This is a genomic window from Micromonospora marincola (assembly GCF_056150385.1).
In genome coordinates this window covers 513,871-556,665 of record NZ_JAXCFT010000001.1, presented here as the reverse complement: position 1 = coordinate 556,665, position 42,795 = coordinate 513,871, and the positions used below count along the sequence as shown (strand labels likewise).

Genomic DNA, 42,795 nt, shown 5'->3' with positions numbered 1-42,795 from the left:
GAGGGCCGGTGGGCGGAGGGCCGGTGGGCGGAGGGCCGGTGGGCGGAGGGCCGGTGGGCGGAGGGCCGGTGGGCGGAGGGCCGGTGGGCGGAGGGCCGGTGGGCGGAGGGCCGGCCGGCTCGGGTTCGGCCGCGACCAGGTCCGGATCTCCGGGCAGGCGACGCGGGCCGGCGGGCGGATGCGGCGTGGCGGGCGGCTCGACCGGTACGTCGGGCAGCCAGCCACCCACCCGGATCCCGGGCTGCGTGATGTCCTCGTCAGCCACCGCCCCTCCCTCGGCTGCCGGAGCCGGCGGCCGTCAACGCGGCCCACCGCAGGGCAGGATGACACACGCTTCGATCTTCGAGAAGTCGTCGACGGGAGCAATTTCCCGACGGCCGACACCCGCCGCGCGTCGGTTCGGCAGAATTCCTCGCCTCCTCGCCGGGTGGCGCCACGGTCCCGGCGGGCTCACCCGACCTGGAAGCCGAGTGCCTGGGCCAACGCCACGGCCTGCTCGACATCGACCCGCGCCCCGGCGCGTTCGACAGCGGTCGGGTCGAGCCCGGACAGGTCACTGCCGCGCAGGTCGGCGCGGGTCAGCTTGGCGCCGCGCAGTTGGGCGCCGGACAGGTCGACCCCGGTGAGCACCGCGCCGGTCAGGTCGGCGCCGGTCAGGTCGACCTCACGCATCCGCGCGTCGGTGATCCGCGCCCCACGAAGGTCGGCCCCGGGCAGGGCGACGAAGGACCAGTCGCCCCGGTCGACGCGCAGCGGGCGGAGGTCGCACCTGTCGAAGCTGCTGCCGACCAGCTTGCAGCCGGTGAACTCGGCCTCGAACAGGTTGCACCTGGTGAACGTGCAGCGGGTGAACGCCGAGTCGGTGTGCCGGGAGGCGTTGAACGCCACGGTGCCGAAGACGCACTCGGTGAAGACGGCGCCCCGGGTGGCCGCCTCGGTGAGGTCGACGTCGAAGAACTCGCACCGCACGAAGTGCCTGTCGACCAACTCTTCGGCATACCAGTCCTGCTGGCGGTAGGTGACGTCCTCGACCGGCTCCGGCATGCCACCGACACTAGTGGGGGCGGCCGACACTTCCGACCAGGCGTACCGGCGGGTAGGTTCGCCTGCGTGAGCGTCGCAGTGAGCACCGATCCCGGCCGTGTCGGCTTCGATCCCGCCCGGCTGGCCCGGATCGACGAGCACTTCGCCAACTACGTCGACGACGGTCGGCTCGCCGGCTGGCAGATCGTCGTCACCCGCCGGGGCGAGGTCGCCCACTCGTCGACGTACGGGCTGCGCGACCGGGAGGCCGGCACGCCGGTCGAGGCGGACACGCTGTGGCGGATCTACTCGATGACCAAGCCGATCACCTCGGTCGCCGCGATGATGCTCTGGGAGGAGGGCCGGTTCGAGCTGACCGACCCGATCAGCCGCTGGCTGCCGGAGTTCGCCGACGTCCGGGTCTACGACAGGGGTTCGGTGCTCAAGCCGTACACCGTGCCGGCGACCGAGCCGGTCCGGATCTGGCACCTGCTCACCCACACCGCCGGCCTGACGTACGGCTTCGCCCAGGTCTCGGTGGTCGACGGCCTCTACCGGGCGGCCGGCTTCGACCTGGGCGTGCCGGCGGGGGCCGACCTCGCCGCGGCGTCGGCCGGCCTGGCCCGGCTGCCGCTGCTCTGCCAACCCGGCACGAGCTGGAACTACGGCGTCTCCACCGACGTGCTCGGCCGCCTGGTCGAGGTGGTGTCCGGGCAGTCGCTCGACGCCTTCTTCACCGAGCGGATCCTCCGTCCGCTCGGGATGACCGACACCCGCTGGTGGGTGGACCCGGCGGACGCCAAGCGGCTGGCCGCGCTCTACACCCCGCACCCGGCGACCGGCCAGGCGGTACGCGCCGACCAGATCGGCCGCGCCGCGCTGGCGGAGCCGAGCTGGCACTCCGGCGGCGGCGGGCTGGTGTCCACGGCCGCCGACTACCACCGTTTCACCCAGTGCCTGCTGCGCGGCGGCGAGCTGGACGGGGTCCGCCTGCTCGGCCCCCGCACGCTGCGCTTCATGACCCGCAACCACCTGCCCGGCAACCGGGATCTCGCCTCGTTCTCCCCGGCGGGCTTCGCCGAGACCGTCACCGACGGGATCGGTTTCGGGCTGGGCTTCGCCGTGGTGCTGGACCCGGTGCCGGCGCGGATGCCCAGCAGCGTCGGCGAGTACTACTGGGGCGGCATGGCCAGCACCGCGTTCTGGGTGGACCCGGTGGAGGAGGTCACCGCGCTGCTCTTCACCCAGCTCATGCCGTCGAGCGCCTATCCGCTGCGCAGCCGGTTGCGCCAGCTCGTCTACTCGGCGATCGTCGACTGATCCGGCCGGTTCGGCGGAACGGCATCCGGGCGGCGGCCCGCTGCCTAGCCTGTGAGGCATGAGCGACATCGTCGTGTTCGGCGCGGGTGGGACGGCGGGCTCCCGGATCGCCGCGGAGGCGGCCGAGCGGGGCCACCGGGTCACCGCCGCCGTCCGCCGGCCGGAAGCGGTCGGCTACCTGCCGCCCGGCGTCCGCACGGTGACCGGCGACGCGACCTCGGCGCGGAGCGTACGCGAGTTGGCCGAGGGCGCGGACGTGCTGGTGGTGGCCATCGGCGGCGGCGAGCGCGAGCTGTGGCGCGACGCCGCCCGGACGCTCGTCGACACGCTGCGCGACCTGCCCGACCCGCCCCGGGTGATCCACGTCGGCGGTGGCGCGACGCTGCTCACCGCGCGGGGCACCCGCTTCCTGGACGAGCCCGATTTTCCCGGCGAATACCGGGACTCGGCGCAGGGGCAGGCCGACGCGCTGGAGTTCTACCGCTCCTCGGCCGACGGGGTGACCTGGACGTACGTCTCCCCGCCGCCGCTGGAGTTCCACCCGGGCGAGCGGACCGGGCACTACCGCACCGGCACCGACCACCCGGTAACCGACGCGCAGGGCCGCTCGGTGCTCACCTACGAGGACCTGGCCGTGGCGATCGTCGACGAGATCGAGAACCCGAGGTTCGGCAACGCGCGGTTCACCGCCGCGTACTGATCCGCCGCGTACCGGTCAGTCGGCGAGCCGGGCGGGGAACCCGCCGGTGGCGATCGGACCCCAGGACTCGATCATCACCCGGATCAGCGACTTGCCCTGCGCGACCATGGCCGCCCGGTACTCGTCCCAGTCCGGGTGCTCACCGGAGATGCTGCGGAAGTAGTCGACGAGCGGCTCCACCGCCGCCGGCAGGTCGAGCACCTCGGCCACGCCGTCGACCTGCACCCACGGGCCGTTCCAGTCGTCCGAGAGCACGCACGCCGAGACGCGCGGGTCGCGGCGGATGTTCGTCACCTTGGCCCGCTCCGGGTAGGTGGAGATGACAAGCCGTCCCTCGGCGTCGACGCCGCAGGAGACCGGCGAGGACTGGGGACGGCCGTCGGCGCGGGTGGTCATGAGCACGACGCGGTGCCGGGGGCGGAGGAACTCGGTCAGGGCGTCCCGGTCGACCCGGGTGTTGCGCGCGATGCTGCGTGGCATGCCTCGGTTCTACCAGGCCGGCGGGCGGATCTCAGCGCGGGCGGGCGGCGGCTCCGCGCGGGGAGACCTGCTCGGGCACGCGCGGGCGGGCGGTGGGCCGCCAGGCGCGGCCGTTGGCATAGATCACCCGGAAACCGAGGTACGCAGCGAGCGGCGCCCAGTGCGCCGAGCCCATCCGCAGCTCGGCGGCGTTGTGCCGCTGCCCGTTGGCAAGCACGTCGAGCAGCACGGTCTCGAAGGCGGCCGACTCGACCCAGTCCACGTCGCGGGTGAAGCCGCAGATCAGCGCCGCGCCTGTGACGTCGAGGAAGCCGCGGAGCGTGGCGTCGGAGGCGCGCAGCACCGAGCAGCTACCGAAGTAGAGGCGCCGCCCCTCGCAGCGGCCGGCCATCCGCTCGGCCACGTCGGACAGCTCGACCGAGTCCCAGTCGGTGAGGCAGAGCCGGCTCGGTTCGCCGTGCATGGCGAAGAAGCCGACCCGGTGGTCCGCGTACTGCTTCAGCAGCCAGCGGTCGAGAAAATAGAACAGTTCGTCCCGGGTGGCGGCGTCCTTGTGGATGTAGCGGATCCGGCCCAGCCGTTCGAGCAGTTCGAGCGTGGGCAGGACGGACCCCCGCTCGTTGAGGTCGCGGTGCCACTGCCCCTCGACGCAGAACACGCCGCCACGTGCCACGTCCACCTCCCCGCGAGGGTCGCCGCCCAGGTCGGCCCGGGCCCGGGAGCTGACGTTACCCGGCCCTCCCGCCCTCGCCGAATGAGAACAATTTCCGCTTATCGCCACGAAAGTGCTCACGGGGTGTCACGGTGAGGAGAATCCACTTTCTCACCGGGAGGCTCCTGTGCGCGTCAACACCCTGAAGCGGGCGGCCGTCGCGTTCGCGCTGGCCCTGCCCGGGGCCGCCGTCGCGACAGTCGTCGCCGCGCCGCCGGCCCAGGCCGACGGCTGCTACACCTGGCCCCGCACCCTCACCCAGGGACGATCGGGCGCCGACGTCCGGCAGCTCCAGATCCGGGTGGCCGGCTGGGCCGGGTACGGCGACATCGTCCACATCGACGGCAACTACGGCCCGGAGACGGCCGCCGCGGTCAAGCGCTTCCAGGCCGCGTACGGGCTGCGGGCCGACGGCATCGCCGGCCCGCAGACGTACGCGAAGATCTACGCCCTACAGGACGACGACTGCACGCCGAAGCACTTCAGCTACGCCGAACTGGACAACGGCTGCGGCAAGGGCGGGTGGAGCGGTGGTCCGCTCTCGTCGTCGGCCACCCGGGCGAACGCGCTGCGCGCCATGTGGAAGCTGGAGGCGCTGCGCCGCAGTCTCGGCGACAAGCCGCTCTACGTCACGAGCGGATTCCGCAGTGTCGCCTGCAACCGGCAGGTCGGCGGTGCCGCCGGCAGCCAGCACCTGTACGGCGACGCGGCCGACCTGACCTCCCGCAGCCGGACGCTGTGCGAGGTCGCCCGGTCGGCCCGCGACCAGGGCTTCAGCGGCATCTTCGGACCCGGCTACCCGGACCACGGTGACCACGTGCACGTGGACTCGCGCCGGGAGAACAACCAGGACGGGCTGGCCAACAGCACCGACTGGTCCGCCCCCACCTGCGGAGTCAACTGACAAGGCGGGGCCCCCGCTTAACGCCTTCTGCATAGGAGGGGGCCCCGCTTAACACCGCGGTCGGGCGGCGGGGTCAACTCGCCCGGGGCCAGCTCGGGCGAGTGGCGGGAGCCGGCCGGCCGGCGGCGGGACGCGGTCCGTGCCGTACCGGCGGCGCGGCGACTCGCGGGACGGGGCCGCGTGGCGCCTGGCCGGCGACCGGCCGGGGGGCCGGAACGGCGGTGCCCGGCCGGGCAGCCTGACCCGCGCCCGGCCGGGCAGTTTGGGGCGAACCCGGTCGGGCAGCCTGACCGGGGCCGGGTCGGACAGCCTGGCCGGCGCCCGGTCGGGCCGACGGGCCGCTCAGCACGAACGGGAACGGCACGTGCACGAACGGGTTGCCGTGCCGGATCAGGGCGTCGATCTGACGTTCGTTGAGACCGTGTGTCTCCAGCACCCGGCGCCCCCAACGGTGCAACCGGCAGGGGAACGCCGCCCCGTCGTTGCGGCATTTCGGCCCCGCGGGCCATTCCTCGGCGGCGTGCACCACCACCGCCCGCACCGCGAGGCGGACGTCCTCGGGGGTCAACGACGCCGGTACCGGCACGTCGCCCAGGATCTGGTCGATGGGATCCCTCGACTGCTCACCAACTCGCACGGCAGGCCTCCCGCAGCTCGGCAGCGGTGCGGCGGACCGGCCGCACCACATCCTCGCCCACTGGTACGGCCGGACACCGGCGACAGTTCAATCGCGCCACGCGGTGAGCAGTTCCTCGGGCCCGAGGACTGTCACGCCGTCGACCGCACGCCCGTTCCGCACCACGGCGACGACAGGCGTGCGCTCGTCGGCTCTGGCGTCGGGCGAGGTCAGCCTCTGGGATCGTTCGTACGGGTCGCAGATCTTGGAAGCTCCCGGCCCCTCAAGGGGCACTTTCCTTCCAAGATCTCCACCCAGCCATGGCGATCATGAAGTTAGCGGCGACAAAACGGACAACCGACGCCGCCAACTTCATGATCAACCCGGCAGGGCGGGCAGGGCGGGTGGGGCGGGTGGGGCCGGCAGGGCGGGTGGGGCGGGTGGGGCGGGTGGGGCCGGCAGGGCGGGTGGGGGTGGGGGTGGGGTCACACCAGGTCGGCGTCCTGCACCAGCAGCGCCACCTGCACCCGGTTGTTCAGGTCCAGCTTCGTGAGCAGCCGGGAGACGTACGCCTTCACGGTCGCCACGCTCATGAACAGCTCGGCGGAGATCTCCGCGTTGGTCCGCCCCCGGCCCAGCAGCAGCGCGACCTCCCGCTCCCGCTCGGACAGCCCGTCCAGCAGCCGCACCGCCCGGTCCCGTTTCGGATCCGCGCCGGGCGGCGGCGCGGCGGCGGTGACGTGCGCGATCAGTTTGCGGGTCACCGCCGGGGACAGCGTCGCCTCCCCCGCCGCGACCCGGCGCACCGCCGCCACGATCTCGGCCGGCGGGGTGTCCTTGAGCAGGAAACCGCTCGCCCCGGCACGCAACGCCCGCAGCACCTGCTCGTCGGCGTCGAACGTGGTCAACACCAGCACCTCGGGCGGGTCCGCCGCCGCCCGCAGCGCCTCGGTCGCGGCCAGCCCGTCCACCCGGGGCATCCGGATGTCCATCAGCACCACGTCCGGGGCGTACGCGGCGACCGCCGCGGGAACCTCCGCCCCGTCGGTGGCCTCGCCCACCACCTCCAGGTCGGGTACCCCGCCGAGGATCATCGACAGCGCGCCCCGGACCAGCGGGTCGTCGTCGACGATCAGCACCCGCACGCCGCTCATGCAGTGACTCCCCAGGGCAGCCAGGCGGTCAGCCGGAAGTTGCCGTCGGCGTCCCGCCCGTGGTCGAGCCGTCCGCCGGCAAGCGTGACCCGCTCGGCCACCCCGACCAGCCCGGTGCCGGTGCCGGGAATCGACGTGACCGCCCCGCCCACCGGCCACGGGTTGCTGATCTCGACCGCGAGCCCGTCGCCGGGAGCGCCGGCCAGCCGGACCGTCACCACCGCGCCCGGCGCGTGCTTGCGGGCGTTGGTCAGCCCCTCCTGCACGATCCGGTACGCGCTGCGTCCGATCGCCACCGGCACGGCGGCCGGCTCGGTCACGTCGTCGACCACGCTGACGCGTACCCCGGCGTCACGACTTTCGGAGACCAGCGCGGGCACGTCGCCGAGCGTCGGCTGCGGCCGTTCCGGGGTGGCCTCGGAAGCCACCTCGGCCCGCAGCACACCGATCACCTCGCGCAGGTCCTGCAGGGCGGCGTGCGCGCTGGCGCGGATCACGCCGGCCGCCCGGGCGACCTCCTCCGGGGGCGCGTCCGGGCGGAACTCCAGCGCCCCGGCGTGCAGGCTGAGCAGCGAGATCCGGTGGGCGAGCACGTCGTGCATCTCCCGGGCGATCCGGCCGCGTTCGAGGTGCCGGGCCTGGTCGAGCCGGAGTTGCTGTTCGGCCTCGGCCCGCTCGGCGCGGTCGCGCAGCGACAGCACCAGTTGGCGGCGGGCCCGGACGAACAGCGCCCAGGCGACCACGATGCCGATGAACAGCACGGTCCAGGCCATCGCCGCCCAGGGCGGCATGGCCGGGTCGGGGCGGAGCACGATGTAGGGCAGCGCGGCGACCATGTTCCAGCCGACGAGCGTCAGCCCGACCGGCAGCGGCCGGTGCACCAGCACGGTGAACAGCACGATCAGCAGCACGGCCCCGCCGGTGACCGAGAAGAGCGCCAGCGGCGCGGTGGCCACGGCCAGCCCGATCGGCCAGCGGCGGCGCAGCCAGAGCGCGCCGGTGGCCAGCAGACCGACGAACAGGTCCGCGCCGATGAGCCAGTCCGGTCCGATGTTGAGCGCGAAGTCCGGGTTGCGGCTGACCGCGTCGTCGTGGGCGACGAGCACCCAGCCCAACGCGATCAGGAACAGCAGGCTGTCGACGAACCAGTCCCGCGGGGTCCGGCGGGCGGACCGGGCGGGTGCCAGGGAGCCCGGCAGGAGCCAGGGATGATCGGGTACGACGGCGCTGCTCACCTGCCCAATGCTAGGGAGCCGTCCGGACCCGCGACCAGATACCAAAGTCGACGCCTACGGTGAACCGAGGTCGGTTCCGCCGCCGACCGCCGGCCGCAGCGGATGACCGGGTGGCCCCGGCAGGCTTCTCGACATGATCGAAGTTGACCACCTGACCAAGCGGTACGGCCCGCACGTCGCCGTCGAGGACGTCACGTTCCGGTGCGAACCGGGCACGGTGACCGGGTTCCTCGGCCCGAACGGCGCCGGCAAGTCCACCACGATGCGCATGATCTGCGGGATGACGCCGCCCAGCTCGGGCGGCGCCACCGTGGCCGGCCGGCCCTACCGGCAACTACCAAACCCGGGGCGGGAGATCGGCGTGCTGCTCGACGCCTCGGCCCAGCACGCCGGGCGCACCGGCCGGGAGACGCTCACCCTGGCCGCCCGCACCATGGGCGTGGACCGGGAGCAGATCGCGGCGAAACTCGACCTGGTCGGGCTGAACGGCACCGCCGCGCGGCGGCGCGTCGGCGCGTACTCCCTGGGGATGCGGCAGCGGCTCGGCCTGGCGCTGGCGCTGCTGGGCGACCCCCGGGTGCTGATCCTGGACGAGCCGGCCAACGGCCTCGACCCGGAGGGCATCTACTGGATGCGCGGCCTGCTGCGCGACTACGCAGACCGGGGCGGCACCGTGCTGCTCTCCTCGCACCTGCTGCGCGAGGTGGAGGCGGTGGCCGACCGGCTGGTGGTGATCGGCGGCGGCCAGGTGGTCGCCCAGGGCGGCAAGGACGAGCTGCTCGCCGGCGCCGGCACCCTGGTCCGCGCCCGGGACCAGCACGCCCTGCGCCTCACCCTGGACCGGGCCGCGCTGCCGGCCACCGCCGGCACCGACGGCGGCTTCGTCGTCCGCGCCGAGCCGGGAGCCGTCGGTCAGGCCGCGGCCGACGCCGGGCTGGTCCTCACCGAGCTGCGGCCCGCCGGCACCGGCGGACTGGAGCAGCTCTTCCTCACCCTCACCGCAGGCGCGTCGACCAAGGAGGCCGTCCGATGACCACCGCCACCACCGCTCCCACCGCCGCCCCGGCGCGGCACGAGCCGGTCGCCGCCGGCCCGACGCTTGCCCGGCTGACCGAGGTGGAGCTGCGCAAGCTCGCCGACACCCGGGCCGGACGCTGGCTGCTGATCACGATCGGGCTGATCGCGGTCGCCATCGTGGTGGTGCAGCTCTTCGTCACCGACGCGGCGGACCAGACGTTCACCGCGTTCTTCGCCCCGTCGCTGCTGCCGGTCGGGCTGCTGCTGCCGGTGCTCGGCATCCTCTCCATCACCGGCGAGTGGTCCCAACGCACCGCGCTCACCACGTTCGCGCTTGTGCCCCGCCGGGAACGGGTGATCGTCGCCAAGCTCACCGCGGTGGTGCTTGCCGCGCTCGGCTCGGTGCTGGTCAGCGTCGCCGTCGCCGCCCTCGGCACGCTCGCCGCCAAGGCCACCGGCGGCGCGGGCGCCTGGACGTTCGACTGGCAGATGCTGCCGTACGCGGCGGTGTTCCAGGTGGCGAGCGTGCTGATGGGCGCCGGGTTCGGCCTGCTGCTGCTGAGCACGCCGCTGGCGATCGTCACCTATCTGCTGCTGCCGACCGTGTGGAGCGTGCTGGCGGCGATGATCGAGGGGCTGCGGGAACCGGCCCGCTGGCTGGACACCTCCTACACGATGGAGCCGCTGCTGGGGCCGGACGTGACGGCCGGGCAGTGGGGCCGGCTCGGGGTCTCGCTTGCCGTCTGGGTGCTCCTGCCCCTGGTCGCCGGGCTGATCCGCACGCTGCGCCGCGAGGTGTCCTGACCGTGGCCGCCCGGCAACCCGGCGAGGCCGTCGTGGTCGACGGCGGACGCGGCGAGCTGCTGCTGATGTGGGCCGGTTTCCCGCTGCTCGGGGCGGGGCTGGGCGCCGGGCTGACCGCCCTGTCCGGCTGGATCGCCGGGCTGGCCTGGTTTCCCTTCCAGGGCGTGTTCGAGCTGATCGACAGGTGGCCGGACCAGCGGTCGTACCCGATCGGCGCGGCGGTGGGCGTGCTGGCCGGCCTGGCCCTGGCCGTCGTGGGCGTCCGGGAGCGGCTGACCGTCACGGTCGGGCGCCGGTCGGTACGGCTGCACCGGGACGGGCACGGCCGGGACGTCGCGCGGGACGGGGTGGCCGGCGTGTTCGTCGACGGCCGGGCGCTGGTGCTGCTGGACCCGGCCGGCGCCGAGCTGGCCCGCGAGCGATCCGACCTGAGCGCCGAGCGGCTGCGGGCCGCGTTCACCGGGCAGGGTTGGCCGTGGACCGCTCACGACCCGTACCGGGAGGCGTACCGGAGGTGGGTGCCCGGGTTGCCCGGACTGCCGGCCGGCGCGGACGCCCTGCTGCGCGCCCGGCAGCGGGCCGTCCAGGGCAAGCGCGACGCCGAGGCCCGGGAGCTGCACGGGGAGCTGGCCCGGCTCGGCGTCGTGGTGCGCGACGAGAACACCCGGCAGTACTGGCGCCTGACGCCCGACCCCCCACCCTCCACCCGCCGCTGATGCACGGAAAGCGTGGCTGTTCGAGGCCGGATGACCACGCTTTCCGAGAAAGCGGGGGCGGGGGGTTCTCAGGCGACGATCACCAGCACGGCCAGCGCGGCGAAGGCGGCGGAGAGCGCCGCGCCGGTCCACCGTCGCCACGGCGGCGCCCCGGCGACGGCCGGCAGCCCGCGCCAGCGACGGACCGCGAGCGCGGCGGCCACCCCGGTCAGCCCCGCCCCCAGCGGCCAGAGCCAGCCCGGCACCATCGACCAGTCGCCGAGCCGGTGGCCGAGGGCGAGGTAGAGCACCGCCCAGACGGCGGCGGAGAGCACGGCGAGCCGGTCCGGCCCGCGCCGGGCGGTGCTCCACAGCGCCAGGCCGCCGAGGAAGGTGAACGCCAGTGCCAGGATCGCGCCGATCCAGCGGGGCAGACCTGTCGACTCGCTTGCCGCGTCGCCGTGGACACCGAGCAGCCGCAGGCCGAGCGCGTCGACGTCGCGGGCGGTGTTGCCGAGCACCACGATCCCCCGGCCGGCGGTGCGGTCGTAGCCGACGTACGACCGGAAGCCACCGGTGCCGCCGTTGTGCCACACGATCTCCCGGTCGCCGTACCGGCTGGTGAACCAGCCGTAGCCGATCCGGCGCCCGCCCTCGTCGTCGAAGCGGGGGGTGGCGGCGTCGGCCCCGGGCGCGGTGCCGGCGAGCATCGCCGCGACGAGCCGGGCCAGGTCCTCGGCGGTGGACCAGACGCCGACGCCGGCCGGGGCGTAGCCCGCGCCCAGCCACTCCTCGGCGGGCCGGCCGCCGGTGGTGGCGCCCTCGGCACGGCCGGCGGGCAGCCCGGCCCGGTCGGTGGCGACCACGGTGGCGGTCATGCCCACCGGGCCGAGCACGTCCCGCCGGACCAGCTCCGGATAGCCGACACCGGCCTGCGCGGCGAGGCCCTGACCGAGCAGCGCCGGGCCGAGGTTGGAGTACGAGACCGTGCCGCGCTCGCCGTCCCGCTCGGTGCCGGCGGCGTCGGCCACGATCCGGTCCACGTCGTCACCGGCGTACGCGTTGCCGGCGGTGACCGACGTCCACCAGTTGCGGGCCAGCTCGGACGGGCCGGTCGGCAGCCGGGGCAGCCCGGAGCGGTGGCTTGCCAACTCGGCGAGGGTGGCCTCGCCGGCCGGGCCGGTCACCTCGGGCAGGACGGTGCGGAGCGGGTCGTCGGGGCGGACCGCGCCGGCCGCCGCCCGGTGGGCCAGGAGCATGCCGGTGAGCGGCTTGCCGACCGAGCCGATCTCGAACGGGGTGCCCGGCTCGACGGCCGGCCCTCCGGGCGCCCGGTCGCCGAGGCCGGCGACGCGGACCCGACCGCGCTCGATCGAGGCCACCGCGAGGCCACGCCAACCCCGCGGGTCGTCGACGGCGGCGCGGACGGTCGCGGCCAGGTCGGTGTCGCCGGTCTGTCGCGCGCCGAGTTCCGGGCCGCGGGGCATCAGGCCGGTGGCGGCGGTCGCCGCGGCGAGGCCGGCGACGACGGTGAGGACGGTCGGGGTACGCATGGTGCTGCCTTCCGTCGGGGTGGGTGGTCGATCAGCGGCGGGCGGCGGTGAGGATGGCCAGCAGCGGCACCACCCGCTCGGGTGGGATGTCGTAGTGGCCGCGGGCCCCGCTGCGCAGCCAGCCGGCGGCGGCGAGCTGCCGCAGGTGGTGGTGGAGTTGCCCGGTGGTGCCGAGGCCGTCGAGGTCGGCCAGCTCGGCGGTGCCGTGCCGACCGCCGAGGATCTCGCGCAGCAGCCGCAGCCGGACCGGGTGGGCGAGCGCGGTGAGCGTGCCGGCCAGTGCCGGCCAGTCACCGTCGAGCAGGTCGTCGACGCCGGCGCCGTACTGCCAGTCGTAGTGCCGGTCGGCGGTGCGCACGGTGCCGGTGTAGAGCACCGCGCCGGCGCCGTCGGTCGGCAGCCGCCGCTTGAGCCCGTCGAGCGCCCAGAACACGTCATCCGGGGCGGCCTCGCCGGCCGCCGCGACAGGTGCTGTCGCCCGGTCGGCGGCCAGCCGGGTCACCTGGGCTTCCAGGGCCGCCAGCCGTTCCTCCACGCTCGCCACGACCCGAAGATACGCTAGTACGTAGTTACGTGCAAACGAAGAAATCCGCGACCTGCGGGGGATCATGTGTTTTCGGCATCAGACCGAACCGTTCGGGCATGTTCTCCGTACAGACCGATGGGTCGTGGGCGGCGCAACTCGGAGGCACAGTGTCAGTGGTTCGGACTGATCCATTCGCGGGGACGATCCTCCAGGTGGGTGTGCTGGCGGCTCTCGCCGGCACCGTCGGCCTGGGCCGGGCCGGCTGGGCGGTCGGCCTCGTCTACGGGATGGTGATGCTCGCCGTGCTCGACCGTGGCCGGCGCCGTTCGGGCGCGTACCGGCTCGGGCCGGCCGACTGGGTGACGCTGGGCCGGGCGACGCTTGCCGGCGGCGTGACCGCGCTCGTGGTGGACTCGTTCAGCCGGCCGATCGCGGTTCCGGTGCTGGTCGGGCTCACGGCTGTCGCGCTCTCCCTCGACTGGGTCGACGGGCAGGTGGCCCGGCGTACCGGCACGGTAAGCGCGCTCGGTGCCCGGTTCGACATGGAGGTCGACTCCTTCCTCGTCCTGGTGCTCTGTGCGTACGTGACCGGCCAGGTGGGGCCGTGGGTGCTGGTGATCGGCGCGATGCGGTACGCCTTCGTCGCGGCCGGCTGGGCGCTGCCCTGGCTGCACGGTTCGTTGCCACCCCGCTACTGGCGCAAGACCGTCGCCGCGACCCAGGGCATCGCGCTGGCGGTGGTGGCGGCCGGTGTGCTGCCGGCGCCGCTGGCCGTCGCGGTGCTCGCCGGCGCGCTCGCGCTGCTCGTCGAGTCGTTCGGCCGCGACGTGTTCTGGCTGTGGCGGCACCGCGCCCGGGTCGCCCGTCCCGAGGTCGCCCGTCCGGCAGCCGCGCGCCCGGAGGTCGCGCGCCCGGAGCCAGCCCGTCCGGCGGCGATGCGCGCTCCCCTGCCGGCGGCTCGCCGGTCCGGCTGGGAACCCGGCGCCCCCGTGCTTGCCGGCCGCGCCGAGGTCGGCGGGCGACGGTCGTGACCGGCGACGACCTGACCCCGCCCGAGCCGAACCACCCGACCGGCGACACGACCACGCGCGACACCATCACGAGCCCGGTCGACGGCACCGCACCCGACGCGACCGCGAACCAGGCCACCACGAGCCAGGCCGCCGACGTGGGGGGTGGCCGGCGCCGCCGGATCCGATCCGTGGCGGCCACCGCGCTTGCCGGCGTGCTCGTGCTTGTCGCGCTTGTCGCGCCGGCCGACGTCAACGACCTCACCCCCGCCGCGCTCCTCCGCATCCCGGTGGAGGGGCTGATCGCGGTCGCCCTGCTCCTGGTCCTGCCGCCGAAACCGCGCCGGATCGTGGCCACGGTGCTCGGCGCGCTGCTCGGCCTGGTCCTCGTCCTGAAGGTCGCCGACCTGGGCTTCTCGACAGTCCTGGACCGCCCCTTCGACCTGATCTCCGACTGGGCCTTCCTCGCCGCCGGCGCGGAGTTCCTGTCCGAGTCCTACGGGCGGGCCGCCGAGGTGGGCGCCGTGGCGGTGGCCGTGGTCGCGGTCCTCGCCGTACCGGTGCTTGTGACGCTGTCGGTGCGGCGGCTCGCCCGGGTGGTGGCCGGCCACCGGATGGTGAGCGCCCGCGCCGCCGCCGCGTTCGGCGCCGCCTGGGTCGCCTGCGCCGTGCTCGGCGCGCAGATCGTGCCGGGACTGCCGGTCGCCGCCGACACCGTCGCGGCCGGCGTGTACGACCGCGGCCGGCAGGTGAACGCCGGCCTGCACGACCAGGAGCGGCTGCGTACCCAGCTCGCCGGCGACCCGTTCCGGAACACTCCCGGCGACCAGTTGCTGACCGGGCTCCGCGGCAAGGACGTCCTGGTCACGTTCGTGGAGAGCTACGGCCGGGTGGCGGTGGAGGACCCGGAGCTGGCACCGGAGGTGGACGCCGCGCTCGACGAGGGGACCCGCCGGCTGGGCGCGGCCGGCTACGGCAGCCGCAGCGCGTTCCTCACCTCGTCCACCACGGGCGGGGGCAGTTGGCTGGCCCACGCCACGCTGATGACCGGCATCCGGGCCGACAACCAGCTCCGCTACACCAACCTGGTGCACAGCGACCACCTGACGCTCAACGGCGCGTTCAAGCGCGCCGGGTGGCGGACCTCGCTCGTCATGCCGGCCCTCACCCGGGCCTGGCCGGAGGCCGACTTCTTCGCCGCCGACAAGGTGTACGGCGCGAACGACCTCGGCTACCGGGGGCCGACGTTCAGCTTCTCCTCGCCGCCGGACCAGTTCACGCTCGAGGCGTTCCAGCGCGCCGAGCGGACGCCCGGCCACGCACCGGTGATGGCCGAGATCCCGCTGCTCTCCAGCCACATCCCGTGGACGCCGGTGCCGAAGCTGGAGGACTGGGACTCCCTCGGCGACGGGTCGGTCTTCGAGGGCACCAACCACGCCGACCGCGCGGACGAGGGCACCCGCAGGGCGTACCAGAATTCGATCGTCTACTCGCTGCGTACCCTGGTCTCCTACGTGGAGCGGTACGGCGACGAGAACCTGGTGCTTGTCTTCCTCGGCGACCACCAGCCGGCCCGGGCGATCACCGGCGAGCGGGCCGGCAAGGACGTGCCGATCACCATCGTGGCGAAGGATCCGGCGGTGCTCGACCAGATCTCCGGCTGGAGCTGGCAGGACGGCCTCAACCCCGGCCCGGACGCCCCGGTGTGGCCGATGGAGGCGTTCCGCGACCGGTTCCTGCGGGCCTTCGGACCGCAGTCCAGGACTCACAGTTAGGAACGTCGTGACGGTGCTCGCACGGGCCTGGGGGATCACCAGGTCCCTGGCCATCTACCACGGTCAGCCGGCCAAGCACCGGCGCGCCCGGGCCCTCTACGGCCAGTTCCTCTCCCCCGGCGACCTCGGCTTCGACATCGGCGCCCACGTCGGCGGCCGGGTACGCACCTGGCGGCGGCTGGGCGCGCGGGTGGTCGCGGTCGAGCCGCAGCCCGACTGCCTGCGGGTGCTGCGGCTGGCCTTCGGGCGGGACGCCCGCGTCGCGATCGAACCGACGGCGGTCGGCGCCCGGTCCGGGCAGGCCCGGTTGGAGCTGTCGTCGGCGACGCCGACGGTGTCCACCATGTCGTCGTCCTGGATCGACTCGGTCACCGCCGACCCGAGCTTCGCCGGGGTGCGGTGGGACCGGTCGGTCGAGGTGCCGGTGGTGACGCTCGACGACCTGATCGCCCGGCACGGCGTACCGGCGTTCTGCAAGGTCGACGTCGAGGGCTTCGAGGTCGACGTGCTGGCCGGGTTGAGCCGGCCGGTGCGTGGGCTCTCCTTCGAATACCTTCCACCGGCGCACGACGCGGCGCTCGCCGCGCTCGACCTGGTGGAGCGGCTTGGCGCGCGGGCGGGCGGCTACCGCTACAACTACTCGCCGGTGGAGACGATGCGCTTCGCCGCCGACGAGTGGCTGGACGCCGCCGGCCTGGTGCGGCTGCTGGAGACGTACCGGCCGGCCGGGCGTTCCGGCGACGTCTACGCCCGGCTGGCGTCGGCCTGATCTAGGCTGGCGGCCATGGCTCGCTACGCCGCCCTGCTGCGGGGCGTCAACGTCGGCAGCACCCGGCTGGCGATGGCGGACCTGCGCCGCGTCGTCACCGACCTCGGCCACACCGACGTCAAGACCTACCTCCAGAGCGGCAACGTGGTCTTCACCAGCCCCCCGGCCCGCGCCGCCACCCTGGCCGAGGGCATCGCGAAGCGGCTCGCCGACGAGCTGGGCCTGCGGGTGCCGGTCCTGGTCCGCGACGGCGACGAGCTGGCCGCCGTGGTCGCCGCCAGCCCGTACGCGGGGCGTCAGGACGACCCGACCCGGGTGCTCGTGGCGTTCCTGTCCGCCACGCCCGAGCCGGCCCGGGTCGGTGATCTGGCGGTGCCGGCCGGCGAGGACCTGGAGTACGCGGTGACCGGCCGGGAGATGCACCTGCACTACCCGGCCGGCAACTACGGGCGGACGAAGTTCACCACCGCGTACCTGGAGAAGAGGTTGGGCGTGGTGGCGACGGCGCGCAACTGGAAGTCGGTGCTTGCCCTGCGTGACCTGACCGCCGACTGACGGCTTAGAACCGGTAGGCGGTGTGGTATTCGGGCACCAGCACGCGGCTGCGCGGTGAGACCCGGCGCACCTCGGCGATCAGGGCGTCGAGGCGGGCGCGGTCGGTGGCGGCGACAGTCGGCGGGTTGACCAGCTCGGTCTCGAAGTTGTCCCAGTGCACCGGCACCACGGTCTTCGGGTGGTCGAGCGCGGCCATCAGCCGGGGCACGTAGTCGGCGACGGATGTGGTGGCCGCGGAGGCGATCATCGCCACGTCCGGCGCGAGCCCGGTCAGCTTTCGTTCGTCGAGGTCGCTGGCGCCCATGAAGAACACGGCCGGGCCGCCGTCGACCCGGATCTGGTAGGCGAGCGTGTCCCCCTCGGGCAGGTCGGAGATGGTCGCCGGGGGCGGCGGCTGGCTGACCCGGACGCCGGGGAAGGCCATCGACCAGGTGGGGTTGCGGCTGTGCAGCGAGCCGACCACCTCGACCGTGTAGCCGTCGAAGTCGAGCACCTCGCCGCCCTTGACCGGGGCGAGCTGCCCGGACGGCACCCCGTAGGCCAGCCCCAGGTGGTAGGCGGTGAGCGTGCCGAAGACCCGGGCGCCGGTCCGGGTGGCGATGTGCGGCACGTCGTTGAAGTGGTCCCAGTGGGTGTGGGTGACGAGGATGTTCTCGGCCCGGTCGGCGAGCCGGTCGACCACGTCGGCGGCCACTGTCAGCCGGGTGTTCGGGCGGAAGCCGCTGCCGAACAGGCCGGTGTCGTAGCGGCTCAGGTACGGGTCGACGAGCACGGTCCGGTTGCCGATGTCGATCCGCCAGCCGGCCGTACCCCACCAGCGGAAGCTCACCGCGCCGGGGCGGTCGTGGTGGCGGCCCGGGCCGGGGCGCCGGCGACGAGCCCGGCGGTGGTGACGGCGGCGGCGCCGACGGCGGTGTCGCGCAGGAGGCGGCGGCGGGCGTAGCCGGACTGCTGGTTCTCGGGCATGGGTCGTCCTCCCCGTTCGGGATCGGTGGTGCGGTAGGCCCACCCCACCACCCGACCGCCGCCGGCGTCCAAGATCGAACGGCTGAAGGATCGATATCCGGTTCGATATCACCGCAGCTCAGAGCCGTCGCAGTCGGGACCGGCCGGCCGGGAATCAGCGCAGCGACTCGACCGCCGCGAGGGCGGCCTCCCCCATGGCCAGGTCCGCGTCGATGCGGCGGGTGCTCAGTCGCTCGGTGCGCACAAGCACCGCGACCGCGTACCGGCCGCCGTCGGGATATTCCGCGACGCCGGCCTCCAGGTGCAGGCCGGGCAGGGTGCCCGTCTTGCCGGCGACCCGGACCCCGGGCGGGAACCCGGCCGCCAGCCGGGTCCAGAAGAGCTGCCGGGCCATCAGCTCCCGCACCATCGCGCAGGCGGCGGGCGGCCCGGCCTCGTCCCGCCACACCAGCCCGAGCAGCCGGGTCAGCTCTCGGGCGGTGCCGGACGTGGTGTGCTCCGGGTCGAAGACCCGCATGGCCCGGACCCGCTCCGGCGACAGGGTGGGGAAGATCCGCGCGAAGTCCGCCTCGGTACGGGCGCCCACGTCGGCGAGCATCGTCTCGACCAGGTGCCGGGGACCGCCGACGATCCGGGTACGCGGCAGGTCCAGCTCCGCGGCGAGCATCGGCAGCACGTCCGGGCCGACCCGTCGCAGCAGCAGGTCGGCGGCCGTGTTGTCGCTCACCGACATGGCGAAGTACGCGAGGTCGCGCAGGGAGACCTCGACGTCGTCGGCGCACCCGGCCACCCCCCAGCCGCCGAGCCGGTCGGCGGCGGCGACGAGCACCCGCTCGGTCGGGTCGAGCTGGCCGGCGGCGACCTGCCTGGCGAACTCCAGCACCAGCAGGATCTTGAAGACGGACGCGATGACTATCCGCTCGTCGGCCCGCAGCGCCACCTCGTCCACGTCGGCGACGTGCAGGCAGCCGCTCAGCCCGGCCCGCTCGAAGATCTTCCCGACCCGTTCCGCCGCATCCACCCCGACACGGTAACCAGCGCGGGGCTAGGGTGACGCGGGTGGACCTGCTGCGACACCTGCGGCACTTCGTGGTGGTCGCCCGCGAGCTGCACTTCGGCCGCGCCGCCGAGACGCTCGGCATGGCGCAACCGCCGCTGAGCCAGTCGATCCGGCGGCTGGAGCAGGAGCTGGGCGCCACCCTGTTCGACAGGTCACAGCGGCGGGTCCGCCTCACCACCGCCGGGCAGTTGCTGCTCGGCGAGGCCGACGACCTGCTCGCCGGCGAACGCCGGCTGCGCCACCTCGCCGACCAGGTGCGCCGGGGCGCGCTCGGGGTGCTGCGCGCCGGCGTACCCCCGGAGACCCCGGCCGTGACGCTGCGCGCGTTGCTCGACGGGCTGGCCGCCCGCGCGCCCGGGCTCGACCTGGACCTGCACGAGCTGACGAGCGCCGAGCAGCGGCGGATGCTGGCGGAGGGACGCCTCGACGTCGGCCTGCTGCACCATCCGGTCCCGGAGGCCGGGCTGCGGTTCGGCGAGCCGGTGGACGTGCCTGTCGGCGCGTTGCTGCCCCGGGCGTCGCCGCTGGTCCGGGCCCGCGAGGTGGCGCTGGCCGACCTGGCCGGACTGGATCTGGTCACCGCGCCGCCGGCCACCGCGCCCGGCTGGCACGAGCACCTGCTGACCGTGTGCCGGCAGCACGGCTTCGCCCCGCCCCGGGTCCGCCCGGCGCGCAACCCGGAGTTCCTGTTCGGGCTGCTCCTGGCCGGCGGCGCGGTGGCCGTCGAGCCGGCGGCGCTGGCGCGCCGGGAGCCGCGTATCGCCTGGCGTCCGCTCACCCGCGCGCCGCTGGTCCGGCGGATCTCCGCGGCCTGGCCGGGCCGGGCGGCGCACCCGGCGGCGCCGATGTTCGGTCGACTCGCCGCCGAGGTGCTCGCCGCGCCGGAGACGCCGGTCGGGCCGGCGCTCGTCGCGCCGGCGGCCCGCCCCTGGCCGGTGTTGTTCGAGGCCGGCCAGGACGGAGAGTTGTCGTCCTGATCTCCCGACGTTCACCCGACACCCGCTAATATTGCCGATCATGAATATCAGGAGCATCACCCGCTCGCGACCCGGGCGGCTGATCACGGCGGTCGTGCTGACCGTCACCGTCACCACCCCACTCGTGGTGACAAACGCGGCGTCGGCGGCGGCCACCCTGACCGTGGCGCAGGCGCTCGCCGCCCAGGACGGCCGCGCCGCCACCGTCACCGGCTGGGTCATCGGCCAACCCACCGCCACGACCACGGTGATCACGTCCGGCTACACCGCGGACACCGCGATCGCGATCGCCGACCAGGCCGGCGAAACCAACACCGGCCGAATGCTGTACGTGCAGGTCACGGCCGCCTGGCGGAGCAGCTTCGGGCTGCTGACCAACCCGTCCCTGCGGGGGCGGCAGGTGACCGCCACCGGCACCCTGACCGCCTACTTCAGCCACGGCGGCCTGAAGAACCCCACCACGATGAGCCTGGGCGGCGGCGCCACGCCGAGCCCCACCACCTCGCCCAGCGCCTACTACGCGGCAGCGACAGGCAAGACCGGTCCGGCGCTGCGCACCGCCCTCCACACCATCATCAGGACGCAGACCCGGCTCACCTACGACCAGGTGTGGGAGGCGCTCAAGGACACCGACCAGGACCCGGCGAACCCGGCAAACGTCATCCTGCTCTACAGCGGACGCTCGCAGAGCAAGACCGCGAACGGCGGCGGCGCCGACGACTGGAACCGGGAACACGTCTGGGCCAAGTCGCACGGCGACTTCGGCACCGCCACCGGACCCGGCACCGACGTGCACCACCTGCGACCGGAGGACGTGTCGGTCAACTCGGCGCGCGGCAACAAGGACTTCGACACCGGCGGCAGCGCGGTCGCCCAGGCGCCCGGCTGCTACACCGACGCCGACTCGTTCGAGCCGCGCGACGCGGTGAAGGGCGACGTCGCCCGGATGATCCTCTACATGGCGATCCGGTACGAGGGCGACGACGGCTGGCCGGACCTGGAGCCGAACGACTCGGTGGCCAACGGCAGCACGCCCCGGCTCGGGCGGCTGACGAAACTGCTGGCCTGGCACGACCAGGACCCGCCGGACGCCTTCGAGCAGCGCCGCAACCAGCGCATCTACGAGCGTTGGCAGGGCAATCGCAATCCGTTCGTCGACCACCCGGAGTGGGCGCGGGCGATCTGGGGCTGACGTCTGTCCCCAGGCGTGAGGATGCCCTTCGATCGGGTAGGAACACCTTGTGACACGGCCCGGGAGCCGCCACGTGGAAGCGCTTCCGGGCCCCCCGAACGATCGGAGATGAGACACGACATGGGCATCAGCGTTCCGGACATCTCGCTCAACGACGGCAACTCCATCCCGCAGCTCGGCTTCGGGGTGTTCCAGATCGACCCCAAGGACACCGCCCGGGCGGTCGGCACGGCGCTGGAGATCGGCTACCGGCACATCGACACCGCGCAGATGTACGGCAACGAGGCCGAGGTCGGGCAGGCGGTACGCGCCTCCGGGCTGGACCGGGGCGACGTCTTCGTCACCAGCAAGCTCAACAACGGCTTCCACCGCCCCGACGACGCCCGCAAGGCGTTCGAGCAGTCGCTGCGCGAGATGAAGTTCGACTACCTCGACCTGTTCCTGATCCACTGGCCGCTGCCCACGCTCTACGACGGCGACTACGTCTCCACCTGGAAGGTGCTCGAGGAGCTTCAGCGCGACGGCAGGGTGAAGTCGATAGGCGTGTCCAACTTCCAGGTGGCGCACCTGGAGCGGCTGGCCGCCGAGGCGGACGTCGTGCCGGCGGTGAACCAGATCGAGGCGCACCCCTACTTCGGCAACGAGGAGGTGCGGTCGTACGACCTGTCGCACAACATCCTCACCGAGGCGTGGTCGCCGATCGCGCAGGGCAAGGTGCTCGACGACCCGACCGTGGTCGACCTCGCCGAGCAGGTCGGGCGGACCTCGGCCCAGGTGGTGCTGCGGTGGCACGTGCAGCGCGGCGACGTCGTCTTCCCGAAGTCGACCACGCCGACGCGGATCGAGGAGAACGTCGGCATCTTCGACTTCACGCTCGACGACGCCGCGATGGACCGGCTCACCGCGCTGGACAAGGGCGAGGCCGGCCGGCAGGGCCCGAACCCGGACACGTTCGACTACGTGCCGAACTGACCGGACGCGCGCCGGAGGGGTCCCGGGCAACCGGGGCCCCTCCGCGTTTGACTTCGCGCGTGCTCGAAGGGGCAGGCTTGCGGAAACGCTCCGACGGGGAGGAATTTCCATGCGTTACCGCACCATCGGCACCGACCCGGCCACCCGCCGCGAGGTGAGCGTGCTCAGCCTCGGCGCGATGCTGTTCGGCACCGCCACCGACGAGGCCACCTCGTACGCCGTCCTCGACCGCTACGTCGAAGCCGGCGGCACCTTCGTCGACACCTCGGACAACTACGCCTTCTGGCACAACGGCGGGCAGGGCGGGGAGAGCGAGGAACTGCTCGGCCGCTGGCGGCGCAGCCGTGGGATCGGCGACGAGATCGTGTTCGCCACCAAGCTCGGCGCCCGCCCGCTCGCGCCCGGCACCAGCTACCTGGACAACCCGGAGGGGCTGTCCGCGAAGGTGATCCGCGAGTCCGCCGAGCGCAGCCGGGAACGGCTCGGCGTCGACCGGATCGACCTGCTCTACGCCCACATCGAGGACCGGACCGTCCCGCTGCGGGAAACCGTCGAAGGCTTCGCCGAGCTTGTCGCCGAGGGCACGGTCGGGCTGCTCGGCGCGAGCAACCACCACGCCTGGCGGGTGGAGCGGGCGCGGGCCCTCGCCGCGGCGGCCGGCCTGCCCGGGTACGAGGTGCTGCAATATCACCGCAGCTACCTGCCCCCACGGGTGGACCTGCCCGGCGAGCTGGACCCGGACGGCGACGTCGGCTGGGTCGGCCCCGACCTGGCCAGCTATCTGCGGGCCGAGCCGCGACTCACCCTGGTCGCGTACTCACCGCTGCTCAGGGGCGCGTACGCGAAGCCGGAACGGCTCAGCGAGGCGTACGCGCTACCAGGCACCCCGGCCCGGTTGGCGGCGCTGCGCGCGGTGGCCGCCGAAGCCGGCGCCACGGTCAACCAGGTGGTGCTGGCCTGGCTGATGGGCGGCGAGCTGCCGGCGATCCCGCTTGCCGGCTTCTCCTCGGTGGCGCAACTGGACGAGGCCCTGTGCGCGGTGGACCTGGAACTGACCGCCGACCAGCGGGCCCGGCTCGACGCGGCGCACTGACCGGTCAGCGCGTCAGATCGACCCGCCAGTCGTTCGAGCGCATCAGGTGGCCCGGCGGGTATTCGAACTCCGTCTCGCCGAGCAGCGTGAAACCGGCCTTACGGCAGACGGCGTTCGACGCCGGGTTGTCCACCGACGGGTAGGCGTGCGCGTGCCGCAGGTCGCCCACCGCCGAGGCGGCCTCGACCACCGCGCGCACCGCAGCGGTGGCCAGCCCTCGACCCTGGTGCCCGGGAAGCACCGCCCACCCCATCTCGTAGACCGGCTCGCCGTGCCACTCGCGCGGCCAGAAGCCGACGCTGCCCACCTTCGTCCCGTCCGGCGTGACCACGGCGAACATGTGGCCGCTGCGCGGGCCGGGGCCGCGCACATAACGCTCGTGCCGGTCGCGGACCTGCTCGTCGGTCTCCGGGCCGCCGGTGTGCGCCCGCACCTCGGGGCTGTTCAGCGCCCGCAGCAGCGCCAGGTCGTCGGTGCTCCATCGGACGATGCGTACCTCGCTCATGCCACCGATTGGACCAGGACCCCCTGACAGAAGGCCGCCAGATCGGATCTGGCGGCCTTCTGGCGTCTGGAGGGTGAGGCCGGCAGCGAGGGAGGGCGGCATGACAGCGTTGCGGCTCGCCGTGATCATCGGCAGCACCCGGGAAGGACGGGTCGGCGACCGGATCGGTCGCTGGTTCGCCGCCGAGGCCCGTCGCCGTGTCGGGCTCGTCGTGCACGAGCTGGACCTGGCCGGGTACGCCTTTCCGGCTGCCCTGCCCGCCGAGCCCACGTCGGCGATGCGGGAGTTCGCCCGGCAGGTGGCGCGGGCGGAGGCGTTCGTCGTGGTCACCCCGGAGTACAACCACAGCTTCCCGGCCTCGTTGAAACAGGCGATCGACGTCGCGTACGACGAGTGGCAGGCCAAGCCGGTCGGCTTCGTGTCGTACGGCTGCCGGTCCGTCGGCCTGCACGCGGTCGACCAGCTCCGGACGGTGTTCACCGCGCTGCACGCGATGACCGTGCGGGACACGGTCGGCCTCGACCTGCTCGACGGCGAGCCCACCGGGCACGCCGAGGAAGGGCTCCGGCAGGACGTCCGGCTGCTCCTCGACGAGCTGTGCTGGTGGGGCCTGGCGCTGCGCGAGGGCCGCGCGGCACGCCCGTACGCCTGCTGAGAACCACCCACGGAGAGAGGTATCGATCATGAGTAACCGGAACACCGGCCTGGCCGTCGAGGCCGACGGCCTGGTCCGGTCGTTCGGCTCGACCCGGGCGCTCGACGGGCTGGACCTGCGGGTCCCCGCCGGCACCGTGTACGGGATGCTCGGGCCCAACGGCGCTGGCAAGACCACCGCCGTCCGCGTGCTGGCGACGCTGCTGCGTCCCGACGGCGGCACGGCCCGGGTCTTCGGCCACGACGTCGTCGCCGAGCCCGACGCGGTCCGCGCCCGGATGAGCCTGACCGGCCAGTACGCCTCACTTGACGAGGACCTGACCGGCGCGGAGAACCTGGTCCTGCTGGGCCGGCTGCTCGGGCTGAGCCGCCCGGCCGCGCGGGAGCGGGCCGAGGCGTTGCTCGCCGCGTTCGGATTGACCGAGGCGGCCGGCCGGCAGGTGAAGAAGTATTCCGGCGGGATGCGGCGGCGGATCGACATCGCGGCGAGCATCCTGAACACGCCGGACCTGCTGTTCCTGGACGAGCCGACCACCGGGCTGGACCCGCGCAGCCGCAACCAGGTGTGGGAGATCGTCCGGGCGGTGGTCGCGCACGGCACCACCGTGCTGCTGACCACGCAATATCTGGACGAGGCCGACCAGCTCGCCGGCCGGATCGCGGTGGTCGACCACGGCCGGGTGATCGCGGAGGGCACCCCGGGCGAGTTGAAGTCGTCGGTCGGCTCCGGCACTGTCCACGTGCGACTGCGCGACGCCGGGCAGCGGCCCCGGGCCGAGCAGGTGCTGCGGACGGTGTTGAACGTGCCGGTGCAGCTCGCCGCCGACCCGGTGGCGCTCACCGCCCGGGTCGGCGAGGACGGCACCGATCTGGAGGCCGGCGAGCAGGCCGCCCGCGCGCTTGGCGAGCTGGCCCGGGCCGGCATCGTGGTGGACGACTTCTCCCTCGGCCAGCCGAGCCTGGACGAGGTGTTCCTGGCCCTGACCGACCACCCGGCCGTCGAGACGGACGCGCGGGACGACGAGCTGGAGGCAGCCCGATGAGCGACACCGCGACCACCACGGGGCGGGCGCCGTCCGTCTACGTGCCGTCCACCGAGGCGCTGGCCACCGTGCTCGCGCCCGGCGAGCGACCGGCCCGGCCGGGGCCGCTCTCGGCGTCCCTGACGTTCGGCTGGCGGGCCGTGCTGAAGATCAAGCACGTGCCGGAGCAACTGTTCGACGTGACCGCGTTCCCGATCATCATGGTGCTGATGTTCACCTACCTGTTCGGCGGCGCGCTCGCCGACAACCCGCGGGCGTACCTCCAGTTCTTCCTGCCCGGCATCATGGTCACAAGCGTCGTGATGATCACCATGTACACCGGGGTGGGGTTGAACAACGACATCGAGAAGGGCGTCTTCGACCGGATCCGTACCCTGCCGGTGTGGCGGCCGGCGGCGCTCGTCGGCATGATCTTCGGCGACGTGCTGCGCTACATCCTGGCCGCGGTCGTCATCCTCGGGGTGGGGCTGGTGCTCGGGTTCCGCCCCGACGGCGGCCTGCTCGGGGTGCTGGCCGGGATCGGCCTGCTGGTGATCTTCTCGTTCGCGTTCTCCTGGGTGTGGACGTTCTTCGGCCTGGTGCTGCGCAGCGAGAAGTCGGTGATGGGCGTCAGCATGATGGTGCTGTTCCCGCTGACGTTCCTGAGCAACGTGTTCGTCGAGCCGGCCACCATGCCGGGCTGGTTGCAGGCGTTCGTCAAGGTCAACCCGATCACCCATCTGGTCGCCTCGGTCCGGGCCGTGATGGCCGGTTCCACGGACGCCACGAACACGATGTGGCTGCTGCTGTGGAGCGCCGGCTTCGTGGTGGTGTTCGGCACGCTTACCATGCGCCGCTACAACCGCCGCTGACCGTTTCGATCGAGGTGGCGGGGTCCGCCGGACGCGGACCTCGCCATCTCGGCGCAACGGTGTTGATCAATGGCGGCGACAGCACCACCGACTTCAGGAACGCCGGACCGGGGTGGCACCCAGCGAGTGCTTGCGGGATCTGCCGTCGGCCACCCGCTGCGGCTGCTCCCCAAGCGTTCTCGCATGCTGGAGACCCGGAGAGATCCGGACGCCAGCTCGGCGACGTGGCGGTATCCGCCGGGCGGGGATGCCACCACTTCACCGGAATGGTGTCGATCATCTGCCGAAACTCGCTACCCGCCGCATCTCGCACGAGACCTGCCCGGCGCGGCGTCCCGACGAGACCGGTGACTTGGAAGGATTGTGCCCCTCCCAGCCGTTTCCGTCTCGATGGTGGGCGTCGATCTTGGACTTGTGGTGCCACGGAATGTCGGATCCATGGCGGTATCGGAGGTGCCACAAGTCCAAGATCGGCGGGCGTCAGGTGGGGGCGGTCAGAGTCGCCAGGGGACCGGCTCGGCCGGCAGGTAGCGGCAGGTGCCGCCGGTGGTGACCGACTCGCGCAGGTGCGCGGCGAGCGCCGGGTGCCGGTGCTCGATCCGCCGCAGCGTGTCCCGGATCCGGCCGGTCACCGCCTTACGCGCCCGTTCGGCCTGGTCGCCGAGCCGACGGGTGCGCCCGGCCAGCCCGGCGGCGGCGCGCAGCTCGTCGAGCAGGGCCGCGCGCTCGGCGTCCAGGGCGGCAAGCCGCCGCGTGTCGTCGCGCGACGCGGCCCGGTCGATCTCCTCGTCGAGCCGCCGCAGGTGCTGCCGGTAGCGGGTTTTCGCCTCGTCGTCGAGCACCGGGTCGGCGCCGAGCCGGCGGGCGGCGACCAGCTCCGCGCCGGCCGCCGGGTCGAGCAGCTCGACCGCGGGCACGTCCACGCCCGGCCGGCTCAGCAGCAGCCGCAGGTCGTGCAGGCCCTTGGCGTCGGGCAGGTGCGCCACCGCGCCCGCGTAGGCGAGCCGCCACACCGAACCGTCGAGGCAGAACTCGGGCCGGCCCGCGCCCGCGTCGACCGCCGCACCCGCACGCCCTCCCGCCCCACCGTCGCCCGGCTGGTCGACCGAGTGCCCGGCCGCGGCCGGCCGGTTCCGCGTCGTGCCCGGCGTCGACTCCGCAACCAGCCGGTTCTGCGTCGTGCCCGGCGTCGACTCCGCGGCCAGCCGCTCCACCGGGGCCACGGCCGGCGCGGACGCCTCGGCCAGTCGCTCGACCACCCGGGCCAGGCCCAGCGCCCGCGCCTCGGCCACCGTCTCGGCCCGCAACCGCGTCGCCTCGGCCGCGTCGCCCGGCCCGTCGCGCCCGACCAGCGCCTGGACCAGCCCGGCCCGGCTCAACACCGACCAGGGCCGGGCGCCGAGCCGGTCGGCGGTGTCCCGGGCCGCCGCGTAACCGGCGACCGCGTCGTCCCACCGCCGCTCCGCCGCGTCCACCACGGCCAGCCAGAGGTCGACCGGACCGCCGATGTCGCAGCCGAACAACGCCACCAGCCACCGCCCACGGTGGGGTGCCAGGGCCGTCCGCGCCTCGGCGCAACGGCGGGGGTCGCCGTCCACGGCCGCCGCCTGGGCCCGCAACCGCAGCCACAACGTCGACACCGGTCGGGGGTACGCGGCCCCGGCGGCCTCGATCCCGCCGATGATCCGGCGTACGGCCGCCGCGTCGCCGCGTTCGGCGGCGGTGATCCCCCGGAGCAGCTCCACCTGCGGGTGGTTGGCCGGGCCGGGCCGGTCGAGCAGGGCCTCGGCCTCGGCGAGCCGCCCACGCAGCACCAGCAGCGACCAGCGCAGGTGGTGTGCCATGAAGGCGTGTTCCGAGTGCTCCCACTCGCCGTAGCCGTCAAGCTCGGCATAGTTGGCCTCGGCGGCGGCGAAGTCACCCTGGAACGCGGCGATGATGCCACTGTCGACGGCCGCCGCCATCCGCTGCCGGGCCACGTCACCCGCGCGACAGCCGGTGACGAACGCGGTCAGCTCGTGCCGGTAACCCGGATCGCCCAGCTCCAGCAGCGCCACCCAGCGCAGCGAGGTGGCCCACAACTCGGTGTCCCGGTCGCCGCCGCGGCGGGCCACCTCCCGGATCTCCGCGGTGACCACGGCCCGCTCCGGCGCGGTGCCGAGCCCCCAGGTGGTGTCGTGGCGGGCCCACAGGCTGAAGGTAAGCGCCTCGTCGTCGCGGCCGTGCCGGGCCAGCGTCTCGGTGGCGGTGATCAGGTCGGTGACCAGGGCCGGCGTCGACCGCTCCGGGTCGGGCGGGCCGATCAACCCCGCGTACGCCTCCCGGACCAGCGCGTCGGCGTCGAGCCGGCGGCGGGTGGCCGCGTGCTGGCCGTGGACGGTGAGCGCCACCCGGGCCAGCAGGACCGGCTCGTCGAGCCCACGGGCCAGCGTGGCGGCGTCGACAAGCAGCGGCTCGGCCTCCCCCAGCGTCCCGGCGTGATGCAGCAGCCCGGCCAGCTCCAGCAGCACCCGGACCCGCCGGACCGGCTCGTCGGTGACGTCGAGCGCCCGCCGGAAGTGCCGCACCGACTCCTCCACGGCGAGCCGGCCGCTCGCGTCCCGCGCGGCGGCCAGCAGCAGGTCACCGGCGCGTGCCGGGTCCAGCTCCGCGCCGGCGAGCCAGGCGTGGCGGGCCAGGTCGGCCGGGATGAGCCGGCCCACGAGCGTGTCGGAGTCGACGGCCCGGACCACGGCGGCGTGCCTGGTGCGTCGGTCGGCCTCGGGCAGCCCGTCGTAGAGCGTCTCCCGGACCAGGTCGTGCACGAAGGCGAACCGGCCGCCGCCCCGGGCCAGCACCAGCCGAGCGGCGGAGGCCCGGTCGAGCAGCCGGTCCACCTGCGCGGCCGGACCGGGTACGCAGGCGGCAAGCGTCTGCCTGTGGAACTCGCGACCGAGCACGGCGGCCACGGTCAGCACCTCGACCACCGGGGCGGGCAGTTGGTCGAGCCGGCGGCGCACCGCCTCCCGTACGCCTGGCGCGATGGTGTCGGCGAGACCACCTGTGTGCCAGAGCCGCGCGGTCTGCTCGACGAAGAACGGGTTGCCGCCGGTGCGCCTGTGCACCTCGTCGATGAGCCCCGCGCCGGGCTCCCGGCCGGCGGTGCGGCTGATCAGCGCGGCCACCTCGTCGCGGTCCAGGCCGGCCAGCGTGACGGTGGTGGCCTTCGCGGTCAACGGCAGCAACAGCGGACGCAGTGGGTGGTCACCGGCTTCGACCTCGGCGTCGCGGTAGGTGCCGATCAGCAGCAGCCGCTCGAACCAGGTGTGCTGGGTGGCGAACTGGAGCAGCCGCAGCGACGCCGGGTCGGCCCAGTGCAGGTCGTCGAGGACCACCACGAGCGGCCGGTGCTGGGCGACGGTGACGAGCGCGCTTGTCACCGCGTCGTGCCTGACGAACTCGTCCCGCTCGCCGTCGCCGCGCGCACCGCCGCCGCCACCTGGACCGCCCTCGCCGCCGGCCGGCTCGGCCGGGCCGCCGCCGTCGGCGATCGCGTCGTCTGCGGCTTCGTGCTCGCCGAGCAGGGCCGCCAGCCCGGCCGCGGCGGCCTCCCGCGCGGCGGGCGGATCGTCGGTGGACCGGGCCAACCGGCGCAGCACCTGCAACCAGGGCCAGTAGTCGGGGGCGGTGTCGGAGTCCCAGCAGGCGGCGCCGAACACAAGCGCCCCGCGCCGGCGGGCCTCGCCGGCGGCGGCCGAGACCAGGGTGGTCTTGCCGATGCCCGGCTCGCCGGTGACGAGGACCAGGCCGCCGTGACTGTCGATCACCCGGGCCACCTCGGCGCGCAGCAGCCCCGCCGGGTGTTCCCGGCCGATCATCTCCTCGCCGAACCGCGGCTCCATGGCCTCCCGACGCTAGTCGACGGGTCCGACACCCGGGGCCGCCGACATGGCGGTGGGCGTCAGAGGCTGCCGCCTCCGGTGCTGCGCAGATTGCTGCCGTCGGTCGGGTTGCGGTGGTCGTCGAGCCGGCGGCGCGCCTCGGCGGACGCCGCCAGGTCGCGGACCTGACCGTCCGGGTCCGTCGAGTTGCGCCGCAGTCGGCGCCAGGCCGCCAGGCCAACCAGAACCACCACGACGACGAGAATGATGACGAGCCAGCGCATGACGTCCTCCGTTCCGGGTGACGGGGTCTGTGCCCAGTGTGACCTACCGGTCAAGGCGGCCCCACGGTCAGCGGGCGTCGGTGACCACGTGCGAGCAGGCCGGGCAGGCCGCCGGCCCCTGCTCGGCGAACCACCGGCAGGTACGCCGGATCGCGCACCTCGGCAGCGCCTCCTCGGCGGGCGGCGCGGTCTCGGCGTACGAGGCGGCCATCCGGGCGCCCAGCCCACAGTGCGAGCCGGTCCAGAAACCGCAGGACGAGGTGACGCAGGGGCCGGCGAGCCGCACCCGCGACTCGATCGGCCCGGCGGAGTCGTCGACACCGGCGAGCGCCACCTCGGCCGGCACCGCAGGCGTCACGTAGGCCACCCGGCCCGCCGGAGTGATCATGCCGAGGAACACCGTGGCGTTTGACGCCGGGGTGCTCGGGCACATCCGCTCCGGGGGGCCGGCGGGCCGGGCGGCGTCGGTCACCGCTGGATCCAGAACCCGATGTCGTTGATCTTCTGGCCGAGGTCCTGCGCGAGCACGCCGTCGAGCACCCAGAGCCCGTACCACTCGGGGCGCAGCTTCAGGTTGCCGTGGCCGAGGGTGAGCGGGTTGACGAGCTTGGCGTTTGCGGTACGCAGGGCGGCCAGGCCGGCCTTCTGGATCTCGCCGGCGATCAGGGTCTGCTGGTCTGAGGTCAGGTCGACGCCGTCGACCACGAAGCGGAACTCGTTGCGGGCCATGTGTTACCTCCGGTCACTCGTACGATTCGGTGCCCAGCCCGCGACGCAGGCTGGTCCGGGTGAAGGCCGCCCAGCCGGCGTGCGAGGCGGCGTCGGTGGGCTGACCGGCGCGGGCGAGGACCCGGCCGGCGTGCTCCTGCCAGCGGCCGGCGGTGGCCGCCGCGTCGCCCCACAACTCACGGCAGGCGGTGACCGCGAAGGCGACCTGCTCCGGCGCGCCGGTGAACCCGGCCGGGCCGTCGCCGACCCGGATCGTGCCGTCCGGCCGGACCCGAACGCTCGGGAAGTGGTGGTGCAGGCTGGCAAGCGTGGCCAGGTGCGTGGCGTCCCGCCGGGCGGCGGCGAACCCGGCGTACGCCTCGTCGTCGCGCCGGTAGCGGATCGCGTGCAGGACCAGCGCGTCGCCGGCCGGCTCGATCCGCGCGACCACCTGCGTGGGCGCGCTCCACGAGCGGGGGGAGTTCGCCGACCAGAACGCCAGCCAGGCGGCGAGCCGGGCGTGGAAGTCGGCCTGCACGCCGACCGCCGGCGCGGAGCCGTCGGGCGAGCGCAGCGCGGCGTCGGCGATCCGGTCCCGGCTGAGCAGCGGCGTTCCGGTGCGGGCCGGTGCCGCCGCCGCGGCACCGGTGGTGGAGACGAGGGCCAGGCCGGTCAGGGTGACCGCCGAGGCCGCCGTCGCGCCGGCGAGGAGTCGCCGGCGATCGAACGGGTGTCCGTTGTCGTTCATGGTCGGCCCTTCGTCGACGCTCAATGGTTCGACGCTATCGACCGGAACAGATCAGTTGAACACCGTGCGTGACGGGAGGTTGACAGCAAAGCCGGGGATTCCCGGCGGCGTGAATCGCATTCCTGTGCCTGGGGCACCGCACGGGACGCCCGGCTCACGACACGGGGCGTCGCACCGCTCAGGCGGGGAAGCGCTCGTGCCCGAGCACGGCAAGCAACCGCAGCTTCTCCGCGCCCTCGCTGCGCGGCGGCGCGGTGAGCACGAGCAGCGCCTGCGACTGGTCCTCGGTGAAGAGCACCTGGCAGTCCAGCTCGATCGGGCCGAGTTCCGGGTGGATGAGCGTCTTGTGGTCGGCGAAACGCTGGGCCACCTCATGCCGCTCCCACAACTCGGTGAACTCCGCGCTTGCCGCGCGCAGCACCCGTACCAGCTCACCGGCGCGCGACCGCGGGCCCATCGACCCGTAGGCGGCGCGCAGGTTGGCGACCTGGGCGCGGCTCTGCCGGTCGTGGTCCTCGGCGGGATAGCGCTGCCGCTGGCCCGGTTCGGTGAACCACCGGTAGATCTCACTGCGGGCCGGCCCGGTACGGTCGGACGGATCGCCGAGCAGCGCGGCGGCCAGCCGGTTCTGCACAAGCGTCTCGCCCAGGTTGGACAGAATCACCGCCGGGGTGTCCGACAGCCGGTCCAGCACCCGCAGCAGCGCCGGCGCGACGTGGGTGGCGGTGGCGACGGCTTCGGGCGGGCTGTGCCCGGCAACCCGGAACAGGTAGTCACGCTCGTCGCCGGTCAGCCGCAGCGCCCGGGCCAGCCCGGCGAGCAGGTTCGGGCTCGGCTGCGGGCCGCGCCGCTGCTCCAGCCGGCTGTAGTAGTCGGTCGACATCGCGGCGAGCGCGGCGACCTCCTCCCGCCGCAGCCCGGGCGCCCGCCGTCGGGCGCCCTCGGGCAGCCCGACGTCGCCGGGGCGCAGCGCCTCACGGCGACGACGGAGGAAGTCGGCCAGGGCAACGCGATCCATGATCCGAGTATCCGCCCGCCGGCCGCGTGAGCCAGGGATCCGGGATCCCTCGATCGCGGATCTCTGCACCGAGCACGGCGGCCGGGCCATGCTTGTCGCATGGACATCTCCGGAAACACGATCTTCATCCCGGGCGCCACGAGCGGGATCGGCCTGGCCCTGGCGCTCGCCCTGCGCGACCGGGGCAACACGGTGATCGTCGGCGGCCGGCGTACCGAACTGCTCGACGAGATCGCCGCGGCCCACCCCGACCTGGACACGGTCCCGATCGACACCACCGACCCGGCGAGCATCGCCACGGCGGCGGAGGCGGTGCTGGCCCGGCACCCGGACCTCAACGTCCTGGTGGCGATGGCCGGCGTCATGCGGGTCGAGGACTGGCGCTCACCCGAGACATTCCTCGCCTCGGCCGAGGAGGTGGTGACCACGAACGTGCTCGGTCCGATCCGGCTGATCGGCGCGTTCGTCGAGCACCTGCGGCAACGCAAGGACGCCACGATCGTCACCGTCTCGTCCGGCCTGGGGTTCGTGCCGCTGCGCGTCACCCCGAGCTACAACGCCTCCAAGGCCGCGATCCACATGCTCAGCGAGTCGATCCGGCTCCAGTTGGCCGAAACCGGCGTACGGGTGGTCGAGCTGGTGCCGCCGGCGGTGCGCACCGGGCTGCTGCCCGGCCAGGAGACCAGCGAGTTCGCCATGCCGCTTGACGAGTTCGTGGCCGAGGTGGTGGCGCTGCTGGAGGCGCAGCCGGACGCCACCGAGATCCACGTCGAGCGGGTGAAGTTCCTCCGCCACGCGGCGGCGCGCGGCGACTACGACCAGGTCGTCGCCACCCTGAACGCGGCCGACCCGCACGCCGCCACCTGACCCCGCGCGGCCGGGCTCACGCCCGGCCAACCCGGTCGCACCCGGCCGGCCCGGTCGCACCCAGTCGGCCCGGTCGCACCCAGTCGGCCCGGTCGCACCCGGCCGGCACGGGTCACGCCCGGAGCAGGCCGGCGACCGCCCGCTGCGCGTCGACGACCGTCGCCACCGGCAGGTCGAGCGCCCAGAGCGCGGCGGCCAGGTAGTCGAGGACGCGCCACCGCTGCTCCTCGGTCAGCGGCCCGACAGAGGTGTTAAGCGGGGCCCCCGCCTCTACCGGAAACGTTAAGCGGGGGCCCCTCCTTATCACCAGGGTGAGCTGGGTGGCGAGGCGTCGGCGGTCGATCCCGAGCAGGTACGGGGCCAACTCCGCGTCCGCCGCGACCAGCCGCAGCCATCGGTGCACCGCCCCGCGTACGGCGGCCGGGCCGAGCCGGTCGCGGGGCTCCGGGGAACACGTCACCAGCTCCGTCGTCCGCACGACCAGGGGTACGGATGATCGAGCCTGATCAGTTCAGCTCCGCTCGCGCCGCCACGGGCGCGAGACGGGACACACCGTGCGCGACGTACCACTTACGATCTCATCGACATTCCCCCTGAGCTGAAGGCCGGGGGAGTCGCTGATCGAAATTCGGGGGATACAATGCGTTACCGCCACGGGGTCATACTTCTCTCCGTCACAGCCATGGCCGCCGCAGTGACCGGGACCGTCGCTTCTGCCGCCTCTGCGGCTGACGAACCGCCATCCATTGTGGAGGACTTCAACTACCCGGGCGCCGACAAGGTCCTCGCCCAGCGCGGCATCAAGCTGGTCAAGGGCGACGGGCACATCGTGCTTGCCGACTGCGGCGCCGACCCGGACGTGCCGCCCACCGACCTGATCCTGGTGCAGAGCCTCAAGCCCGACTTCCCGGCGGGGCCGAATTTCTGCTTCAAGGCCACCGGCACCGTGGGCTACCTGACCATGGAGATCCCCGACGTCTACTTCGTCCGCGGCGACAACGCGCGCACCGTCGCGGCCAAGGTGGAGACCCACGACGATCCCACTGTCGTCGAGACCGAGAAGGTGGAGCCCGGCGAGTGGCAGCCGGTCGGTGTCGGCCAGAGCCGCGGATCGGCCACGATCCTTGAGCTGCGCTACCCGTTCGGGGGCTGACATGCGTGTCTCTCGATCCATGATCGCGGCATCGACTGCCGCCCTGCTGACTCTCACAAGTGGCCTGATCGCCACTCCGGCCCAGGCCGGCGCCCCCACGGCGGCCGACCGCGCCCGCTGCGTCCAGTTGATGACCAGCGAGGGCCCCGCGGTGGCCCGGGCGGCCGAGGCGGCCCTGCTCGGCTCCGACGCCGACCTGGCCGCCTTCCTCGCCACCGGCTACTCGGAGGCCAAGGCCTGGGACAACCGCACCGAGGTGGCGCAATACCAGTCCGTGGGCGGCCCGTCGGTGCGGGCCGCCGCGCAGACCGCGCTTGACGGGTCAGCCGCCTCCGTCCAGGCGTTTCTCGACGGCGGTTATTCCCAGCCTCTCCGCCAGGATCTGCGCATCCGCGTCGCGCAGGTGATCAATGTCGGCGGTCCCCAGGTGAAGTCCGCCGGGCAGGCCGCGCTCAACGGCACCGCGCAGGACCTGCTCAACTTCCTCGCCGTCGGCTGGGGCACCGCCAGAGCCCAGGACGACCGTGTCCGCGTCGCGCAGATCATGAACGCGGGCGGCCCTGAGGTGAAGGCAGCCGCGCAGACCGCGCTCAACGGCACCGCGCGGGACCTGCGCGAGTTCCTCGTCTACGGCCAGGACGTCGCGCGCGCCCGCGACCAGGAGGTCAGCACCCTCACCGGGCTCGTCGACCAGGCCCGACAGGCCGGCGAGCTGGCCGCGGAGGAGACCGCGACCGCCAAGGAGGCCTCCGACCAGGCGGTCGAGGCCGCCAAGCTCGCCAAGGAGGCCGCGGTCAAGGCTGCCGCCGAGACGGCCGCCGCCCAGAACTCGGCCACCAAGGCCGCCAACGCGGCCGGCCGTGCCGCCGACTCCGCGGCCCGTGCCGCCGACGCCGCCCGCACCGCGATCGGCGCCGCCAACGCGGCCAGCGCCTCCGCCCGGCTCGCCTCGAACGCGGCGGCCCGCGCCGCCTCCGCCGCCGCCCGCGCCGGCCAGGCGGCGACCAAGGCATACAACGCGGCCTCCGCGGCCGCTGGCGACGCGACCAAGGCCGCTGCGGCCCGCCAGGCCGCGGCGACGGCCCGCACCGTCGCATCCCAGGCGCTGCTGGCCGCGGACGCCTCGCTTGCCGCAGGCAACGCGGCAAGCGAGGCAAGCGGCGCGGCCACCGCCGCCGCCAGCGCCGGCAAGAACGCGGCGGACGCCGCGGACGCCGCCGCAGCCGCCGGCAGCCAGTCCAATGTGGCCGCCGCCGAGGCGGCCCGGGCCCGCGAAGCCGCAGCCGCGGCCCGCCGCCAGGCCGCAGCCGCCACCCGGGCGGCCAGCGCCGCCCAGCGGTACGCCAACGCCGCGGCAAGCGCGGCGCGGGAGGCGTACCAGGCGGCCAAGGCCGCAGCCGCGCACGCCACCGCCGCGGCCCAGGCCGCCGACGAGGCCGCCCAGCACGCGGGCGAGGCCGCCACGGCCGCCGCCCGGGCGACCGCTGCCGCCAACGCGGCCACCACCGCGGCGAACGACGCCACTGCCGCGGCCAACCAGGCGGCGGCCGTCGAGCAGGCCAACCGCGACGACGACGCCTCCCGCCTGGCCAACTACCGCCAGCAGGGCATCGACGACGCCACCGAGGCGGCGCAGGACGAGGCGGCCACCAACGCCGCCGCGGCGGCCGACGCCACCGAGCAGGCGCGCGTCGACGCCGAGACCCGGCAGTGGCTTGCCGCGGCGAGCGCGCCGGGCGCCGACACCGCCACCGTGCTCAGCAACGGCCGCAAGGCCGCCGCCCGGCTGATGAAGACCGGCGGCAACTGGTCGCGGACCGCGGCGGCCGGCGCCCTGGCCGGCGGCGAGGACGAGATGCGCGCCTACCTGGGCACCGGGCGGGAGACCGCAGCGCTCGAGGACGACCGCGACCGGGTCATCGAGATGGCCTCCACCACCACCAAGGATGCCCAGCGCACTGCCGCCCAGGCCGTGCTCAGCGGCACCCACGCCCAGATTCAGGAATTTCTGCGCACCGGCGACTACCCGGGCAAGGCCACCGATGACCGCATCATCATCGCGCAGCTGATCACCTCCGGCGGCCCGGCCACCAAGGCCGCCGCGCAGGTGGCGCTGAACGGCACGGCCGCCCAGCGCCAGGCGTTCCTCACCACCGGGCGATACGTCGCGGAGGCGCAGGACAACCGCGTCAGGATCGCTCAGATCATCTCGGCCGGTGGTCCCGAGATGAAGGCGGCCGGCGACATCGCCCTCTCCGGCCCGTCCGCCTCGCTTGCCGACTTCCTCGTCCGCGGGCAGTACGCGGCGGCCCGGCGCGACGCTGAGACCGCCACGCACGTCTCCCGGGTCACCGGGCTGGTCGCCGAGGCCGCGCAGATCGCCGCCACGGCCCGGGCCGACGCGGCCGAGGCGCAACGCCTCGCGGCGGTTGCCCGGAACGCCGCCACGGAGGCGGCCCAGTACGCCCAGCAGGCGCGCGATTCGGCCAACCAAGCCGCGGCCTACGCCAACCAGGCGCTCCTGTCGGCCAAGTCGGCCGCCACGTCGGCCGTCCAGGCGGCACAGTCGGCGCAGGTCGCCCGCAACGCGGCGGCGTCGGCGCGGGCCAGCGCCGAGGCGGCGAGCGTCTCGGCCGACCGGGCCACCGCCTCGGCGGCGAAGGCCAAAACGGCGGCTGACAACGCGTACGCGTCGATGCAGGCCGCGTACGCCTCAGCGAAGGCCGCAGGCAAGAGCGCGGCCCAGGCGCAGGCCGACGCGGACGCCGCGCTGCTGCGCTCCATCGAGCTGAAGCGGCAGGAGCAGGCGTCGGAGCACCCGCCGCTGAACACGCCTCAGCCCGACATGTCGCCGCTCCGAACGGGCAACCAGGACAACAACAAGCTGGCCCAGGTCGCGGTGAGGTTGTGGGGAGGCAACTGTGTGGCCGGCGCGAAGCAGATGATCTGCTACAACTCGCACACGCCGAACGGCCGACCGATGACCATCGGCGACTTCCTGCTCTACCCCGGCACCGCCAGCGACCTTCAGAGCGACCTCGACGAGGAGGCGCGGGAGCGGGCGGAGCTGCGGCAGCAAGGCATCGACTCCTCGACGTACGGGCCGGACCTGCTGGAGCACGAGGCCAGGCACTCCGATCAGTGGCAGCACTTCGACCCGGCCAGTTTCCTGATCCTGTACTTCACCGGGACGGAGCTGTCGTACCTGCTGACCGGCACGGACGGTGACTTCAACCCGTGGGAGATCGGCGCCAACCCGTACAAGGGCGGCTACTGGGACTACGACGAGCTCCTCGACCCGTTGTGGCTCAAATCGGCGGGCGACTGCATGATTGGGTTGTGTTGGTAACAGGACGGCCCCGTTCCGCCGGTCGGGTGGTGGGCACGCTTGCCGTGCTCGCCACCCTGGCCGGTGTCGCCGCCTGCTCCCCGTCCGCCAAGCCGCTTGCGGCCCTCCGGCTGGACGGCGACCGCCCCACGGTCCTGCTGGCGGCCTGCCCCGACTTCCAGATCGACACCGTCTCCCTCTATCCGGAAAGCGGCACCGCCACCACCTCGGCCGACGGCCCCGGCCGGCGGCTGGAGCGCACCGGGTCCGAGGTGCCCGACGGCATGCCGCTGTTCGGCACGCCCCCGTCGGGGTGGTCGGTGTCGGACGGCGGCCTCACGGCCCTGGCGCCGGGGCAGGCGTACGGCCTCGCCGGCTACGCCCGGGGCCGGCCCACCGTGACGATCACCTTCACGGCCGAGGACCTGGCCGCCCTCGGCACCGGCGAGGTGCTCATCGGCAAGCAGCCCAGCAGCCACGAGAAGGTCACCGAGAAGGAGTTCCGCAAGCGGGCCAAGAACTCCTGCTGACGCAGAGACCTTGATATCGATCGACGCCTATCTATAGGCTGTCGGCGTCCGCACACCCCCCATCCCCCAGGAGTGTGAACCATGCGTACGCCGAAGCTGTCCCGGATCCTCGCCACCCTCGCGGCCGTGACGCTGACGGCGCTGGGCGCGGTCGCCGTCAACCCGGCACCGGCCTCCGCCGCGGTCCGCAACGTCTGCTACAACACCAGCCAGGCTGGCCCGTTCGCCAGCACGGCGGTGCAGGCGGCATCGATCTGGAACAACTACACCAACAACATCAACATGGCCCAGTGCGGGTCGAACCTGATGATCTACTACACCTACGGCGGCGGGTCGTACGCCCAGCGCACCAGCCTGGGCAACGGCCGCGTGGTCATCGACTACTACCAGGCCCAGCAGTACTCGCCGCTGCGCATCGTGACGCACGAGATCGGCCACATCCTCGGCCTGCCGGACAACTACAACGGCAACTGCGCCATCCTGATGTCCGGCGGCAGCGCCGGCACCGGCTGCACCAACCCGTACCCCAGCTCGGCCGAGGCCGCCCGGGTCGACTCGCTGTTCGGCTTCGCGGCCCGCAGCGCGACGTCCGCCCAGGTCTTCAGCGACAGCTGGCCGGCCGCCACGGTGGTCGGCGCCGGGCACTGACGACGCACCGGTGACGGGGTCGGCGGGTCACCGCCGGCCCCGTTCGCGCCTCTTCGCCACCGTCCGGCCGGTCCGCTGACGCGGCGCTCGCGCGGCCGGTGGCTCGGAGGCCAGGTCGGCCGCCCTTCGGCTCAACTCCTCGACCCGCTCACGCAGCCGGTCCACGGACCCGCCGTCGGACTCGGACACCTCGTCGAGCAGCCCGACGTACTCGCCGGCCAGCCGCCGGTACGCCGAACCGCCCGGCCCGCCGGCCCGGTCGAGGTCGATGATCTGCTGGGCCAGGACCGCGGTGGCGGCGCCAAGCGCGGCCCGCTCATCGGCGCGCGCGTCCCGCCCGGCCCGCCGCGCGTCGGCCAGCCGACCGGCCCGCCGACCACCAAGCCAGAGCGCCGCCGCGCCGGCCACCACGCCACCGATCGCGCCGCCGGCCAGCAGGTAGCGGGGCAACGACGGGCTGATCGTCCGCCCGCCGTCGGGCACCAGACCGGTGCGGACCAGCCGGTCGTAGTTGAGCACGATCACCTTCAGCGCCTCGACCGGCCGGTCCACGAACGCGTCCGCCCCCTGGCTGATCACGGTCTCCGCCACCATGGACCGGCCGATGTCACGCGGGCTGTCGCCGCCGACGCGGGAGCAGCCGTACGTGTCCCAGTCGTCGCCGTCGCGGCTCATCGCCAGCACAAGCGTGCCCTGGGTGGCGCGCTCGGTGTCGTCGCAGACCTCGCGCAGGTCGGCCCCCGGCTCCATCATCAGCACCACCAGCCGCCGGTTGCCGATGACCCGCTCGGCGGCGGCCCGGTCCACGTCGACGCCGGGCGCCGCGTAGACCGACGAGGCGCGCACCTGCCGGGCGACCGGCCCGTCGAAAATGCCGCCGGACCACAGCGCCCAGCCGGCCAGCACCAGGCAGGCGAGCACCGCCCGGCCGAACGCGCTGCCGACCAACCGGCCGAGCAACCGGCGCGCGACGGCGGTCATGACAGCCTCCCCCGCAGGTAGACGTCCGGCCGGTAGCCGGGCATCCGCACATCCCGGGCCACCTGGTCCAGCTCGGCCTCCGCGCCGGCGAGCAGCCCGCGTACGTGCTTGTCGGGCAGCCCGTCGTCGAGCGCGGACCGGGCGGACCGCAGCCGGCCGACGCCCCGCACCAGCGCCGGGTCGCTCCGCGCGTCGGTGAGCAGGGACAGCTCCACGGCCAGCGCGGAGAGCCCGGCCAGGCGGGCCGGTGCGCCGCCCGGCCCGACGTCACCCGGCCGGCCCCGGCCGGCGCCGCGCACGGTGCGGATCGACAGCACCACGAACCCGGCCACGCAGCCGGCGAAGAGCCACGGCAACGCCGGCAGCGCCACCCGCAGCGGGTCCAACGGCCGGTACGGCAGCGGCCTGTCGAACAGCCCCGCGTAGCGCACGTCGGTGACCCGGGCCAGGTACGCGCCGAGCACGTTGAGCTGCGGATAGTCGTAGCGGCTGAGCCGGCCGGCGTACTGCGCGTAGAAGCTCGCGCCGGCCACCTCGGCGAACTCCGCCGCGCCCGGCCCGTGGTATTCGATCCAGCCGCCGTACATCACCACGAGCGGCCGGTCCGGGGCGAGCCGGTGCAGCGCCGGCCCGTACGCGGGCAGCGGCGTCCCGTACGGCTGGGCCGGGAGCGCCACGAACCAGGCGTCGCCGGGGAAGGCTTCCTTCGCGGTCTTCTCCGGCAGCCGGGGCAGTGTCGCGCCGGGAGCGGCGTACCGGCCGGTGGCGCGCAGCGCGGCGGTCACCGGGGCCAGCTCGGCGGCGGTGGGTTCCCGCCAGCGCAGGTCGTCGCGGTCCGGCGGGGTCGGCTGCTTGCGCAGTGCGGCGAGCAGCGTGAGCACCTGGCTGGTGACGTCGCCGGTGGCGAACTGTGACCGCCAGCTCGGCAGGTCGTCCGACGTGGCCAGGTAGAGACCGCCGCTGACCTCGGTGCCGACGATCCGGATCTCGGCGTTCTCCACGTCCTTCACCCGCCGGCGTTCCGCCTCGTCCAGCCCCGGCGGGGCGACCAGGATCCGGGTGTCGCCGACGGCCGCCCGGACCCGCGCCTCGTCCCAACGCGCGACCGCGCCGGGCAGGCGGACCACCGGATCGGCGGCCACCATCGCGGTCATCTCCGCCACCGACGGCACGGTGGCGTCGCTCAGCTCCCCGGCGGAACCCTCGGCGGGCAGCGAGGCGGTCGACGGCGACTGCCCGTAGCTGACCTCGACGCTCTGCCGCTGCGCCACCAGGAACACCACGAGCACGACCGCCGCGGCGACGAGCAACGACCAGCGCAGCACCTCCAGGCGTACCCTCACCGGCCGGCCCGCCACAGGTCGTCGGCGCGGCGGGCGTGCTCGGCCGCCTCCCGGGCCGCGTCCGCGCCGCCCTCGCGTGCGGCGGCGAGCATCTCGGCGCGGGCCAGCAGCCGCTCCGCCTCGGGCACCGGCGCGGTCGCCGCGTCCCGGCTGACGGTGGCGTCGTCGATCGCCGCCCGCGCCGACGACCAGGCGACCCGCCGGCCCCGGTCCCGGGCCCGGCGCCGGGGCAGCAGCGTGGCGAGGAACCCGGCGGCCACCGCCACCACGGCCCCACCCAGCCAGGTCAGCACGCTCGCGGTCATGATCCCTGTCTAACGCACCGCCGCCAACCGCGCCCGTCGGGGTGCGCCGGCCCTACGACGACAACCCCTCGTTGAAGCCCTCCATGAAGGCCCCCGCCACCCCCGAGGCGACGCACCCGGCACAGCAGAGGATCACCAGGACCGCCGGCACCGCGACCCAGAGGACCGTCGACCAGTTGATCCCGTCCTCCTCCGGCTGCGGCGGGTAGTACCCGGCATACGGCGGCTGCTGTTGGTACGGGTCGTAAGGATGCACCCGGCCATCCTGCCCACCGCCTGCCCCCGCCGGAAGATCCGAACGGACCGCCCGGCCGGCCCGCCCGTCGCTTCCGAACCGTGCGCGTACCCAGGTGTGCGTACTCAGGCCCGGTGCGCGTCCAGGTGGGTGAGCACCGTCTGGTTGGCCTCCCAGCCGTCCGGGAACTTCACCGGCACGTCCAGGTGCACCCGCTCGGTCGACGGGTAGGCGTCGAGCAACTCACCGATGCCGGCCCGGGCCACCACCACGCAGGCGTGCCGGTGCCGGGACGCCAGCACGCACAGCCGCCCCGACTCCAGGTGGAACGCGGTCGCGTCCCGCCGGCCGGAGAGCGGGTGCAGCACGATCGTCACGTCGTACTCCCGGCCCTGGAGACGGTTGGCGGTGTCCACGGTGATGCCCGCGCCGGCCGCGCCCAGCCGGGACCGGATGGCCGCGACCTGGTCGCGGTGCGCGGCGCCGACGGCGATCCGGTCCGCGGTCACCGGCGCGCCGCCGGGCGCGGCCTCACTCACCGCGACCGCGCCGCGCCGCAACACCCGCAACGCCAGAGCCGCGCAGGCCGCGGCGGCTTCCGCGTCGGTACGCACGGTGTGCCGGGC

45 protein-coding genes and 1 pseudogene (1 of these 46 only partly in view) are annotated in these 42,795 nt (G+C 74.1%); 22 read left to right on the top strand and 24 right to left on the bottom strand.

From position 1 onward, the window contains the following. Positions 1–265, bottom strand: a pseudogene (locus tag SM450_RS02670) (hypothetical protein); the annotation flags it as partial. A gap of 185 nt (positions 266–450) precedes the next feature. Further along, complete coding sequence (locus SM450_RS02665; protein ID WP_474618025.1) at positions 451–1,044, bottom strand: pentapeptide repeat-containing protein; 594 nt, start codon at positions 1,042–1,044, stop codon at positions 451–453. A gap of 66 nt (positions 1,045–1,110) precedes the next feature. Between SM450_RS02665 and SM450_RS02660 the strand changes: the two genes are divergently transcribed. Further along, positions 1,111–2,343, top strand: coding sequence for a serine hydrolase domain-containing protein (locus SM450_RS02660; RefSeq protein ID WP_474618024.1), 1,233 nt, complete (start codon positions 1,111–1,113; stop codon positions 2,341–2,343). Between the two features lie 58 nt (positions 2,344–2,401). Further along, positions 2,402–3,043 carry an NAD(P)-dependent oxidoreductase gene (locus SM450_RS02655; RefSeq protein WP_474618023.1) on the top strand — a complete coding sequence of 214 codons (642 nt, stop codon included), beginning with the start codon at positions 2,402–2,404 and terminating at the stop codon, positions 3,041–3,043. A gap of 15 nt (positions 3,044–3,058) precedes the next feature. On the opposite strand, the gene SM450_RS02650 is transcribed toward SM450_RS02655, so the two are convergent. Beyond that, positions 3,059–3,523: a PPOX class F420-dependent oxidoreductase gene (locus tag SM450_RS02650; RefSeq protein WP_474618022.1), complete on the bottom strand. Its 465-nt coding sequence runs from the start codon at positions 3,521–3,523 to the stop codon at positions 3,059–3,061. 31 nt (positions 3,524–3,554) lie between these two features. Further along, complete coding sequence (locus SM450_RS02645; protein ID WP_474618021.1) at positions 3,555–4,196, bottom strand: DUF6642 family protein; 642 nt, start codon at positions 4,194–4,196, stop codon at positions 3,555–3,557. Between the two features lie 166 nt (positions 4,197–4,362). On the opposite strand from SM450_RS02645, the gene SM450_RS02640 reads away from it, so the two are divergent. Next, complete coding sequence (locus SM450_RS02640) at positions 4,363–5,139, top strand: D-Ala-D-Ala carboxypeptidase family metallohydrolase (protein ID WP_474618020.1); 777 nt, start codon at positions 4,363–4,365, stop codon at positions 5,137–5,139. Positions 5,140–6,240: 1,101 nt separating this feature from the next. On the opposite strand, the gene SM450_RS02635 is transcribed toward SM450_RS02640, so the two are convergent. Together SM450_RS02635 and SM450_RS02630 are read right to left on the bottom strand one after the other, a co-directional pair. Further along, positions 6,241–6,909 (bottom strand): response regulator, encoded by a 669-nt coding sequence (locus SM450_RS02635; RefSeq protein ID WP_474618019.1) that lies wholly within the window; start codon positions 6,907–6,909, stop codon positions 6,241–6,243. Next, positions 6,906–8,144, bottom strand: a complete 1,239-nt coding sequence (locus SM450_RS02630; RefSeq protein WP_474618018.1) for a sensor histidine kinase — start codon at positions 8,142–8,144, stop codon at positions 6,906–6,908. Before SM450_RS02630 ends, SM450_RS02635 begins: the two co-directional genes overlap by 4 nt. A 133-nt stretch (positions 8,145–8,277) precedes the next feature. Here SM450_RS02630 and SM450_RS02625 point away from each other — a divergent pair, with 133 nt between their 5' ends. From SM450_RS02625 to SM450_RS02615, 3 genes are read left to right on the top strand one after another with little or no spacing between them, the layout of a single operon-like run. Continuing rightward, positions 8,278–9,177 (top strand): ABC transporter ATP-binding protein, encoded by a 900-nt coding sequence (locus SM450_RS02625; RefSeq protein WP_474618017.1) that lies wholly within the window; start codon positions 8,278–8,280, stop codon positions 9,175–9,177. Continuing rightward, entirely contained in the window at positions 9,174–9,965 is a 792-nt protein-coding gene (locus tag SM450_RS02620) for an ABC transporter permease (protein WP_474618016.1), read from the top strand. Before SM450_RS02625 ends, SM450_RS02620 begins: the two co-directional genes overlap by 4 nt. 2 nt (positions 9,966–9,967) lie before the next feature. Then, complete coding sequence (locus SM450_RS02615) at positions 9,968–10,681, top strand: YqeB family protein (protein WP_474618015.1); 714 nt, start codon at positions 9,968–9,970, stop codon at positions 10,679–10,681. Positions 10,682–10,749: 68 nt separating this feature from the next. On the opposite strand, the gene SM450_RS02610 is transcribed toward SM450_RS02615, so the two are convergent. Then, positions 10,750–12,213 (bottom strand): serine hydrolase domain-containing protein, encoded by a 1,464-nt coding sequence (locus tag SM450_RS02610; protein ID WP_474618014.1) that lies wholly within the window; start codon positions 12,211–12,213, stop codon positions 10,750–10,752. A 31-nt stretch (positions 12,214–12,244) separates the two neighbouring features. Continuing rightward, entirely contained in the window at positions 12,245–12,757 is a 513-nt protein-coding gene (locus SM450_RS02605; RefSeq protein WP_474618013.1) for an ArsR/SmtB family transcription factor, read from the bottom strand. 194 nt (positions 12,758–12,951) lie between these two features. On the opposite strand from SM450_RS02605, the gene SM450_RS02600 reads away from it, so the two are divergent. Genes SM450_RS02600 through SM450_RS02585 form a run of 4 tightly spaced genes read left to right on the top strand, consistent with a single transcriptional unit; the run spans position 12,952 to position 16,848 of the window. Further along, positions 12,952–13,770: a CDP-alcohol phosphatidyltransferase family protein gene (locus SM450_RS02600; RefSeq protein ID WP_474618012.1), complete on the top strand. Its 819-nt coding sequence runs from the start codon at positions 12,952–12,954 to the stop codon at positions 13,768–13,770. Continuing rightward, positions 13,767–15,524: a sulfatase-like hydrolase/transferase gene (locus SM450_RS02595; RefSeq protein WP_474618011.1), complete on the top strand. Its 1,758-nt coding sequence runs from the start codon at positions 13,767–13,769 to the stop codon at positions 15,522–15,524. Before SM450_RS02600 ends, SM450_RS02595 begins: the two co-directional genes overlap by 4 nt. 7 nt (positions 15,525–15,531) lie before the next feature. Beyond that, positions 15,532–16,293 (top strand): FkbM family methyltransferase, encoded by a 762-nt coding sequence (locus SM450_RS02590; protein ID WP_474618010.1) that lies wholly within the window; start codon positions 15,532–15,534, stop codon positions 16,291–16,293. 15 nt (positions 16,294–16,308) lie between these two features. After that, complete coding sequence (locus SM450_RS02585) at positions 16,309–16,848, top strand: DUF1697 domain-containing protein (RefSeq protein WP_474618009.1); 540 nt, start codon at positions 16,309–16,311, stop codon at positions 16,846–16,848. Between the two features lie 4 nt (positions 16,849–16,852). Here SM450_RS02585 and SM450_RS02580 read toward each other — a convergent pair whose 3' ends face one another. From SM450_RS02580 to SM450_RS02570, 3 genes are all read right to left on the bottom strand, one after another. After that, a complete protein-coding gene (locus tag SM450_RS02580; RefSeq protein WP_474618008.1) occupies positions 16,853–17,677 on the bottom strand; it encodes an MBL fold metallo-hydrolase in 825 nt (274 codons plus the stop codon). Beyond that, the gene (locus SM450_RS02575) at positions 17,674–17,814 is read right to left on the bottom strand and encodes a hypothetical protein (protein ID WP_474618007.1); all 141 of its coding nucleotides are present in this window, start codon (positions 17,812–17,814) and stop codon (positions 17,674–17,676) included. The genes SM450_RS02580 and SM450_RS02575 overlap by 4 nt, the downstream gene beginning before the upstream one ends. A 154-nt stretch (positions 17,815–17,968) precedes the next feature. Continuing rightward, the gene (locus SM450_RS02570) at positions 17,969–18,835 is read right to left on the bottom strand and encodes a serine hydrolase (RefSeq protein WP_474618006.1); all 867 of its coding nucleotides are present in this window, start codon (positions 18,833–18,835) and stop codon (positions 17,969–17,971) included. A gap of 38 nt (positions 18,836–18,873) precedes the next feature. Here SM450_RS02570 and SM450_RS02565 point away from each other — a divergent pair, with 38 nt between their 5' ends. From SM450_RS02565 to SM450_RS02550, 4 genes are all read left to right on the top strand, one after another. Further along, positions 18,874–19,851, top strand: coding sequence for a LysR family transcriptional regulator (locus SM450_RS02565; RefSeq protein ID WP_474618005.1), 978 nt, complete (start codon positions 18,874–18,876; stop codon positions 19,849–19,851). 40 nt (positions 19,852–19,891) lie between these two features. Continuing rightward, positions 19,892–21,043 carry an endonuclease gene (locus tag SM450_RS02560; protein WP_474618004.1) on the top strand — a complete coding sequence of 384 codons (1,152 nt, stop codon included), beginning with the start codon at positions 19,892–19,894 and terminating at the stop codon, positions 21,041–21,043. A gap of 120 nt (positions 21,044–21,163) precedes the next feature. Beyond that, complete coding sequence (locus tag SM450_RS02555) at positions 21,164–22,015, top strand: aldo/keto reductase (protein WP_474618357.1); 852 nt, start codon at positions 21,164–21,166, stop codon at positions 22,013–22,015. A gap of 109 nt (positions 22,016–22,124) precedes the next feature. Then, positions 22,125–23,108, top strand: coding sequence for an aldo/keto reductase (locus tag SM450_RS02550; protein WP_474618003.1), 984 nt, complete (start codon positions 22,125–22,127; stop codon positions 23,106–23,108). Positions 23,109–23,112: 4 nt separating this feature from the next. Here the strand turns inward: SM450_RS02550 and SM450_RS02545 are convergent, their stop codons facing one another. Then, positions 23,113–23,613, bottom strand: coding sequence for a GNAT family N-acetyltransferase (locus SM450_RS02545; RefSeq protein ID WP_474618002.1), 501 nt, complete (start codon positions 23,611–23,613; stop codon positions 23,113–23,115). A 100-nt stretch (positions 23,614–23,713) separates the two neighbouring features. Here SM450_RS02545 and SM450_RS02540 point away from each other — a divergent pair, with 100 nt between their 5' ends. From SM450_RS02540 to SM450_RS02530, 3 genes are read left to right on the top strand one after another with little or no spacing between them, the layout of a single operon-like run. After that, on the top strand, positions 23,714–24,268 hold the full coding sequence (locus SM450_RS02540) for an NADPH-dependent FMN reductase (RefSeq protein WP_474618001.1): 555 nt from the start codon (positions 23,714–23,716) through the stop codon (positions 24,266–24,268). A gap of 28 nt (positions 24,269–24,296) precedes the next feature. Continuing rightward, entirely contained in the window at positions 24,297–25,310 is a 1,014-nt protein-coding gene (locus tag SM450_RS02535) for an ATP-binding cassette domain-containing protein (RefSeq protein ID WP_474618000.1), read from the top strand. Beyond that, the gene (locus tag SM450_RS02530) at positions 25,307–26,161 is read left to right on the top strand and encodes an ABC transporter permease (RefSeq protein WP_474617999.1); all 855 of its coding nucleotides are present in this window, start codon (positions 25,307–25,309) and stop codon (positions 26,159–26,161) included. Before SM450_RS02535 ends, SM450_RS02530 begins: the two co-directional genes overlap by 4 nt. Before the next feature lie 494 nt (positions 26,162–26,655). Here the strand turns inward: SM450_RS02530 and SM450_RS02525 are convergent, their stop codons facing one another. The 6 genes from SM450_RS02525 to SM450_RS02500 form a co-directional block, all read right to left on the bottom strand. After that, complete coding sequence (locus SM450_RS02525) at positions 26,656–30,042, bottom strand: AAA family ATPase (RefSeq protein ID WP_474617998.1); 3,387 nt, start codon at positions 30,040–30,042, stop codon at positions 26,656–26,658. Positions 30,043–30,101: 59 nt separating this feature from the next. Further along, entirely contained in the window at positions 30,102–30,305 is a 204-nt protein-coding gene (locus SM450_RS02520; RefSeq protein ID WP_474617997.1) for a hypothetical protein, read from the bottom strand. A 67-nt stretch (positions 30,306–30,372) separates the two neighbouring features. Further along, positions 30,373–30,777, bottom strand: coding sequence for a hypothetical protein (locus tag SM450_RS02515; RefSeq protein WP_474617996.1), 405 nt, complete (start codon positions 30,775–30,777; stop codon positions 30,373–30,375). After that, positions 30,774–31,034: a hypothetical protein gene (locus SM450_RS02510; protein WP_474617995.1), complete on the bottom strand. Its 261-nt coding sequence runs from the start codon at positions 31,032–31,034 to the stop codon at positions 30,774–30,776. Before SM450_RS02510 ends, SM450_RS02515 begins: the two co-directional genes overlap by 4 nt. Before the next feature lie 13 nt (positions 31,035–31,047). Continuing rightward, positions 31,048–31,785, bottom strand: coding sequence for a hypothetical protein (locus SM450_RS02505; protein ID WP_474617994.1), 738 nt, complete (start codon positions 31,783–31,785; stop codon positions 31,048–31,050). A 154-nt stretch (positions 31,786–31,939) separates the two neighbouring features. Continuing rightward, positions 31,940–32,779 (bottom strand): helix-turn-helix transcriptional regulator, encoded by an 840-nt coding sequence (locus SM450_RS02500; RefSeq protein ID WP_474617993.1) that lies wholly within the window; start codon positions 32,777–32,779, stop codon positions 31,940–31,942. Between the two features lie 99 nt (positions 32,780–32,878). Here SM450_RS02500 and SM450_RS02495 point away from each other — a divergent pair, with 99 nt between their 5' ends. Next, positions 32,879–33,646, top strand: a complete 768-nt coding sequence (locus tag SM450_RS02495; protein ID WP_474617992.1) for an SDR family oxidoreductase — start codon at positions 32,879–32,881, stop codon at positions 33,644–33,646. A 112-nt stretch (positions 33,647–33,758) separates the two neighbouring features. On the opposite strand, the gene SM450_RS02490 is transcribed toward SM450_RS02495, so the two are convergent. Next, a complete protein-coding gene (locus tag SM450_RS02490; protein WP_474617991.1) occupies positions 33,759–34,106 on the bottom strand; it encodes a globin in 348 nt (115 codons plus the stop codon). A 288-nt stretch (positions 34,107–34,394) separates the two neighbouring features. Between SM450_RS02490 and SM450_RS02485 the strand changes: the two genes are divergently transcribed. From SM450_RS02485 to SM450_RS02470, 4 genes are all read left to right on the top strand, one after another. After that, positions 34,395–34,799 carry a hypothetical protein gene (locus SM450_RS02485; protein ID WP_474617990.1) on the top strand — a complete coding sequence of 135 codons (405 nt, stop codon included), beginning with the start codon at positions 34,395–34,397 and terminating at the stop codon, positions 34,797–34,799. A gap of 1 nt (position 34,800) precedes the next feature. After that, positions 34,801–38,148 carry an ALF repeat-containing protein gene (locus SM450_RS02480; RefSeq protein WP_474617989.1) on the top strand — a complete coding sequence of 1,116 codons (3,348 nt, stop codon included), beginning with the start codon at positions 34,801–34,803 and terminating at the stop codon, positions 38,146–38,148. Next, positions 38,139–38,657, top strand: coding sequence for a hypothetical protein (locus SM450_RS02475; protein WP_474617988.1), 519 nt, complete (start codon positions 38,139–38,141; stop codon positions 38,655–38,657). Before SM450_RS02480 ends, SM450_RS02475 begins: the two co-directional genes overlap by 10 nt. Positions 38,658–38,738: 81 nt before the next feature. Further along, entirely contained in the window at positions 38,739–39,305 is a 567-nt protein-coding gene (locus SM450_RS02470; protein WP_474617987.1) for a snapalysin family zinc-dependent metalloprotease, read from the top strand. A gap of 27 nt (positions 39,306–39,332) precedes the next feature. Here SM450_RS02470 and SM450_RS02465 read toward each other — a convergent pair whose 3' ends face one another. From SM450_RS02465 to SM450_RS02445, 5 genes are all read right to left on the bottom strand, one after another. Then, positions 39,333–40,286, bottom strand: coding sequence for a hypothetical protein (locus SM450_RS02465; protein WP_474617986.1), 954 nt, complete (start codon positions 40,284–40,286; stop codon positions 39,333–39,335). Then, positions 40,283–41,629: a hypothetical protein gene (locus SM450_RS02460; protein ID WP_474617985.1), complete on the bottom strand. Its 1,347-nt coding sequence runs from the start codon at positions 41,627–41,629 to the stop codon at positions 40,283–40,285. Before SM450_RS02460 ends, SM450_RS02465 begins: the two co-directional genes overlap by 4 nt. After that, entirely contained in the window at positions 41,626–41,934 is a 309-nt protein-coding gene (locus SM450_RS02455; protein ID WP_474617984.1) for a DUF6403 family protein, read from the bottom strand. Before SM450_RS02455 ends, SM450_RS02460 begins: the two co-directional genes overlap by 4 nt. Positions 41,935–41,986: 52 nt before the next feature. Then, positions 41,987–42,190 carry a hypothetical protein gene (locus tag SM450_RS02450; RefSeq protein WP_474617983.1) on the bottom strand — a complete coding sequence of 68 codons (204 nt, stop codon included), beginning with the start codon at positions 42,188–42,190 and terminating at the stop codon, positions 41,987–41,989. A gap of 104 nt (positions 42,191–42,294) precedes the next feature. Further along, positions 42,295–42,795, bottom strand: partial view of an AAA family ATPase gene (locus tag SM450_RS02445; RefSeq protein ID WP_474618356.1) — the 3' end only. The gene runs 771 nt beyond the window's last position; the window shows 501 of its 1,272 coding nt (coding positions 772–1,272); the start codon falls outside the window, past its right edge — the gene reads right to left on this strand; its stop codon occupies positions 42,295–42,297.

Coding starts and splice junctions, on each gene's coding strand:
- SM450_RS02665 (WP_474618025.1), bottom strand. CDS start 1,044: ATGCCGGAGCCGGTCGAGGACGTCACCTACCGCCAGCAGGACTGGTAT.
- SM450_RS02525 (WP_474617998.1), bottom strand. CDS start 30,042: ATGGAGCCGCGGTTCGGCGAGGAGATGATCGGCCGGGAACACCCGGCG.
- SM450_RS02620 (WP_474618016.1), top strand. CDS start 9,174: ATGACCACCGCCACCACCGCTCCCACCGCCGCCCCGGCGCGGCACGAG.
- SM450_RS02455 (WP_474617984.1), bottom strand. CDS start 41,934: ATGACCGCGAGCGTGCTGACCTGGCTGGGTGGGGCCGTGGTGGCGGTG.
- SM450_RS02635 (WP_474618019.1), bottom strand. CDS start 6,909: ATGAGCGGCGTGCGGGTGCTGATCGTCGACGACGACCCGCTGGTCCGG.
- SM450_RS02625 (WP_474618017.1), top strand. CDS start 8,278: ATGATCGAAGTTGACCACCTGACCAAGCGGTACGGCCCGCACGTCGCC.
- SM450_RS02535 (WP_474618000.1), top strand. CDS start 24,297: ATGAGTAACCGGAACACCGGCCTGGCCGTCGAGGCCGACGGCCTGGTC.
- SM450_RS02550 (WP_474618003.1), top strand. CDS start 22,125: ATGCGTTACCGCACCATCGGCACCGACCCGGCCACCCGCCGCGAGGTG.
- SM450_RS02465 (WP_474617986.1), bottom strand. CDS start 40,286: ATGACCGCCGTCGCGCGCCGGTTGCTCGGCCGGTTGGTCGGCAGCGCG.
- SM450_RS02495 (WP_474617992.1), top strand. CDS start 32,879: ATGGACATCTCCGGAAACACGATCTTCATCCCGGGCGCCACGAGCGGG.
- SM450_RS02540 (WP_474618001.1), top strand. CDS start 23,714: ATGACAGCGTTGCGGCTCGCCGTGATCATCGGCAGCACCCGGGAAGGA.
- SM450_RS02575 (WP_474618007.1), bottom strand. CDS start 17,814: ATGCCCGAGAACCAGCAGTCCGGCTACGCCCGCCGCCGCCTCCTGCGC.
- SM450_RS02610 (WP_474618014.1), bottom strand. CDS start 12,213: ATGCGTACCCCGACCGTCCTCACCGTCGTCGCCGGCCTCGCCGCGGCG.
- SM450_RS02560 (WP_474618004.1), top strand. CDS start 19,892: ATGAATATCAGGAGCATCACCCGCTCGCGACCCGGGCGGCTGATCACG.
- SM450_RS02470 (WP_474617987.1), top strand. CDS start 38,739: ATGCGTACGCCGAAGCTGTCCCGGATCCTCGCCACCCTCGCGGCCGTG.
- SM450_RS02510 (WP_474617995.1), bottom strand. CDS start 31,034: ATGGCCCGCAACGAGTTCCGCTTCGTGGTCGACGGCGTCGACCTGACC.
- SM450_RS02555 (WP_474618357.1), top strand. CDS start 21,164: ATGGGCATCAGCGTTCCGGACATCTCGCTCAACGACGGCAACTCCATC.
- SM450_RS02655 (WP_474618023.1), top strand. CDS start 2,402: ATGAGCGACATCGTCGTGTTCGGCGCGGGTGGGACGGCGGGCTCCCGG.
- SM450_RS02520 (WP_474617997.1), bottom strand. CDS start 30,305: ATGCGCTGGCTCGTCATCATTCTCGTCGTCGTGGTGGTTCTGGTTGGC.
- SM450_RS02530 (WP_474617999.1), top strand. CDS start 25,307: ATGAGCGACACCGCGACCACCACGGGGCGGGCGCCGTCCGTCTACGTG.
- SM450_RS02585 (WP_474618009.1), top strand. CDS start 16,309: ATGGCTCGCTACGCCGCCCTGCTGCGGGGCGTCAACGTCGGCAGCACC.
- SM450_RS02650 (WP_474618022.1), bottom strand. CDS start 3,523: ATGCCACGCAGCATCGCGCGCAACACCCGGGTCGACCGGGACGCCCTG.
- SM450_RS02480 (WP_474617989.1), top strand. CDS start 34,801: ATGCGTGTCTCTCGATCCATGATCGCGGCATCGACTGCCGCCCTGCTG.
- SM450_RS02500 (WP_474617993.1), bottom strand. CDS start 32,779: ATGGATCGCGTTGCCCTGGCCGACTTCCTCCGTCGTCGCCGTGAGGCG.
- SM450_RS02545 (WP_474618002.1), bottom strand. CDS start 23,613: ATGAGCGAGGTACGCATCGTCCGATGGAGCACCGACGACCTGGCGCTG.